This is a genomic window from Saccharothrix syringae (assembly GCF_009498035.1).
Lineage (GTDB): Bacteria > Actinomycetota > Actinomycetes > Mycobacteriales > Pseudonocardiaceae > Actinosynnema > Actinosynnema syringae.
In genome coordinates, this window is record NZ_CP034550.1 from 287,068 (window position 1) to 344,279 (window position 57,212).

General features: G+C 73.6%; 51 protein-coding genes, 1 tRNA gene and 2 pseudogenes (1 of these 54 running past the window's edge). 31 read left to right on the plus strand and 23 right to left on the minus strand.

Annotated features, from left to right (window positions below):
• The first annotated feature begins 71 nt into the window (after positions 1 to 71).
• From EKG83_RS01340 to EKG83_RS01360, 5 genes are read left to right on the plus strand one after another with little or no spacing between them, the layout of a single operon-like run.
• The gene (locus EKG83_RS01340; RefSeq protein WP_033433465.1) at positions 72 to 1,151 is read left to right on the plus strand and encodes a hypothetical protein; all 1,080 of its coding nucleotides are present in this window, start codon (positions 72 to 74) and stop codon (positions 1,149 to 1,151) included.
• A 40-nt stretch (positions 1,152 to 1,191) separates the two neighbouring features.
• Positions 1,192 to 1,347, plus strand: a complete 156-nt coding sequence (locus EKG83_RS01345; protein ID WP_153277830.1) for a DUF4177 domain-containing protein — start codon at positions 1,192 to 1,194, stop codon at positions 1,345 to 1,347.
• Positions 1,344 to 1,802 carry a RidA family protein gene (locus EKG83_RS01350; RefSeq protein ID WP_033433466.1) on the plus strand — a complete coding sequence of 153 codons (459 nt, stop codon included), beginning with the start codon at positions 1,344 to 1,346 and terminating at the stop codon, positions 1,800 to 1,802. The genes EKG83_RS01345 and EKG83_RS01350 overlap by 4 nt, the downstream gene beginning before the upstream one ends.
• Before the next feature lies 1 nt (position 1,803).
• Entirely contained in the window at positions 1,804 to 2,406 is a 603-nt protein-coding gene (locus EKG83_RS01355) for a hypothetical protein (RefSeq protein WP_033433467.1), read from the plus strand.
• 38 nt (positions 2,407 to 2,444) lie between these two features.
• Positions 2,445 to 3,668 (plus strand): hypothetical protein, encoded by a 1,224-nt coding sequence (locus EKG83_RS01360; protein ID WP_153277831.1) that lies wholly within the window; start codon positions 2,445 to 2,447, stop codon positions 3,666 to 3,668.
• A 115-nt stretch (positions 3,669 to 3,783) separates the two neighbouring features.
• Here the strand turns inward: EKG83_RS01360 and EKG83_RS01365 are convergent, their stop codons facing one another.
• The gene (locus EKG83_RS01365; RefSeq protein ID WP_051766482.1) at positions 3,784 to 4,680 is read right to left on the minus strand and encodes a Gfo/Idh/MocA family protein; all 897 of its coding nucleotides are present in this window, start codon (positions 4,678 to 4,680) and stop codon (positions 3,784 to 3,786) included.
• A 252-nt stretch (positions 4,681 to 4,932) separates the two neighbouring features.
• Positions 4,933 to 5,334, minus strand: a complete 402-nt coding sequence (locus tag EKG83_RS01370) for a hypothetical protein (protein WP_033433468.1) — start codon at positions 5,332 to 5,334, stop codon at positions 4,933 to 4,935.
• A gap of 68 nt (positions 5,335 to 5,402) precedes the next feature.
• Between EKG83_RS01370 and EKG83_RS01375 the strand changes: the two genes are divergently transcribed.
• Positions 5,403 to 6,167, plus strand: coding sequence for an NUDIX hydrolase (locus EKG83_RS01375; protein ID WP_051766490.1), 765 nt, complete (start codon positions 5,403 to 5,405; stop codon positions 6,165 to 6,167).
• A complete protein-coding gene (locus tag EKG83_RS01380; RefSeq protein WP_033433469.1) occupies positions 6,164 to 6,931 on the plus strand; it encodes an MBL fold metallo-hydrolase in 768 nt (255 codons plus the stop codon). Before EKG83_RS01375 ends, EKG83_RS01380 begins: the two co-directional genes overlap by 4 nt.
• Positions 6,932 to 7,410: 479 nt before the next feature.
• On the opposite strand, the gene EKG83_RS01385 is transcribed toward EKG83_RS01380, so the two are convergent.
• The 4 genes from EKG83_RS01385 to EKG83_RS01400 all read right to left on the minus strand — a co-directional run bounded on the left by EKG83_RS01385 (position 7,411) and on the right by EKG83_RS01400 (position 11,464).
• Positions 7,411 to 8,508 carry a DNA polymerase III subunit beta gene (locus EKG83_RS01385; RefSeq protein WP_033433470.1) on the minus strand — a complete coding sequence of 366 codons (1,098 nt, stop codon included), beginning with the start codon at positions 8,506 to 8,508 and terminating at the stop codon, positions 7,411 to 7,413.
• A 179-nt stretch (positions 8,509 to 8,687) separates the two neighbouring features.
• Complete coding sequence (locus EKG83_RS01390) at positions 8,688 to 9,926, minus strand: MFS transporter (protein ID WP_033433471.1); 1,239 nt, start codon at positions 9,924 to 9,926, stop codon at positions 8,688 to 8,690.
• 410 nt (positions 9,927 to 10,336) lie between these two features.
• A complete protein-coding gene (locus EKG83_RS01395) occupies positions 10,337 to 11,011 on the minus strand; it encodes a Crp/Fnr family transcriptional regulator (protein WP_015097742.1) in 675 nt (224 codons plus the stop codon).
• Between the two features lie 201 nt (positions 11,012 to 11,212).
• Positions 11,213 to 11,464: a hypothetical protein gene (locus EKG83_RS01400; RefSeq protein WP_033433472.1), complete on the minus strand. Its 252-nt coding sequence runs from the start codon at positions 11,462 to 11,464 to the stop codon at positions 11,213 to 11,215.
• Positions 11,465 to 11,669: 205 nt separating this feature from the next.
• Between EKG83_RS01400 and nth the strand changes: the two genes are divergently transcribed.
• From nth to EKG83_RS01420, 4 genes are read left to right on the plus strand one after another with little or no spacing between them, the layout of a single operon-like run.
• Positions 11,670 to 12,437 (plus strand): endonuclease III, encoded by a 768-nt coding sequence (nth, locus tag EKG83_RS01405; protein ID WP_033433473.1) that lies wholly within the window; start codon positions 11,670 to 11,672, stop codon positions 12,435 to 12,437.
• Positions 12,434 to 13,021 (plus strand): TlpA family protein disulfide reductase, encoded by a 588-nt coding sequence (locus EKG83_RS01410; protein WP_033433474.1) that lies wholly within the window; start codon positions 12,434 to 12,436, stop codon positions 13,019 to 13,021. Before nth ends, EKG83_RS01410 begins: the two co-directional genes overlap by 4 nt.
• 35 nt (positions 13,022 to 13,056) lie before the next feature.
• A complete protein-coding gene (locus tag EKG83_RS01415) occupies positions 13,057 to 13,689 on the plus strand; it encodes an NUDIX hydrolase (protein ID WP_170191907.1) in 633 nt (210 codons plus the stop codon).
• On the plus strand, positions 13,686 to 14,873 hold the full coding sequence (locus EKG83_RS01420) for a MarP family serine protease (RefSeq protein WP_033433476.1): 1,188 nt from the start codon (positions 13,686 to 13,688) through the stop codon (positions 14,871 to 14,873). Before EKG83_RS01415 ends, EKG83_RS01420 begins: the two co-directional genes overlap by 4 nt.
• 11 nt (positions 14,874 to 14,884) lie before the next feature.
• Here EKG83_RS01420 and EKG83_RS01425 read toward each other — a convergent pair whose 3' ends face one another.
• From EKG83_RS01425 to EKG83_RS01445, 5 genes are all read right to left on the minus strand, one after another.
• On the minus strand, positions 14,885 to 15,826 hold the full coding sequence (locus EKG83_RS01425; RefSeq protein WP_033433477.1) for an alpha/beta fold hydrolase: 942 nt from the start codon (positions 15,824 to 15,826) through the stop codon (positions 14,885 to 14,887).
• Positions 15,827 to 15,831: 5 nt separating this feature from the next.
• The gene (locus EKG83_RS01430; protein WP_033433478.1) at positions 15,832 to 16,302 is read right to left on the minus strand and encodes a phage holin family protein; all 471 of its coding nucleotides are present in this window, start codon (positions 16,300 to 16,302) and stop codon (positions 15,832 to 15,834) included.
• A 48-nt stretch (positions 16,303 to 16,350) separates the two neighbouring features.
• Complete coding sequence (gene nhaA, locus EKG83_RS01435; RefSeq protein WP_033433479.1) at positions 16,351 to 17,547, minus strand: Na+/H+ antiporter NhaA; 1,197 nt, start codon at positions 17,545 to 17,547, stop codon at positions 16,351 to 16,353.
• Between the two features lie 128 nt (positions 17,548 to 17,675).
• Positions 17,676 to 19,652, minus strand: coding sequence for an acetate--CoA ligase (gene acs / locus EKG83_RS01440; RefSeq protein ID WP_033433480.1), 1,977 nt, complete (start codon positions 19,650 to 19,652; stop codon positions 17,676 to 17,678).
• Positions 19,653 to 19,854: 202 nt separating this feature from the next.
• Positions 19,855 to 20,424 (minus strand): GNAT family N-acetyltransferase, encoded by a 570-nt coding sequence (locus tag EKG83_RS01445; RefSeq protein WP_033433481.1) that lies wholly within the window; start codon positions 20,422 to 20,424, stop codon positions 19,855 to 19,857.
• 92 nt (positions 20,425 to 20,516) lie between these two features.
• Here EKG83_RS01445 and EKG83_RS01450 point away from each other — a divergent pair, with 92 nt between their 5' ends.
• Complete coding sequence (locus EKG83_RS01450; RefSeq protein ID WP_033433519.1) at positions 20,517 to 21,242, plus strand: Fic family protein; 726 nt, start codon at positions 20,517 to 20,519, stop codon at positions 21,240 to 21,242.
• A 147-nt stretch (positions 21,243 to 21,389) separates the two neighbouring features.
• On the opposite strand, the gene kynU is transcribed toward EKG83_RS01450, so the two are convergent.
• Together kynU and EKG83_RS01460 are read right to left on the minus strand one after the other, a co-directional pair.
• A complete protein-coding gene (kynU, locus tag EKG83_RS01455; protein WP_051766483.1) occupies positions 21,390 to 22,511 on the minus strand; it encodes a kynureninase in 1,122 nt (373 codons plus the stop codon).
• Positions 22,508 to 23,323 carry a tryptophan 2,3-dioxygenase gene (locus EKG83_RS01460; RefSeq protein WP_033433483.1) on the minus strand — a complete coding sequence of 272 codons (816 nt, stop codon included), beginning with the start codon at positions 23,321 to 23,323 and terminating at the stop codon, positions 22,508 to 22,510. Before EKG83_RS01460 ends, kynU begins: the two co-directional genes overlap by 4 nt.
• Positions 23,324 to 23,429: 106 nt before the next feature.
• Between EKG83_RS01460 and EKG83_RS01465 the strand changes: the two genes are divergently transcribed.
• Positions 23,430 to 23,879, plus strand: a complete 450-nt coding sequence (locus tag EKG83_RS01465) for an Lrp/AsnC family transcriptional regulator (RefSeq protein WP_211269184.1) — start codon at positions 23,430 to 23,432, stop codon at positions 23,877 to 23,879.
• Here EKG83_RS01465 and EKG83_RS01470 read toward each other — a convergent pair.
• The 6 genes from EKG83_RS01470 to EKG83_RS01495 form a co-directional block, all read right to left on the minus strand.
• Positions 23,848 to 24,783, minus strand: a complete 936-nt coding sequence (locus EKG83_RS01470; protein ID WP_033433484.1) for an N-acetylmuramic acid 6-phosphate etherase — start codon at positions 24,781 to 24,783, stop codon at positions 23,848 to 23,850. The genes EKG83_RS01465 and EKG83_RS01470 overlap by 32 nt on opposite strands.
• On the minus strand, positions 24,780 to 25,697 hold the full coding sequence (locus EKG83_RS01475; RefSeq protein ID WP_051766484.1) for a MurR/RpiR family transcriptional regulator: 918 nt from the start codon (positions 25,695 to 25,697) through the stop codon (positions 24,780 to 24,782). The genes EKG83_RS01470 and EKG83_RS01475 overlap by 4 nt, the downstream gene beginning before the upstream one ends.
• Positions 25,698 to 25,774: 77 nt before the next feature.
• Entirely contained in the window at positions 25,775 to 27,433 is a 1,659-nt protein-coding gene (locus tag EKG83_RS01480; RefSeq protein ID WP_033433485.1) for a serine hydrolase domain-containing protein, read from the minus strand.
• 11 nt (positions 27,434 to 27,444) lie between these two features.
• Complete coding sequence (locus EKG83_RS01485; RefSeq protein WP_033433486.1) at positions 27,445 to 28,698, minus strand: exo-beta-N-acetylmuramidase NamZ family protein; 1,254 nt, start codon at positions 28,696 to 28,698, stop codon at positions 27,445 to 27,447.
• Positions 28,695 to 30,413, minus strand: coding sequence for a glycoside hydrolase family 3 protein (locus EKG83_RS01490; protein ID WP_407690754.1), 1,719 nt, complete (start codon positions 30,411 to 30,413; stop codon positions 28,695 to 28,697). Before EKG83_RS01490 ends, EKG83_RS01485 begins: the two co-directional genes overlap by 4 nt.
• A 543-nt stretch (positions 30,414 to 30,956) precedes the next feature.
• Positions 30,957 to 31,769: an HAD-IB family hydrolase gene (locus EKG83_RS01495; protein WP_033433487.1), complete on the minus strand. Its 813-nt coding sequence runs from the start codon at positions 31,767 to 31,769 to the stop codon at positions 30,957 to 30,959.
• Positions 31,770 to 32,230: 461 nt separating this feature from the next.
• Between EKG83_RS01495 and ssd the strand changes: the two genes are divergently transcribed.
• The 8 genes and pseudogenes from ssd (at position 32,231) to EKG83_RS01535 (ending at position 38,857) form a co-directional block, all read left to right on the plus strand.
• Positions 32,231 to 33,286, plus strand: coding sequence for a septum site-determining protein Ssd (ssd, locus tag EKG83_RS01500; RefSeq protein WP_033433488.1), 1,056 nt, complete (start codon positions 32,231 to 32,233; stop codon positions 33,284 to 33,286).
• 665 nt (positions 33,287 to 33,951) lie between these two features.
• A pseudogene (locus EKG83_RS01505) lies at positions 33,952 to 35,070 on the plus strand (TadA family conjugal transfer-associated ATPase); the annotation flags it as partial.
• A gap of 269 nt (positions 35,071 to 35,339) precedes the next feature.
• Positions 35,340 to 36,134 (plus strand): type II secretion system F family protein, encoded by a 795-nt coding sequence (locus EKG83_RS01510; protein ID WP_228122472.1) that lies wholly within the window; start codon positions 35,340 to 35,342, stop codon positions 36,132 to 36,134.
• Positions 36,131 to 36,682 carry a type II secretion system F family protein gene (locus EKG83_RS01515; RefSeq protein ID WP_033433489.1) on the plus strand — a complete coding sequence of 184 codons (552 nt, stop codon included), beginning with the start codon at positions 36,131 to 36,133 and terminating at the stop codon, positions 36,680 to 36,682. Before EKG83_RS01510 ends, EKG83_RS01515 begins: the two co-directional genes overlap by 4 nt.
• 81 nt (positions 36,683 to 36,763) lie before the next feature.
• A complete protein-coding gene (locus EKG83_RS01520; protein ID WP_228122473.1) occupies positions 36,764 to 36,919 on the plus strand; it encodes a DUF4244 domain-containing protein in 156 nt (51 codons plus the stop codon).
• Positions 36,920 to 37,020: 101 nt separating this feature from the next.
• On the plus strand, positions 37,021 to 37,305 hold the full coding sequence (locus EKG83_RS01525; protein ID WP_282916594.1) for a TadE family type IV pilus minor pilin: 285 nt from the start codon (positions 37,021 to 37,023) through the stop codon (positions 37,303 to 37,305).
• A gap of 339 nt (positions 37,306 to 37,644) precedes the next feature.
• Entirely contained in the window at positions 37,645 to 37,998 is a 354-nt protein-coding gene (locus tag EKG83_RS01530) for an Rv3654c family TadE-like protein (protein ID WP_033433490.1), read from the plus strand.
• Between the two features lie 268 nt (positions 37,999 to 38,266).
• Positions 38,267 to 38,857, plus strand: a complete 591-nt coding sequence (locus tag EKG83_RS01535; protein WP_033433491.1) for a bifunctional DNA primase/polymerase — start codon at positions 38,267 to 38,269, stop codon at positions 38,855 to 38,857.
• Here EKG83_RS01535 and EKG83_RS01540 read toward each other — a convergent pair.
• Positions 38,827 to 41,205, minus strand: a complete 2,379-nt coding sequence (locus EKG83_RS01540) for a DEAD/DEAH box helicase (RefSeq protein ID WP_033433492.1) — start codon at positions 41,203 to 41,205, stop codon at positions 38,827 to 38,829. The two genes, EKG83_RS01535 and EKG83_RS01540, sit on opposite strands and share 31 nt — an antisense overlap.
• Positions 41,206 to 41,478: 273 nt before the next feature.
• Between EKG83_RS01540 and EKG83_RS01545 the strand changes: the two are divergent.
• The 7 genes and pseudogenes from EKG83_RS01545 (at position 41,479) to EKG83_RS01575 (ending at position 53,011) form a co-directional block, all read left to right on the plus strand.
• Positions 41,479 to 43,781 (plus strand): annotated as a pseudogene (locus EKG83_RS01545) (sodium-translocating pyrophosphatase).
• Positions 43,782 to 43,986: 205 nt separating this feature from the next.
• Positions 43,987 to 44,580, plus strand: coding sequence for a hypothetical protein (locus tag EKG83_RS01550; protein ID WP_051766486.1), 594 nt, complete (start codon positions 43,987 to 43,989; stop codon positions 44,578 to 44,580).
• A 317-nt stretch (positions 44,581 to 44,897) separates the two neighbouring features.
• Positions 44,898 to 45,326 carry a hypothetical protein gene (locus EKG83_RS01555; RefSeq protein ID WP_153277835.1) on the plus strand — a complete coding sequence of 143 codons (429 nt, stop codon included), beginning with the start codon at positions 44,898 to 44,900 and terminating at the stop codon, positions 45,324 to 45,326.
• A 1,254-nt stretch (positions 45,327 to 46,580) separates the two neighbouring features.
• Positions 46,581 to 49,325 (plus strand): type I DNA topoisomerase, encoded by a 2,745-nt coding sequence (topA, locus tag EKG83_RS01560; protein WP_037330521.1) that lies wholly within the window; start codon positions 46,581 to 46,583, stop codon positions 49,323 to 49,325.
• A 24-nt stretch (positions 49,326 to 49,349) separates the two neighbouring features.
• Positions 49,350 to 49,694 carry a hypothetical protein gene (locus EKG83_RS01565; RefSeq protein WP_051766237.1) on the plus strand — a complete coding sequence of 115 codons (345 nt, stop codon included), beginning with the start codon at positions 49,350 to 49,352 and terminating at the stop codon, positions 49,692 to 49,694.
• 84 nt (positions 49,695 to 49,778) lie between these two features.
• Positions 49,779 to 51,791 (plus strand): bifunctional MFS transporter/dTMP kinase, encoded by a 2,013-nt coding sequence (locus EKG83_RS01570; protein ID WP_033432375.1) that lies wholly within the window; start codon positions 49,779 to 49,781, stop codon positions 51,789 to 51,791.
• A 20-nt stretch (positions 51,792 to 51,811) separates the two neighbouring features.
• A complete protein-coding gene (locus tag EKG83_RS01575) occupies positions 51,812 to 53,011 on the plus strand; it encodes a DNA polymerase III subunit delta' (protein WP_084716652.1) in 1,200 nt (399 codons plus the stop codon).
• A 19-nt stretch (positions 53,012 to 53,030) separates the two neighbouring features.
• Here the strand turns inward: EKG83_RS01575 and EKG83_RS01580 are convergent, their stop codons facing one another.
• Positions 53,031 to 54,602 (minus strand): hypothetical protein, encoded by a 1,572-nt coding sequence (locus EKG83_RS01580; RefSeq protein ID WP_033432374.1) that lies wholly within the window; start codon positions 54,600 to 54,602, stop codon positions 53,031 to 53,033.
• Between the two features lie 111 nt (positions 54,603 to 54,713).
• Between EKG83_RS01580 and EKG83_RS01585 the strand changes: the two genes are divergently transcribed.
• A tRNA-Thr gene (locus EKG83_RS01585) sits at positions 54,714 to 54,787 on the plus strand.
• A gap of 280 nt (positions 54,788 to 55,067) precedes the next feature.
• Positions 55,068 to 55,220: a hypothetical protein gene (locus EKG83_RS01590; protein ID WP_153277836.1), complete on the plus strand. Its 153-nt coding sequence runs from the start codon at positions 55,068 to 55,070 to the stop codon at positions 55,218 to 55,220.
• Between the two features lie 3 nt (positions 55,221 to 55,223).
• Here the strand turns inward: EKG83_RS01590 and EKG83_RS01595 are convergent, their stop codons facing one another.
• Both EKG83_RS01595 and EKG83_RS01600 read right to left on the minus strand, forming a co-directional pair.
• On the minus strand, positions 55,224 to 56,165 hold the full coding sequence (locus EKG83_RS01595) for a TIGR03617 family F420-dependent LLM class oxidoreductase (protein ID WP_033432373.1): 942 nt from the start codon (positions 56,163 to 56,165) through the stop codon (positions 55,224 to 55,226).
• Positions 56,166 to 56,181: 16 nt separating this feature from the next.
• Complete coding sequence (locus EKG83_RS01600) at positions 56,182 to 56,634, minus strand: DUF4442 domain-containing protein (protein WP_033432372.1); 453 nt, start codon at positions 56,632 to 56,634, stop codon at positions 56,182 to 56,184.
• Positions 56,635 to 56,762: 128 nt separating this feature from the next.
• Here EKG83_RS01600 and EKG83_RS01605 point away from each other — a divergent pair, with 128 nt between their 5' ends.
• A protein-coding gene (locus EKG83_RS01605; protein ID WP_033432371.1) for a MarR family winged helix-turn-helix transcriptional regulator crosses the window boundary here: on the plus strand, positions 56,763 to 57,212 show its 5' portion. It continues 66 nt past the right edge of the window; only the first 450 of its 516 coding nucleotides appear in the window; its start codon is at positions 56,763 to 56,765; its stop codon lies beyond the right edge, outside the window.

The window sequence follows — 57,212 nt, forward strand, 5'->3', positions numbered from 1 at the left end:
ACGGTGTCGTCACCAGGGCGTCACCGGTGGAAACCGCAATCCTGCGTGGAGGGGGTTCGTAGACTGCGGGGGTGGGGGTGCGCAACGACGTCAGCGGGACCGCTTACGCGCCCGTCGTGCAGGCCGGGCGCATCGACCACGTGACGCTCGTGCTGGTGCGCGACGAGTTCCTGCTGGGGCGGCGGGCCGAGCTGACCATGACCGCGCTGGTGGACCGGTTGCGCCGGGTGCTGGTGCGCAACCTCGCGCTGATCGGGGAGCTGACCCGGAAGCGGGACGAGGCCCGGTTGGCGGCGGCGCGGTCGACGCGGGGGCGGACCGAGGAGCAGTTGCGGCGCGCGGAGGCCGAGCGGGCCCGTGCGGTGGAGATCACGGCCGGGTTGATGGCGAAGCTGGTCGAGGTGCTGGAGCAGGAGCCCGAGGCGGCGGCCGGGTTCGACCCCGGGGACCTGCGGGAGTACGCGGTCGACCCCGACGAGCTGCTGGCCGACCTGAACGCCGGGCTGACCGACGTCGACCACCTGCTGGACGCGCAGTCCCGGGTGCTGACCGGCCTGGTCGGGCCGCCCGCGGTGACCGGTCCGGCGCGGGACGACGACGCCGAGGCCGCCAGGCTGATCGGGATAATGTCGAATGTCGACATCAGCCTCACCCATCGGGTGGCGGCCGTGGGGAAGTTGAAGTCGTTCGGCGCGGGGTACGTCGATGACACCGCGGCCGGGATCAGGTCCCTGCTCTCCGAGGAGGCGGTCGACCACGTCGAGCGCAGGAGCCTCGTCAGGACCCTGACCTCGCTGGCGCCGCGCTTCCGGGCCGAGGCCGAATCCCTCTTCCGCGCGGGGTGGAACGACACCGACCTCGACCCGCTCCAGCGGATGCACTACGCGTCCGCCCTGGTCGGCTCGGGGGCACGCGACCGGGACCGCGCCCTGGACTTCATCCGCTCGGTGGCGATCGGCGGGGTCGAGGACTGCTGGCTGTCCGACCGGCTCGCCGCGGCGCGTCAGTGGGTGAGGGGCGAGCCGGGCGAGCGGGGCGCGGTCCTCGCCGTCCTCGAAGCCCTCCACCGGCGGCCCGACCTGCCGGAAGGCGACCGCGTCAAGGTGGCCGAGCTGATCAGGGAGATCAGGACGGACCCCGATGCCCGGTAGCACACGCGCCCACCCGGGCGCTCCCGCTAGGCTGCCCGCCATGCAGACGTGGGAGTACGCGACCGTCCCGCTGTTGATCCACGCCACCAAGGCGATCCTGGACCAGTGGGGCGCCGACGGCTGGGAGCTGGTCACCGTCCTGCCCAACCCCAGCGGTGAGCAGCACGTCGCCTACCTGAAGCGACCCAGGGCATGAGCCACACCGCGCGGCTGGCCGAGCTGGGCGTCGAGCTGCCGGAGGTGGCGGCCCCGGTCGCCGCGTACGTGCCCGCCGTGCGCAGCGGGCAGTGGGTCTACACGTCCGGCCAGCTGCCGTTCGTGGCGGGCTCGCTCGCGGCCACCGGCAAGGTCGGCGCCGACGTCAGCCCGGAGGAGGCCAAGGCCCACGCGCGCACCTGCGCGCTGAACGCGCTGGCCGCCGTGGACGCCCTGGTCGGGCTGGACTCGGTGGTCCGGGTGGTCAAGCTGGTCGGGTTCGTCGCCTCCGCCGAGGGCTTCACCGGGCAGCCCGCCGTGATCAACGGCGCCTCCGAGCTGCTCGGCGAGGTGTTCGGCGAGGCCGGGCGGCACGCGCGGTCGGCGGTCGGCGTGGCCGAGCTGCCCCTGGGCGCGCCGGTCGAGCTGGAACTCGTCGTCGAGATCGGGGAGTGAGATGTCGGACACGTGCCACGAGCTGCTGCTGCGGCTGGCCGGGCGCCTCCCGGACGACGTGCTGTGGCGGTTCCGCGACTGGGCCGCGACGGACGCGGTCGTGGTGCTGGCCCGCGTCCTGCCGCGCACGCTGCTGCACGACCGCATCGGCCTGACCGACCACGAGCAGCGCCTCCTGGCGGACGCCCTGGTGCCCCACGGGGCCGATCGGGCGCTCCTCAGTTCCGTCAAGGGGCTGGACGAATTGCCCGATCCCGGCTACACCTTCTCCCCGGAATTCCCCGATCGGGTGACGATGGGGGATTCCGCGACCGTGGTGCTCGGAGCGACCCTGCGCGGGCGTCCCGGGGTCGGCGAAGTCCGGTCCGCGTGGCGGCTGGGCGGGGGCGAACCCAGGAGGCTGGTCCTGGTCGCCGCCACGTCCGGGTGCGCCCGGCTGGCCGGTGAGCTCCAGCGCGTGCTGCGGGCGCTCGGCGAGCACGACCCGTGTGTCGAGGTCCTGCCCGCCGGACTGGACCTGCCGCCCTACCACCGGGCGGCGTTGGCGGTCTCGGAGCTGGTGTGCGCCGGCGCCGAGGCCGACGGGCACCTGGTGCCCGTCTAGAGCTCGGCGCTCCCGCGCGGGCCGGAAGGAGAGCAGGCGTGACGAACGACGGCGTGGGACTGCCCGTCCGTTTACACGACCTCTTGTTGGCGTTGGCCGGGCGCGTCGACGACGACGCCCTGACCCAGGCCCGGGAGCTGCTGGCGGTCGCCGAGCTGGACAGAGCCGTGGAGTTCCTGGTCGGCTGCCTGCTGGCCGGGCGCATCCCGGTGTCGCCGGAGGAGCGCCGCGAGGTCGGCGGGCTGCTGGCCGAGGTGCGCTCGGACCCGTCGCTGGCCGACCGGCTGTTCGCCGTGGAGCAGGTGCCCGTGCCGCGCCACCGGTTCACCGCGGAGTCCGACCCGGCCGACGGCCTCGGCGAGGTGCTGGGCAAGACCCTGTCGGCGCTGCCCGACGTGCGCGGCGTGCGCGCGACCTGGCGGTCCAGCCCGGCCGGCGCGACGCCCGGACCGCTGCCGCAGCGGGTCGTCCTGGTGGACGTCGGCCCGGCGGGCTTCGCGCCCGCCACCGCCTACCGGGTCGACACCGTGCTGCGGCGGGCGGGCATCCGCGCCGCGGTCGAGGTGCTGACCGTGGGCACGCCGCTGGGCGAGTACCACGCGGCCGCCACCACCACGGCCCGCGAGGTGTTCTTCCCGTCCGGCTCCACCGTCCCCGAGCCGCCACCGGACGCCACGACCTGGTTCGACGGCGACGTCCGGGACCAGGCACCGGTGGTCGAGCCGGCACCGGTGCCTGCGGACAACCAGACCGGCTCCAAGTTCCGCCGTGCGCGCGTCGAGTCGTACGAGGGCGCCCAGCCGTTCCCGCCGAAGCCGGTCAAGCGCCTGCCGGTGCGCGACCAGGCCGAGGAGGAGCGGCGACCCCCGGTCGCCGAGCCCCCGGCGGTCGAGCCGGTGGTTGTCGAGCCCCCGGTCGGCGCCCCGGTCACCGCCCCGGTCGACGAGCGCCCGGAGCCGGTCGAGGAGCCGGTGATCGCCCTGGCGCCGCTGCCCGACGAGCACCCGCTGTCGCGCTCCGAGGTGACGACCGAGCTGGGCCCGGACGACCTGGCGGCGCTGCAGGCGGCCCTGGCCGACGGGCAGGCGCCCGCGGCGGTGCACCTGCCGCCGACCGTGGACGCCAAGCTCAGCGACCGCGAGCGGGCGCTGCTCCAGCAGCTGCACGAGGAGCTGGCGCAGCGCGAGCAGCAGACGTGGCCCGGGGGACCGGAGTTCGTCAACGGCATGCCCAAGCCGAACAACGGCCGGCAGCCCGGCTGACGCGACCGTTGGCCGGTTGTCCTCAACCGGCCAACGGTCCGCCCGCCTGTTTCGACCGGGGGCGGCTCGCCGCGCCGGCTCTCACGCCGCGCCGGTCCTCACGCCGCGCCGGTCCTCACGCCACGCCCTCCGCCTTGCGACGCGCCAGGTCGAGGACCCGCTGGAGGTGCAGGCCGCGGCGCACGTCCAGCGGGTGCTCCGCGGTGCCGCCGTCGACCATGGCCACGAAGTCGTCCAGCAGGTTGGCGAAGCACTGCAACGCGGTCGTGCCCCGGTCCGCCAGCACCCGGTGACCGTGCTCGCCGTAGACCGAGATCTCGGAGATGCTCGGGTTCAGCGGCAACGACATGGTTATCGTCGCCACGCTCGTCGCACCGCCCTCGTGGCGCAGGACCACCTGCCACAGCCCGCGCTCGGAGACGTCGGCCGCGACCACGTCCGTGATCGGCCCCAGGGCGGCGTCGAGCAGGTCGAACGCGTGCGGGCCCACGTCGTCCAGCGGACCGCGCTCGTGCCGCCACGCCGAGTGCGAGAACGGGCCGCCGAGCAACGCGCCGGTCAGCCAGCGCGCGCTGCCGCCGACCCAGCCGCCGGTCTCGTTCAGCCGGTCGAGCTGTTCCCGGATCTCGGGGGCGAAGCGCCTGGTCAGCACCACGAGCGAGGCGACGCCGTGCCGCGCCACGGCGTCCGCGAGCCGTTCGGCGTCGGCGAGGGTCGAGGCGATCGGCTTCTCCAGCACCAGGTGCTTGCCCCGCTCGGCCGCCTCGATCGCGAGAGGTGCCTGCACCCCCGGCGGCACGGCGAAGGCGACGGCGTCCACCTGCTCGAACAGCTCGTCGGTGGTGGTGGCGACCGCGGCGCCGTAAGCACTGGCCAACTGCGCGGCGGCCTCCGGGCGCCTGGCCCAGACGGCGGTCAGGCGGGTGCCGGGGTGGTCGGCGATGCCGGGCGCGTGCACCTGGTTGGCCCAGGGACCGGCGCCGACGAGTCCTACGCGCAGCTGATCGTCCACGTGATCGATCCTAGTTTCCACCGCGTGGCCCCACCCCTGTCGCGCCGCTGCGCCTCCTGTCGCGCCGCTTCGCCCTTGCCGCGCCGCTCCACCCCCTGTCGCGCCGCCCCGCCCTTGCCGCGCCGGCAGCTCACCGCTCACCCTCGGGCGCCTTCACCCCGCCGCCCCACCTTCAACCCGCGGTTCCCCGTCATGGCTCCCACCACCACGGCTCGCCCAGTTCATCGGCGCGGCCCCCCGGGCCCAGCCACCTCACCGACCCCCGGTGTAAGCCTCCTTGGGCACGAAGATCCGCCCACCGCCGATCCCGCTCGTCCCTCCCCCTTCCCCCTCTCCTCCTCCCCCTCCGCCGAACCGGAGCTCCACCCCTTCTTCGGTGCGCACGACCTCGGGCGCGGTCCCCCACCCGTCGGGAATGGGCACGACGTGGCCGTAGTCCTCGGTCTGCCCCAGCCAAACCTCGTGCTCGGTGCCGCCGATCAACCGGGTCCGCTCCTTGACGTACACGTTCGGGGACCCCTCGTTCGTGTCAACCGTCGTGCTGGAGGGCAGGAAGAGGAGCACGGCGGCGACCGCCGTGAGTCCGGTGCCGAGGATGGCGCCGAAACCGAACAGGAGGACGTTGAGCAGGCAGCCTTTTCGCGTGGTGTCCACGGGGATGATCCTCGCCGTAGGCTCGGGCCGTGCGCGAACTACCCGACGAACTGGTGCTGCCACCGGGGATGGTCCCGGAATCCTTCGACGGACCGCCGGTGGCGCCGCGCGACGCCGCGACCGTGGTCCTGGTGCGCGACGGTGCGGCGGGGGTCGAGGCGTTCCTGCTGCGGCGGGTGGCGGGGATGGCGTTCGCGGGCGGGATGACGGTGTTCCCCGGCGGCGGGGTGGACCCCCGCGACGCGGACACCTCCGTCGCCTGGGCAGGCCCACCACCCGATTGGTGGGCATCGAAGTTCACCTGTACGTCTCACCTCGCCCGAGCCCTGGTGTGCGCGGCGGTCCGCGAGACGTTCGAGGAATCCGGCGTGCTGCTGGCCGGCCCATCACCCGATTCGGTGGTCGCGGACACAGCGGGTTACGCGGACGCACGAGCCGCCCTGGTGGCTCGCGAGCTGTCGCTGGCGCAGTTCCTGGCCTCGGCGGGCCTGGTCCTGCGAGCCGACCTGCTCCGCCCGTGGGGGAACTGGGTGACCCCGGAAGAAGAGCCCCGCCGCTACGACACCCGGTTCTTCGTCGCGGTGCTGCCCGAGGGCCAACGCGCCGACGGCATGACCTCCGAGGCGTCGGGCAGCCAGTGGCAGCGCCCCGTGGACGCCCTGGCCGACTGGAAAGCCGGGAAGCACGCACTGCTGCCACCCACCTGGGTGACACTGGCCGACCTGGCCGACCTGAACTCGGTGGCGGACGTGCTGGCCGCTCCGCGCGAGGTGTCGAAGATCATCCCCAAGCTGGTCCGGGACGGCGGTGTGGTGAGGGTGGTCGTGCCGTGAGCGCCGAGCAGAACCCCCAGTACGGCGTGTTGCGCGAGGTCACGCCTTTCGCGTCGGTCGTGCTGGCGGAAAACCCGGGCGTGATGACCCTGGAGGGGACGAACACCTGGGTGCTGCGCGCCCCCGGCTCGCCCACGTGCGCGATCGTCGACCCAGGCCCCCTGGACCGCGCCCACCTGGACCGGGTGGCCGCCTGCGGCCCAGTGGACGCGGTGCTCCTCACCCACGGTCACCCAGACCACTCGGAAGGGGCGCGCACTTTCGGGGACCTGGTCAACGCCCCCGTACACGCAGTAACCCAATCCCTGGGCACCGCCCCCCTGACCGGCGACGAGGTGATCGAAGCCGGCGGCCTGGAGATCCGAGTCCTGGCCACCCCGGGCCACACCGACGACTCGGTCTCGTTCCAGGTCCACGACGCGATCCTGACCGGCGACACCATCCTGGGCAGGGGCACCACCGTCCTCGACGGCAAACTGGGCGACTACCTGGCAACGCTGAAAACCCTGGCCGCCCTCCCCCGAGGCACCACGGTCCTCCCCGGCCACGGCCCCGAACTCCCCGACGTCGTGGCGGTGGCCCAGGCGTACCTCAAGCACCGCGAGGACAGGTTGGCGCAGGTCCGAGCCGCAGCAGAACGCCTCGGCGGCGCCCCCACCGCGAGGCAGGTGGTCGAACTGGTGTACGCCGACGTAGACCGCTCGCTGTGGCCCGCGGCGGAGTGGTCCGTGCGGGCCCAGCTGGAGTACCTGGGCATCGCCTGACCCCACCCGGACCCCAGCCACCGCGCGACGGCCGTTGGCACCCACCACGCCCGCGGCGGGCATCGGCCCAAAACCGCGGCAGACCGGCGCGGTTGGCGGCCGCAGGTGGTGCTGGTTGTGCTTGCGGCTTGCTCTGGTGGGTGGCCGGCCTGTGCCGGGTGGCGGGCCTGTGGTGGGTGTACGCGGCCCGGGGGATGGGTGGGTGGCTGTTCGGTGAGGGGCGACGCTCTTGGCTGGGCGGTTGGTGGTCAGCCGTTGCGGGGGCGGCTGGTGGGGTGGTGGGTCGTGGTCGGGCGGCTGGGAAGCGGTGTTCGGTGTGGTGGGTGGTTGGTGTGGTGGCGGTAGCGGCGGTGGTGGGTGGAGGTAGGGGGGTGGTTCGCGGCTTCGACATGTCTAACCGAGTGGCGGTGGCGGTGTTTTCGTACATGTTGGGCCGATGATCACCCGATCGTGTGGCCGAGCTCAACACCCCGCCCCGATCAGACCTGCGTGCGCAGGGGGACCACCAGGTACGTCAGCTCGACCCCGTCCTCGCCCGCCGGGGACGTCAGGACCGTGGAGCGGAGGCCGTCCTGGATGCGGAGTTCCACTCGGCGGCCGCTGAAGGCGCGCAGGGCGTCCGCCAGGTACCTGGCCTGGAAGGTCTTGGTCACGCGGTTGCCGTCGATGGTCGCCTTGACCGACTCCTCCGACTCGCCCGCCCGCGGGTCGCTGCCCCTCACCCGCACCTCGCCGTCGTCGACCTGGATGGTCACCGAGCCGTGCGGGCCCGCGTAGGGCACCGCCCGCCGCACGGCGCCCGCCAGGACGTCCGCTTCAACCAACACCGTGCTGTCGATGACCGCCTCCAGCAACTTGCGCGCTCGATCGTCGGGGAAGGGGGCAGCCAGCAGCGCGGTGCTCACGCTGCCGCCTGACCAGGACAGGGCCACGCGGTCGGCGTCGGCGTGCACCGACACCTCCGCGTCGCGGTCGGGGTGCTTGGACGCCTCGGCCAGGACCGCCGCCGGGGCCAGGACGTCAAGCTCCGCTGTCCGCGCCCACGGTAGCGAAGCGAACGCCATTCGATAACGATCCGTCGCCATCAGTTCCAATCGAGATGTCGTCCCGTGCACGCGGACGCCGGTGAACACGGGGAGGGCGTCGTCCTTCGACGCGGCGCCGGCCACCGGGGTGAGGGCGGCGGTCAGGGCTCGTGCGGGCACCGACCCCACCCGCGGGGGCAGGGGTGGCACCCCGGGGTGGGCGGCCAGGTCGAGCAGGGGGAGGGCGAAGCGGGCGGTGGCGGTGCGGACGGCCAGGCGGGAGCCCTCGACGACCAGGCGGACCCGCGGGTCGTCCAGGCCGCGGAGGGTGCCGGCCAGCGGTGCGGCCGGGACCAGGACGGCGCCGTCCGCGTGTACGGTGGCGGGGCGGGTCAGGCGGATGGCGTGCTCGCGGCCGCTGCCCGCCACCTCGACCCCGTGGCGGTCCGCGCGCAGGACGAGGCCGGCCGGCACCGGGGCCCTGGTGGGCAGGAGTCGGGCCGCGTCGGCGGCGGCCGAGGCCAGGTCCGCGGTGGTGGCGGTCACGTCCATGGGGGAGAAGCTAGACCTGATCACCGACAAAAACGGGGGGACGAGGCGCGCCTGTGGACAACTCGCGGAAGGGGGGAGAGCCGAGGGGAACCCCGGATCCGGCGTCGGAGCCGGGGGGCGAGACCGGAACCGAGGGTGGGAGCCGCGGCCCCGCGCAACCGGAACAGGTGGAAGGTGCCTCAGCGGGCCGCGACCAGGTCCACCTCGTCCTGCCGCAACGGCACCCCGGCCGCCACGGTGCCGCGGAACACCCACACCAGCGCCGCGATCACCACGCCCGACACCGCGCCCACCGCGAACGCCGCCCCGGTCCCGTGCGCCTCGACCAGCTGCCCGCTCGCCGACTGCCCGATCGCCAACCCCACGGTCACCGCGGTCACCACCCAGCCGAACGCCTCGGTCGTCGTCCCGGCCGGCGCGACCTGCTCGATCGCCGCCGAGTGCGTGGTGGCCTGGGGCGTGATCAGGGTGCCCGCCGCGAACAGCGCCAACCCCAGCCCGACCAACCCGCTGGGCACCGCGAGCAGCAGCGCGAGCAGCCCGAACCCGCCCAGCAGCACGGGCAGCCTCAGGTGCATCGCCCGGGGGAACGGCTTCATCGCGTACAGCACGCCGAACAGCACCGAGCTGACCGACCACACGCTCAGCAGCAGCCCGCCGACGCCGACGTGGCCGGCCTGCGCCGCCGCCGCGGGGACGGCCACCTCGATGAACCCGATGGTCACGCCGAAGCCCAGCGCGGCCAGCGCGACCGTCCGCATGCCCGGCGACGACAGCGCGCCCAGCAGGCTGCGCCGCACCGGCTCCGGCCGCACGCCGCGCACGGTCGGGTTCAGCGCGAACCACAGCGCGCCGACCGCCATCGACACCGCGCCCAGCACCACGCCGGTGCCCGCCCACGGCGCCGCGACCAGCAGCCCGGCCAGGCCGGGGCCGAGGATGAAGAACACCTCCATGCTGATCGCCTCGTAGGCGTACCCGGCGTGCCGCGCGGGCCCGGCGGGCAGCACGTGCGACCACAGCGCCCGCGACGCCGAGCCCACCATGGGCTCGGTGGTGCCGAGCGCGAACGCCAGCGGCACCAGGGCGGCCGGCGGGGCGCCCGCCTCGACCGCGGTCACGCTCAGCGCCGCGAACACGGCGAACAGCGACACCGTGACCAGCAGCGGGCGCGTCGGCCCGTGCCGGTCCATCAGCCTGCCCTGCACGATCGACCCGACCGCGACGCCCACCAGCGCCGCCGCCGACACCAGGCCCGCCGCGGCGAACGAGCCGGTCTCGCGCTGCACGTAGAGCAGCAGGGCGAGGCCGATCATGGCGACCGGCAGGCGGGCGAGCAGGGACGCGGCCACGGGGCCGCGCATGCCGGGGGTGGTGAGGGCGGTGCGGTAGTCGGAGAGACGGGCAGAGTGGGACATGCGTACCAGTATGCAGGCATTGGTACGCGCGTACCAGTGTTTTGGCGGTGCGGTGCCTCACCCGCGTGAGGGGGCTGGGGTCACGATTCGATGACAACGATGGGATGACCGGGTGAAACCGCGCGGCGAAAGCGACGAACACCGGGTCCTTGAGGGTGAAGGGGCTTGAGCTGCGGTAGGGGTCTCGTGCGATCGTTGACGAAACAGCCGTGTGATCGTTGACGAAACTGCCACTCCGCACCCGTTTCGGCGTACGCCGCAGCGGGTAGCCAAACCTCCTTCCGGCGCCAGAGGGTCGGGGCCTGCGGGCGTCGGAGGTGTGGGATGCGTGGTCTGTCGGGGGATGGGCCGCGCGGCAACAGGGCCGGTGCGCCGCGTCGGGGGCGGCGCCCGGCCCTGTTGGACCGGGTCTAGCGCGCCCGGCGGGCCAGGCGCTCCGGGTCGAGGATCAGCACGCTCTTGCCCTCCAACCGCAGCCAGCCGCGGTGGGCGAAGTCGGCCAGGGCCTTGTTCACCGTCTCGCGCGAGGCGCCCACGAACTGGGCGATCTCCTCCTGCGTCAGGTCGTGGGTGACCCGCAGCAGACCGGCCTCCTGGCTGCCGAAGCGCTGCGCGAGCTGCAACAACGCCTTCGCCACGCGGCCCGGCACATCGGTGAAGATCAGGTCCGCGAGCATGGAGTTCGTCCGCCGCAGCCGCCGCGCCAGGGCGCGCAGCAGCTGCTCGGCGATCTCCGGCCGGTTCGTGATCCACTGCCGCAGCGCGGGGCGGTCCATGCTGACCGCCCGCACCTCCGTCACCGTGGTCGCGGTGGACGTGCGCGGACCCGGGTCGAAGATCGACAGCTCGCCGAACATGTCGGACGGGCCGAAGATCCCCAACAGGTTCTCCCGGCCGTCGGGCGACTTCCGGCCGATCTTCACCTTCCCGGACTGGATGATGTAGAGCCGGTCGCCCGGCTCGCCTTCCGCGAAGATCACGTGGCCGCGCGGGAATTCAACGGACTCCAGCGTCTGCGCCAGTGCCTCCGCTGCAGCCGGTTCAACCCCCTGGAAGATGCCCGCGCGGGCCAGGGTCTCGTCCACCTCGTCCCTCCTGTCGAGACACGGCGGCATGGTCGAGCGCGTTCCGCCTTCTGGCGGAGCAGCGCCTTGCCGCCGATCACTGAGTGCAGTCTAAGGGCTGTGGTCGAGATCGCCTTTCGGCGCGCCGCCACAGCACCCAGGACAGCCCGATGAGGCCCGCCGGGGGTTTGACCCCGAGGGCCTCGCCGGTCCTGCTCCCGCTTAGCGGCGGATGCGCCGCTGCCGCAGGTTCCTGGCACGACCGCCCAGCCTGCGCAGCCGGAACAGTTCCAGCGCGCGGCCGATGCCGTGCCCGTAGAGCGCCCTGACCTCGTCGGGGCGGGCCGACTCCAGGAACTCCTCGACCTCGTCCTCCTGCACCGCCACGTGCCGGAGACGAGCTTCGACGCGCTCCATGAAGAGCGCGAAGAACATGATCACGATCGGAACGGCGATGACGAACCAGGCAGTCATGATGGCTCCGATCCTTGCGCATCCACTCGCGGGTGCATCAAGAGGGGGTCACTCCAGCGTGTCGTCGTGCGGTTCGTACGGGGGACGTCCGTGACTGGGTGCTGGTTGCTCGCCGTTCTGTTCCCCGCGATCGTGAGCGGTCAAACGCCCCCGCGCGGTGAACCGGTACGTCATGTGACTCCGGCAGACGCAGTAGTGTTCGAGCATGGCGAAGAGCGCGGTGAAGCAGCCGGAGACGAGGCTGGGGCTGGTCCGCCGGGCGCGCCGGATGACCCGCGTGCTCGCCCTCGGCTACCCCGACGCGCACTGCGAGCTGAACTTCACCAACCCGCTCGAACTGCTCGTCGCGGTGGTGCTCTCCGCCCAGACCACCGACGTCCGGGTGAACCAGGTCACGCCCGCGCTGTTCCGGCGCTACCGGACCGCGCGGGACTTCGCCTCGGCCGACCGCGCCGAGCTGGAGGAGCTGATCCGCCCCACCGGCTTCTACCGGAACAAGGCGGCCTCCCTGCAGGGCCTGGGCGCCGCGCTGGTGGAGCGGTTCGGCGGCGAGGTGCCCGGCAGGCTGGAGGACCTGGTCACCCTGCCCGGCGTGGGCCGCAAGACCGCGAACGTGGTGCTCGGCGACGCGTTCGGCGTGCCCGGGATCACCGTGGACACCCACTTCGGCCGGCTGACCCGCCGCTGGGGCTGGACCGCCGAGGAGGACCCGGTCAAGGTCGAGCACGCGGTGGGCCCGCTGGTCGAGCGCCGGGAGTGGACGCTGCTGTCGCACCGCACGATCTTCCACGGCCGCCGCGTCTGCCACGCCCGGACACCCGCCTGCGGTGCCTGCCTGCTCGCCCCGCTGTGCCCGTCCTACGGCGTCGGCCAGGTCGACCCGGTCAAGGCGCAGAAGCTGGTCAAGGGCGAGGAGGCGCCGCACCTGATCGAGCTGGCCGAGCGCGTGCGGGCGGGGGAGAAGCTGGCGTGAGCGCCCGAGCGCGGTGGGCAGTCGTCGTCCTGGTGCTGGCGGTGGCGGGCGCCGTCGCGCTGTGGCCGCGCGCGGACGACCCGCCGGCCGCCGAGAGCACGCCGTCCCGACCCGCGCAGGACCTCGGCCTGCTGCGCGAGCGCGCCGCCCTGCCGCCGTGCCCCTCCGGCACCGGCGGGCCGGCGGCGCTGCGCGGCGTCGAGGTGACCTGCCTGGGCGACGGCACCCCGCTCGACCTGGCCGGCGCGCTGCCCGGCCGGGCCCTGGTGAACTTCTGGGCCACCTGGTGCGTTCCCTGTCAGGAAGAGCTCAAGGTGCTCGACGCCTACTCGCGCGAGCCGGGCGCCGTGCCGGTGGTGGCGGTGCTCGTGGGCAGCAAGGAGGGGGACGGTCTGGAGCTGCTGGCCAAGCTGGGCGTCCGCCTGCCCGCGGTGCACGACCCGGCCGACGCGGTGCGCGCGGCGGTCCGGGCGCGCCCCGGGCTGCCGCTCAGCGTCGTGGTGGGCGGGGACGGCGCGCTGACCGAGGTGGCCGACCCGCCCGTGTTCGAGTCGGTGGAGCAGGTGCGCGAGGTGGTCGGGTGACCGCCCCGGTCGAACCGGGCGACGTCCCGGACTGGATGAGCGGCCTGCTCAAGGCCACCGCGGAGATCGACGCCCGCGCCTTCACCCGCATCTCCGCGCCGCCGCCGGGCACCGGCCGCGCGGCCGCGGTGCTGGTGCTGTTCGGCGAGGGCCCGGACGGGCCCGACGTGCTGCTGCTGCGCCGCGCCGACACCCTCGGCTCACACCCCGGCCAGGTCGCCTTCCCCGGCGGCGCGGCCGACCCGACCGACGACGGGCCGGTGGACACCGCGCTGCGCGAGGCGTTCGAGGAGACCGGCGTGCTGCGCGAGGGCGTGCGGCCGCTGGCGACGCTGCCCGAGCTGTACGTGCCGGTGTCCGGTTTCGTGGTCACCCCGGTGCTGGCGCACTGGGCGCGGCCCTCCCCGGTCGCGCCGGTCGACCCGGCCGAGACCGCCGCGGTGGCGCGGGTGCCGGTCGCGCACCTGGCGGACCCGGCCAACCGGTTCCGGGTGCGCCACCAGGCGGGCTACGTCGGGCCCGCGTTCTCCGCGCCGGGCATGCTGGTGTGGGGCTTCACCGCCGGGCTGCTCAGCGGGCTGCTGGCGCTCGGCGGGTGGGAACGGCCGTGGGACACCTCGGACGTGCGTGACCTCGACCTCGCCCTGCGCGCGACGGAGGTGCCGTGAACTGGGTCGACCTGCTCGTGCTCGCGCTCGCCGCGTTCGCCGCGGTCTCCGGCGCCCGACAGGGCATGGTCGTCGCGCTGCCCGCCTTCGTCGGCGTGCTCGTCGGCCTGGTGCTGGGCACCCAGCTCGCCCCGCTGGTGGTCGCCGAGTTCGACAACGTGGTGACCAAGGTGGTCTTCGCGGTCGGCGTGGTGGTGCTGCTGGTGGCCCTGGGCGAGACCCTGGGCGTCTACGTGGGCCGGACCCTCAAGCCGCGGGTCAACTCCAGCCCGCTGCGCGGCGCGGACAACGCGCTGGGCGCGGTCGTGCAGGGCGCCGTGGTGTTCGTGGTGGCGTGGATGATCGCGCTGCCGCTGACCATGGTCGCGGGCATGCCCGGCCTGACCAGGGGCCTGAACCAGTCGGTGATCCTGTCGACGGTCGACGGCGCCATGCCGCAGGCGGCCCGGGACCTGGCCGACGACCTGAGCGACCTGTTCGACGTCTCGGGCTTCCCGGCCGCGGTCAACCCGTTCGACCGCACCCCGCTCAAGGACGTCGAACCGCCCGACCCGGCGCTGGGCGACAACCCGGTCGTGCAGCGGCTTCAGCCCAGCGTGCTCAAGGTGCGCGGGCGGGCGCCGTCGTGCTCGCGGGCCCTGGAGGGCACCGGGTTCGTGATCGCGCCCGAGCGGGTGATGACCAACGCGCACGTCGTCGCGGGCACCACGGAGGTCGCGGTCGAGGTGGGGCGCGGGCAGTTCGACGCGACGGTCGTGCACTACGACGCGCAGACCGACGTCGCCATCCTGGCCGTGCCCGACCTGGACGCCGCGCCGCTGGAGTTCCGCACCGACGAGATCGCCCAGGGCGAGGACGGGATCGTGCTGGGCTACCCGCTGGACGGCCCGTACACCGCGTCCGCGGCGCGGGTGCGCGAGCGGATACCCATGCTGCGCGGGCCGGACATCTACGACGCGGTGACCGTGACGCGGGACGTCTACACGGTGCGGGCGAAGGTGCGCAGCGGCAACTCCGGCGGCCCGCTGGTGGACCCGCAGGGCCGGGTGATGGGCGTGGTGTTCGGCGCGGCCGTGGACGACCAGGAGACCGGGTTCGTGCTGACCGCGAAGGAGGTCGCCGAGGAGGTGGCCGAGGCGCCGACGCTCGTCCGGCGGGCCTCCACCCAGACCTGCGCCAGCTAGCCCCGTGCCGGCTAGCCCCGCGCCGGCTGGACCCGGCCCAGGAAGCCGGTGATCAGCTTCGTCGTGGTGTGCGGCGCCTCCTCGTGCGGGAAGTGCCCGACCTCCGGCAGCACCCGGAACGACGAGCGCGGTCCCACCCAGCGGCCCGAGCCGGCCGCGGTGGACTCCAGCACCACCGGGTCCAGGGCGCCGTGCACCTGGAGCACCGGCACCTCCAGGCGCCGGTCGACGGCCTCGGTGAAGCGGCGGCCGTCGCTGCGCAGCTGCGAGCGCACGGCCCAGCGGTAGTACTCCAGGGCGGAGTGCGCGACCCCCGGCACCAGGGCGGCCGCGCGGTTGCGGCGCACCACCTCGTCGAACTCCGGCGACACCGTCCACTTCGGACCCGACCAGGAGGTGAACAGGGCGCCGACCGCGGCGGCGCCGTCCTTGGTCAGCCTGCGCTCGGGGAGGACCGGCAGCTGGAACCCGAACACGTGCCCGCTGGCCCGGCCCTGGCCGCGCGGGTCGCGGCGGATCGCCCGGCGCAGCGCCAGCGGGTGCGCCGCGGCCAGCGCGGTCACCGAGGCGACCAGGCGCGGGTGCATCGCGCCGACCGTCCACGCCAGCATGCCGCCCCACGCGTGGCCGACCAGGTGCGCCCGCGTCTCGCCGAGGGCCTTGACCAGCCCGGCGACGTCGCCGGCCAGGGTGAACCCGTCGTAGCCGCGCGGCGGCTTGTCCGAGTCGCCGTAGCCGCGCAGGTCCACCGCCACCGCCCGGTACCCGGCCTCGGCGAGCGCGGGCAGCTGGTGCCGCCACGACCACCAGAACTCGGGGAACCCGTGCAGCAGCAGCACCAGCGGCCCGTCGCCCAGCTCCGCCACGTGCAGGCGGATGCCGTTGGCGGACACGTCCCGGTGCGCCCAGGGGCCGGGCACCCGAGCGGTCGACGGGTCGGGCGGCAGGGCCACGGCCTTCAGCGGTCCTCGCCGCGGTTCCGGATGGCCGCCACCGTGTCGCGGGCCGAGTCGATGGTCCGCTGCGGCGCGCGCAGCTTCTTGAGCTTGCGGACGCCGAGCAGCGCGAACAGGACCGCGGTCAGCAGCATCACGCCGAACACGATCAGGAACGCCGACCACCGGGGCAGCCACACGTCCAGCAGTTCCGCGCCGAAGAAGAAGAAGAAGAACGAGCTGAACAGCAGCACCGTCAGCGCGACGATGAAGTAGACGCTGCCCTTCACGCCCTTCCTGATCTCGCCGGCGACCTCGGACTTGGCGAGCTCCACCTCGGCCCTGACCAGGGTGGACAGGTGGGCGGTCGCGTCGCGCACGAGCCCGCCGATGGACGTCTCACCGGCGATCTTCGCCGCGCTCTCCGCGGTCAACGGGATCGACGGGACAGGTGGCAGCCCGCTGCCGTTGGTGTTCTCCCGAGCGCTGGTCACCGCGCCATCGTGCCATGGTCGGCCCGCGCGGGCCGACCGACCGGCGGATCACCCTTCCGTGTCGGCGCGCTGGTGCGCGCGGCTGCGCCGGACCAGCAGCACCGAGGCCAGCAGCGACGCCGTCAGGGACGCCAGCAGCACGGCGGCCTTGGCCTGCTCGGCCGCCGCGCCGTCGAGCGAGAGGTCCGCGATGAGCAGGCTGACGGTGAACCCGACGCCGCCGAGCACCGCGACCGCGACGATGTCGCGCGGCCCGGCGCCGCTGGGCCACACGGCGACCCGGAGCACCACGGCCAGCGCCGACGCCCCGACGATGCCGACCACCTTGCCCACCACCAGGCCGGTCATCACGCCCAGCGCCAGCGGGTCGCGGAACAGGCCGGACAGCGCCTCGCCGTTCACCGGCACGCCCGCGGCGAACAGCGCGAACACCGGCACCGCCACCCCCGCCGACCACGGCTGCAGCCGGTGCTCCAGCCGCAGCGCGGGCGCCTCGCGCTCGTAGTGGTCCCGGCGCACGCGGGTCAGCAGCGCCAGGGCGACGCCGGCGATGGTGGCGTGGACGCCCGCCGCGTGCACCGCGACCCACGTGCCGACCGCGATCGGCACGTACAGCCAGGGCGTGGTGACCCGCCGGTGCTGGAGGTACGCGTACAGGGCCAGCAGCGCCACCGCGGCCACCGCGGCCAGGGCGTTGAAGTGGGCGGTGAACAGCACCGCGATGATCGCGATCGCGCCCAGGTCGTCCACCACGGCCAGGCTGAGCAGGAACACCCGCAGGCTCGCGGGCAGCCCCGACGCGGTCAGCGCCAGCACCCCGAGCGCGAACGCGATGTCCGTGGCCACCGGGATCGCCCACGCCTGCTCGATGCCCGGCTGACCCCGGCCGACCACCAGCGCGATTCCCGCCGGGACCACCATGCCGCCGACGGCCGCGACGACCGGCAGCACCGCGGACCGGACGTTGCCCAGCTCGCCGATCACCAGCTCGCGCTTGAGCTCCAGGCCCGCGACGAAGAAGAAGACCGCCAGCAGGCCGTCCTTGGCCCAGTCGCCGACGCTGAGGTCCAGGTGCAGCGACGCCGGGCCGAGCCGGAGGTCCCGCAGCGCGGTGTACGCGCCGGAGAGCGGCGAGTTGGCCCAGATCAGCGCCAGGGCGGTGGCACCGAGCAGCAGCACGCCGCCGACGGTCTCGGTGCGCAGGTAGCGGGCGAACTCCGCGACGGTCTCGCGCTTGCGGGTCAAGGTGGGCTCCGGGGGTCGTCGGGCACGGCTCGTCCTCGTGCCGACCAGGCTTCCCGGCTCACCGGGAACCACCCTAACGCACCGGACGGGGCGCCTCCCGTCGAGAGGCACCCCGTCCGGCGACGTGCTCAGTCCTCCCCGGAGCCCGACTTCAGGCCGCTGGAGATGAGGTCCATCACGGACGAGTCGGCGAGCGTGGTCACGTCGCCGACCTGCCGGTTCTCCGCCACGTCGCGCAGCAGGCGGCGCATGATCTTGCCCGAGCGGGTCTTCGGCAGCTCCGGCACGACCATGATCTGCCGCGGCTTGGCGATCGGGCCGATCTCCTTGGCCACGTGGTCGCGCAGCGCCTTGATCGCCTCCGCGCCGTCGGAGCCCTCGGCCACGCCGCCGCGCAGGATGACGAACGCCACGATGCCCTGGCCGGTGGTCGGGTCGGTGGCGCCGACCACCGCCGCCTCGGCCACCGTCGGGTGCGAGACCAGCGCGGACTCGACCTCGGTGGTGGAGATGCGGTGCCCGGACACGTTCATCACGTCGTCCACCCGGCCCAGCAGCCAGATGTCGCCGTCCGCGTCGTACTTGGCGCCGTCGCCCGCGAAGTAGAAGCCCTGCTCGCCGAACCGCGACCAGTAGGTGTCGCGGTAGCGCTCCTCGTCGCCCCAGATGCCGCGCAGCATCGACGGCCACGGCTGGTCGAGCACCAGGTAGCCGCCACCGCCCTTGCCGACCTCGTTGCCCTGGTCGTCCACCACCTTGGCCGACACGCCGGGCAGCGGGCGCTGCGCCGAGCCGGGCTTGGTGGAGGTGGCGCCGGGCAGCGGGGAGATCATGATCGCGCCGGTCTCGGTCTGCCACCAGGTGTCGACGACCGGGGTCTTGCCGGCGCCGATGTGCTCCCGGTACCAGATCCACGCCTCGGGGTTGATCGGCTCGCCGACGCTGCCCAGCACGCGCAGGCTCGACAGGTCGTACTTGGCCGGGATGTCCGCGCCCCACTTCATGAAGGTGCGGATCAGCGTCGGCGCGGTGTAGTAGATCGACACGCCGTACTTCTGGATGATCTCCCAGTGCCGGCCCTCGTGCGGGGTGTTCGGCGTGCCCTCGTAGACGACCTGCGTCACCCGGTTCGACAGCGGGCCGTAGACGATGTAGCTGTGCCCGGTCACCCAGCCGATGTCGGCGGTGCACCAGTAGACGTCGGTGTCCGGCTTGAGGTCGAACACGTTGTGGTGGGTGTACGACGCCTGGGTGAGGTAGCCGCCCGACGTGTGCAGGATGCCCTTCGGCTTACCCGTGGTGCCCGAGGTGTAGAGGATGAACAGCGGGTGCTCGGAGTCGAACGCCTCGGGGGTGTGCCGGTCGGACTGGCGGTCGACCACGTCGTGCCACCACACGTCGCGGCCCTCGGTCCAGGCGACCTCGGTGTCGGTGCGCCGGACCACGAGCACGTGCTCGACGGTGGCGGCGTTGGCGACGGCCTCGTCGACGGCGGGCTTGAGCGGGGCCGGGTTGCCGCGCCGGTACTGGCCGTCGGTGGTGATGACCAGCTTGGCCCGCGAGTCCTCGATGCGGGTGCGCAGCGCCTCGGCGGAGAAGCCGCCGAACACCACGCTGTGCAGCGCGCCGACGCGGGCGCAGGCGAGCATGGCGAAGATCGCCTCGGGGACCATCGGCATGTAGATGGCGACCCGGTCCTCGGCGCCGACGCCCAGCTCGGCCAGGGCGTTGGCCGCCTTGGAGACCTCGCGCTGCAGGTCGGCGTAGGTGATGGCGCGGCTGTCGCCGGGCTCGCCCTCCCAGTGGATGGCGACCTGCTCGCCGTGGCCGGACTCCACGTGCCGGTCGACGCAGTTGTAGGCGACGTTGAGCCTGCCGCCGACGAACCACTTCGCGAACGGGGCGTCCGACCAGTCGAGGACCTGCGTCCACGGGGTGTCCCAGGACAGCCGCTCGGCCTGCTTCGCCCAGAACGCCTCGCGGTCGGCGTCGGCCTCCCCGTAGAGCGCGGCGGTCGCATTGGCCTGGGCGGCGAACTCCTCGCTGGGCGGGAACGTCCTGTTCTCCGTCAGCAGGTTGTCCAGCGCGGCTTGCGGCTCTGTCATGGCGGGGCGTACCTCCTGAATCCGTGGGGTGCGCACTGACCGTAGTGCGATTCAGCTCACTGCGCACCCAAAAGGTTCAGACCAATTTCGGCCGAGTTCGAAACGCGTGGGTAACTGTGTAACCCGGCCACCCGCGCCTGACCATGGTGTTCCCGCCGAACGACACCTAAGTTGCGACCAGCGGCACGTCCCGTGAGCCGCGTCACGTCGCGAGGCGGGCCTTCAGCCGCGGCCACTCCTCGGCGGTCATCGAGTACACGACGGTGTCCCGCAGCGTCCCGTCCGGGCGGATCCGGTGCACGCGCAGGACGCCCTCGCGGGTGGCGCCGAGGCGTTCGATGGCGCGCTGCGAGCGCTCGTTGCGCAGGTCGGTGTGCCAGCCGACGCGGTGCGCGCCCAGGTCCTCGAAGGCGCGTCGGAGCAGTAGGAACTTGGCGTTGGTGTTCAGCGCGGTGCGCTGCCAGCGCGTGCCGATCCAGGTGTGGCCGATGTAGAGGCCGCGGTGGGTCGGGTCGATCTCGTAGTAGGAGGTGGTGCCCGCCACCTCGCCCGTGCGCGGGTCGACCTGCGCCCAGGCGAGGCGGGCGGGGTCGGCCAGGGCGCGCTCGACGTAGGTGCGGGTGTCGTCGACGTCCCGGGGTTGGGGCGTGCTCAGCCAGGTCCAGACCTCCGGGTCCTTGCCGGCCTCGTGCAGGCCCTCGGCGTGGTGGGGCGCCAGGGGTTCGAGGCGGACGTGGGCACCGACGAGCACCGGGCGGTCGTACCAGTTCATGCCCCGGACGCTAGTGCGGCGAGTGGCCATCCGTAATGGCCAATTCCAGGGTTGTTCAAAGGGCCACTTACCGGCGGGTAGTGTTCGGTGGCGTGACCGACCCGCTCGCCCCGCTGCTGGACCTGCCCGGTGTGCCCGAGGCCGCCGACGCGGCCCGCGAAGCCGTGTTCCAGGTGCACCGGCACCGCGTCAACCTGCGCGGCTGGGCGACCACCGCGGCCGAGGCGTCCGTGCGGGCCGCCCGCGCGTCGGCGGCCATCGACGGCGGTGCGACGGCGATCCCGTCGGACGGCGCGGTGACCGACCCGGTGCTGGCCGGCTCCCTGCGCGTGGCCGAGGCGCTGGGCGCGGTGTTCCCGACCTGGCGCCGCGCGCCGCTCCAGGCCCTGGCCCGCCTGCACGTGCTGGCCGCCGCCGACCTCGACGCCGACCCCGGCCGACCGCGCCCGGTGCCCGGCGTCACCGAGCGCCTGGACCTGCTGGCCCACCTGGTGACCGGCGGGACCTCGGTGCCCGGCGCCCTGCTGGTGGCCGTCGTGCACGGCGAGCTGATGACGCTGTCGCCGTTCGCCACGGCCAACGGCGTGGTGGCCCGCGCCGCCTCCCGCCTCACCTCGATGGCGACGGGCCTGGACCCGAAGTCGCTCGGCGTCCCCGAGGTGATGTGCCTGCGCCGCGGCAACGACTACACCGCCGCCCTGCACGCCTTCTCCACCGGCGACCCCGACGGCGTCCGCCAGTGGCTCCTCTTCTACTGCGAGGCCCTCGAATCCGGCGCCCGAGAAGCCCGAAGCATCGCCGACGCCGCCACCCCCTGACCCCGCGCCCGACCGGAGGACACGCGGTGCCGGACCGGAGGACACGCGGTGTCTGAGTGGAGGACACGCCGGTGGTTGGTCTTGTAACCGGCGTGTCCTCCAGTCGAGCACCGCGTGTCCTCCAGTGGGACACCGCGAGTCGACCGCTCAGAGGAGTTCTTTGAGGGTGGTGGCGGCTCGGGTGGCCTCGTCGAAGGTGTTGTAGAGCGGGGCGAAGCCGAAGCGGAGCACGTCGGGCGGGCGGTGGTCGCCGATGACCTGACGCTCGGCCAGCCGCTCCACGAGGCGGTCGGCGTCGGGGTGGCGGAGCGAGACCTGGTGCCCGCGCCACTCGTCGGCCGGGGTGATCACCTCGATGCCGGGCAGCCCCTCGACCAGTGACCGGAAGTGCGCGGTCAGCGCCAGGCCCTTGGCCCGCACGTCCCGCAGGTCGACGTGGTCCCAGACCTCCAGCGCCGCCTCCAGGGCGAGCATCGAGATGATGTCCGGCGTGCCGACGCGCGCCCGGGACACGCCGGGGTCCGGCCGGTACTCCGGGTCCATCGCGAACGGCACCTCGTGCCCCGTCCACCCGGTCAGCGGCTGCTCGAACGCGGCCTGCCCGTGCCGGGGCACGTAGATGAACGCCGGCGACCCCGGCCCGCCGTTGAGGAACTTGTACGTGCAGCCCACCGCGAGGTCCACGCCCAGCGCGTCCAGCTCGATCGGCAGCACGCCCGCGCTGTGGCACAGGTCCCACACGACCTTCGCGCCCACCGCGTGCGCCTGCGCGGTCAGCTCCGCCATGTCGAGCAGCCGCCCGGTGCGGTAGTCCACGTGGTTGAGCAGCACCACCGCCGTGGTGTCGCGCAGGTCCAGGTCCTCGGGCGGGGCGGGCCGCAGCGCCAGCCCGGTCAGCTCGGCCACCGACCGCGCCACGTACCCGTCGCTGGGGAACGTGCCGGCGTCGACCACGATCTCGGCCCGGTCGGTGTTGCGCACCGCCGCCATCAGCGCCTTGAACAGGTTCACGCTGGTCGAGTCGGCCACCAGCACCTGCCCGGGCGCGGCGCCGAGCAGCCGCCCGATCCGGTTGCCGATCCGCTCGGGCGCCTCCCACCAGCCCTCGGACCAGCCGCGGATGAGCCGCCTGCCCCACTGCTCCCGGACGACCTCCCGCACCCGCTCGGCCACCACCCTGGGCGGCGCGCCCAGCGAGTTGCCGTCGAGGTAGACGACGTCGTCGTCCAGGTCGAACAGGTCGCGGACGTGCGCCAACGGGTCGTTCACACGTAGCTCCTCGCGGTCCACAGCTCGGGGAAGACGGAACGCCGCGTGCGCTTCTCCAGCCACGCGACCCCGGCCGAACCGCCGGTGCCGGTCTTGGCGCCCATGGAGCGCCGGGTGGCCAGCAGGTGGTCGTAGCGCCAGCGGGCGAACTCCTCGGCGATGTCGGTCAGCGCCTCGCCCAGTTCCAGCAGGTCGCGGGAACCGCCGCGGTAGACCTCCGCCCACACGGCCTCGACCTGCCCGTTCGGCTCGTAGGGCTCGCTGACGTCGCGGTCGAGCACGTCGGCCGGGATCGGCAGGCCCTGCCGGTGGAGGGCGGCGAGCACGTCGTCGTACAGGCTCGGCTCGTCGAGCAGCGCCTCCAGCGCCTCGTGCTGCCGCGGCACGGCCCGGTGCGGCACGAGCATCGACCGCGACTTCTCGCCGAGCAGGAACTCCACCTCGCGGTAGCGGCCGGACTGGAAGCCCGAGCCCTCGCCGAGGGCGTCGCGGAACGAGTTGAACTCCGCCGGGGTCATCCGCGCGATGGGCCGCCACGCCGCGTTGAGCGCCTGCATGTGCAGTTCGCTGCGGCGCAGGGTGCGCACGGCGGCGCGCAGGTCGTCGGCCCGCAGCTCCTTCTGGGCCTGCCGCCACTCGAAGCACAGCAGGCCGAAGTACAGCTCCATGACCTGGGTGATCACCAGGAACGACATCTCGCGCGGGTCGTCGGACCACTGCCGTTGCAGGCCGTGCAGCACCGAGGCGTGCACGTAGTCCTCGTAGGGCGTCGTGCCGCCGAAGTCGAGTTTGGGTGAGACCGGACAAGTCATGACCACATCATCGCCGCGCGTTCGGGTGAGTTGAATGGGCGTCGAACGGTGTTGGCCGGTGAACTTCTTGCGATCGTCAAGTCCGTGCCGCGGTAACTTCGGGATCGTGAGCATCGAGCTGGACCGCGTGGACTGGGCCCTGCTGGGAGCGCTCCAGGAGGACGCGCGCCTGTCCTACAACGAGCTGGCCAGGCGGGTGCACGTCTCGCCGCCGACGGTCGCGCAGCGCGTGCGGCGGTTGGAGAACGCGGGCGTCATCACCGGCTACCGGGCGGCGGTGGACCCGACGGCGGTGGGCCGGCCGGTGATCGCCCTGGTGCGGATGAAGTGCTACGGCCCGCGGTGCATCACGGTGCACCCGGAGCTGCTCGACGACTGCCCCGAGGTGGTGGAGGTGGTGCGGCTGACCGGTGACATCTGCTCGGTGGTCAAGGTGGTGACCACCTCGATCAGCGAGCTGGAGCGGCTGCTGGTGCGGCTGGGCGGCTACGGCGAGACCTCAAGCGCGATGGTGCTGTCGACGCCTATCCCGTGGCGCCCGGTGACAGCAGGCTGAGCGCCTGCCGGACGTGCCCCTGGGTGCTCTCCAGGGCCTCGGCGGCGCGGGCCGCGGGCACGTCGGCCAGCAGGTGCACCAGGGCCACCTTCAGGTCGTCGCCCGAGGCGGCCAGCGCGGTCGAGCACTCGGCCTCGTCGAGCCCGGTGGCCTCGCGCAGGATGCGCAGGGTGCGCCCGCGCAGCTTGGCGTTGGTGGCGCGCATGGACACCATCAGGTTGGAGTAGGTGCGCCCGAGCCGGACCATCACCGCGGTGGAGAACGAGGTCAGCACCAGCTTCTGCGAGCTGCCCGCCTTCATCCGGGTGGAGCCCGCGATCGCCTCGGGACCGGTGTCCAGCGCGACCAGCACGTCCACGTAGGCCGGGGCGGGCGCGGTCGGGTTGTTCGACACCAGGACGGTGCTCGCGCCCAGCAGCCGCGCCTCGGCCAGCGCCGCGATCACGAACGGGGTGCGGCCGGACGCGGTCACGCCGACCACCAGGTCACCGGGCGAGGCGTGCCGCCGGATCTCGGCCGCGCCGCCCGCCGCCTGGTCCTCCACGTCCTCCACCGCGCGCACCAGCGCCTCGTGGCCGCCCGCGTGGTGGGCCAGGAACCAGTCCGGCGGCACGTTGAACGTCGGCACCAGCTCGGCCGCGTCGAGGGTGGCCAGCCGGCCGGACGTGCCCGCGCCCACGTAGTGCACCCGCCCACCCGCGCGCAGCGCCCCCACGGCCAGCTCGACGGCCCGCGCCAGCTCCGGCAGCACGGCGCCCACGGCGTCGGGCACCCGGTGGTCCTCGGTGTTGATCAGGCGCAGCACGTCCAGCGTGGAGACCCGGTCGATGTCGGTGGTCCCGGGGTTGCGGGCCTCGGTCGGGGAGTCCACCCGGACCGCGACGCCGTGCCGCGGCGGCGTCACTTACCCGACTCCCGGCGCCGCCTGCCGTCCGGCCGGGCGCCCAGGCGGTGCCCCGACACCGCGTCGTAGGTGGCCTCCAGGGCCGTCTTGGCGCTGTCCACGTGCAGCTGCGCGACGCCGATGAACAGGCAGTCGATCACGGTGAGCTGCGCGATCCGGCTGGCCATGGCGCCGGAGCGGAACGTGGTCTCGCGCGCGGCCGTGGTCAGCACGTGGTCGGCGACCTCGCTGATCGGCGAGCGCGGGAAGTTGGTCAGCGCCACGGTGGTCGCGCCGTGCTGCCGGGCCACCCGCAGGGACTCCACCGTCTCCGCGGTGGAGCCGGTGTGCGAGATGCCGACCGCGACGTCCTCGGGGGTGAGCACGGCGGCGGAGGTGAGCGAGATGTGGGGGTCGTTCCAGGCGAAGCAGGTACGCCCGATCCGGTGAAGTTTCTGCTGGAGGTCGAACGCGACGAACGCGCTGGCGCCGAACCCGCACACGTCGACCCGCCGCGCGCCCGCGACCGCCTGCACGACCGCCTGCAGGGTCTCCACGTTCAGCTGCTCGGCGGTCTCCTCGACCGCCCTCGCGTCGGCGAACGCGACCTTGCCCACGACCTGCCGCAGGTCGTCGCCCGGCCCGATGTCGCCGCCGAGGTCCCGGTCGGCGCGCGCGGCCGTGCGGGCGGTGTCGGCGGCCAGCGCGATGCGCAGCTCCGGGTAGCCGCCGACGCCGATGGCCTTGCAGAACCGGGTCACCGTCGTCTCGCTGGTGCCCGCGGCCTCGGCGACCTCGGTGATGCTGCGGTGGGCGACGGTCGCCGGGTTGTCCAGCACCACCTTGGCCACCCGCTGCTCGGCGCGGGCCAGGCCCGGCAGCAGCGAGCGGATGGTGACCAGGGGGCTGGTGTCGGCGGTGCTCTCAGAGGACACGTGGGAAACTTACTAACCGCGCGATGAAGGGTCAACGCAGAGTGGGCGTTTGCTGCTCCAACCGTTACCTGGCGTAACTATCGGTCCGCGACTCGCCACCCTGTGGCGTGAAGGCCGTCGGCTTCTCGCTCCGCGTCGAGCAACACACCGTGGTGGTCGGTAATGCGCACGGTGTCGACGTAAACACCACGACCGCCGTAGCCCGTGCCCCGCTCGTACCGCCAGCGATACCGCAGCGCCGCCTCGGTCACCACCTCGACGCGCTCCCACCGCCGCTGCCCGTAACCGGCCAACACCCGGACATCGCGCCAGGAGGTCCCGTCGTTGGTCGCCTCCACGACGACCCGGTCGCCGGGGTCGAGGTCCACGAACGCGGAGAAGGACAGCACCTGCCCGCCGGCGCGGCGCGCGAGGTCGCGGGTGGTGAGCGTGCCGCCGCCGGTCTCGGGCGTCCACGCGGTGCCGTGCCGGGGCTTCACCGCCAGCGCCCGCGCCAGGCCGTCGGCCACCACCCGGCGCGCCGGGTTGATCGAGCCCCAGTCCCGGGTCGGGTGCACGCGGTTGGTCATCAGCACCGCGATCGACCGCGACAGCGGGTCGAGCACCAGCGTGGTGCCGGTGAACCCGGTGTGCCCGGCGGTCCGCGGCGAGGTCAGCGCGCCCATGTACCAGCGCTGGTCCAGCTCGAAGCCCAGGCCGTGGGAGTTGCCGGGGAAGCCCTGGTTGAAGTCGGTGAGCATCAGCTCGACCGTCTCCGGGCGCAGCACGCGCCGGCCCGCGTGGTGGCCGCCGTTGAGGATGGCCTGGCCGAGCACGGCCAGCTCGCGCGCGGTGGAGAACACGCCCGCGTGCCCGGCCACGCCGCCCAGCGACCAGGCGTTCTCGTCGTGCACCACGCCGCGGACCAGGCCCCGGCCCGCCTGGTACTCGGTGGCCGCGATCCGGTCCAGCTTGCTCGCGGGCGGGTTGTAGCCGGTGTCCACCAGGCCCAGCGGCGCGGTGATGTCCCGGCGGACCAGCTCGTCCAGCTTCCGGCCCGACCACCTCTCCGCCAGCAGGCCGAGCGTGATCAGGTTCAGGTCGGAGTACACGTACGCGGTACCCGGCGGGTTGACCGGCCTGGTGTCCATGACGGCCTTGACCCGGGAGGGCACGTCCGGGTACTGCGACCACAGCGGCAGCCACGCCACCAGGCCCGACGTGTGGGTCAGGAGCTGCCGGACGGTGATGCCCTCCTTGCCGTTGACGCCGAACTCGGGCAGGTGGCGGGCGACCGGGTCGTCCAGCTCGAACTTCCCCTGCTCGTGTTGGCGCATCACCACGATCGAGGTGAACAGCTTGGAGATCGAGGCGACGTCGAAGATCGTGTCGCGGGTCATCGGCACCCGCTGGTCCTCGGGCAGCTCGGTGCCCGAGGCGTCGGCGTAGCGGACCGCCCAGCCCACCGGCCGCTCGGTCACCACGGTGCCCTCGTGCGCGTACAGCGTGACCGCGCCCGCGAACAGCGGGTGGCCGCTCGCGTCGGGCTCGGTGTAGCGCGCGACCCGCGCCAGCGCCTCGTCCAGGGGTGCCGGGTCCAGTCCCACGCGCTCGGGGGTACCCGGTTCGAGCAGGTCGTTCGACCAACCCGCGTGCGGCTGGTCGAACCGCGCCTCGCGGCCGTGGGCGTGCGCGGGGGTCACCGCGACCAGGGGTGCGAGCAGGGTGGTCGCGATCAGCAGGGCGGGGACGCGCATCGCTCCTCCATCTACCGGTAGCGCAGGTACGGCCGGCGGGTGCGCTCGAACGCGGCCAGCTCGTCCTGCCAGGCGCCGACCACGTCGTCGGTGCCCGCGCCCGCGTCGACCATGCGGCGCAGCCGGTCCGAGCCGCTGAGCTTGTCGATCCAGTTGTCCGGCCGCCACGCGAACACCCGCGGGTACCGGGCGCGCGCCGTGACGATCATGGCCACGGCGGTGCGGGGCGCGTCGAACCGGTGCGCGTCGGTGAGGTGCAGGGCCACCCCGCCGCACAGCTGGTCGGCGAACTTGTTGAACGTCGGCGTGAAGTAGGTCTCGCGGAACCGCACGCCGGGCAGCCCCAGGGCGTTCAGGTCCTCGGCCCACCGCCAGTCCAGGCCCGGCGCGCCGACGGTCTCGAACGGGCGGGTGGTGCCGCGGCCCTCGGAGAACACCAAGCCCTCGAACAGGCACGTGCCGGGGTAGACCAGCGCGGTGTCGCGCGTGGGCATGTTCGGGCTCGGGGCGACCCACGGCACGCCGGTGTCGAGGTCGTCGCGGCGCCAGCCGGCGGCCTCCACCACCTCCAGGTGCTCGACGCGGGCGCCGTCGTCGGGCAGGAACTCGCCGTTGAACAGCAGCGCCAGCTCGCCGACGGTCATGCCGTGCTGCTGGACCACGGGCTTGCGGCCCACCCCGGTGGCGTGGGCCGGGTCGAGCTGCGGGCCGCGGGCCGTGCCGCCGACCGGGTTGGGGCGGTCGAGCACGACGAACTCGGCGCCGGTGAGGGCGGCGGCGTGCATCGCCGTGTACATGGTCCAGATGTAGGTGTAGAAGCGCGCGCCCACGTCCGCGATGTCGAACGCGACGGTGTCGACGCCCGCCTTGGTGAACATGCCGGCGAGCTTGGCGGCGTTCGCGCCGTACGCGTCGTAGACCGGGATGCCGGTGCGCGGGTCCTGGTAGTCGCCCTCGGAGCCGCCGGCCTGGGCCGTGCCGCGGAAGCCGTGCTCGGGGCCGAACGCGGCGACCGGCGGGCGGCCGGCGGCGACCATCGAGTCGACCACGTGCGTGTGGTCGCGCAGCACGCCGGTCGGGTTGGTGACCACGCCGACCCGGCGGCCGGCGAACCGCTCCCAGCCGCGCTCGGCCAGCCGCTCCGCACCGGTCTCGACCCGTCGCGGGCGGGTCGGCGGCCGGTGGTCCGGCTGCGCCAGGGCGCCGAGCGGGGGCAGGGCGAGGGCACCCGCCGCGAGGAAGCCCCTGCGGTCCACCGCGCTCACCAGCCCAGGCCGTGGCCGAAGGGGTACGGCGTCGGCCCCGGCACGGCCACCGGGAGCCTGCCGCTCGGCCGCACCTCGCCGGTGATCACACGGGCGAGCGATTCCAGGGCCACCGGGTTGTAGGAGTAGGTGGCCAGCCACGTCGGCGCGGCGGTGTGCGCCACGTCGTACGGGTTCTGCACGGCCACCGCGACCACGGGCCTGCCGGTGGCCAGGAGCCGGGCCACCAGGGCCTGCTGCGCGGGCTGGCGGGACAGCCCGTTGGTCAGCACGACCACGAGGTCGGCGTTCCCGGCGGCCCGCGCGGCGGCGCTGATCTGCGCCTCCGCCGGCGCGGACCCGGTGGGCAGCGCGGTGCCGCCCAGCAGCCCGGCCAGGGTGCGGGTCGTCGCGTCACCCCAGCCGGTGACCAGCGGGGCGGTCGGGCGGGAGGCCAGGGGCAGCACGCCCGCGTCGTTGCGCACGGCGGTGGTGGTGCGGTCGGTGATCGCCCGCGCGGCGGCCAGGTGCTCGGCGGCGCCGACGGTGGAGTCCACCCGTTCGGGTGTGGTCGGCACGCGGGAGAACAGGCCGCGCAGGGACTTCATCCGCAGCACCCGCAGCACGCTGCGGTCGATCCGCTGCTCGGTCAGCTCGCCGGAGCGCACCGCGGCGACCACGCGGTCGATCGCCTCGCCCAGGTTCACCGGCATCAGCAGCTGGTCGACGCCCGCCTTCAGGGCCAGCACGGGCACCTCGGCGTCGGGGTGCAGCTGCCGCACGCCCGCCATGTGCAGGGAGTCGGTGATGACCACGCCGTCGTAGCCGAGCTCGCCGCGCAGCAGGTCCAGGACCGGCTTGGACAGCGTGGCCGGCTCGCCCGACGGGTCGATGGCCGGCATCCGGATGTGCGCGGTCATGATCGAGTCGACGCCCGCGGCGATGGCCGCCCGGAACGGCGGCGCGTCCACCGCGCGCCACTGCTCGGCGGTGCGGTCGACCGTGGGCAGGCTGGTGTGGCTGTCCTCGGCGGTGTCGCCGTGGCCGGGGAAGTGCTTGGCGGTGGCGCTGACCGACCGCGGTGACAGCGGGGTCTGCTGGTAGCCGCGCACCTGGGCGGCGGTCAGCTCGGCGGCCAGCGCCGGGTCGCCGGAGTACGAGCGCACGCCGATGACCGGGTTGGCCGGGTTGGAGTTGACGTCCGCGTCGGGCGCGAAGTCCTGGTTGACGCCCATGGCGCGCAGCTCGCGGGCGGAGACGGCGGCGGCGCGCTCGGCGTCCCGCGCGCTGCGGCCGGCGCCGAGGGCCATGTTGCCGGGGAACTGGGTGGCGGGCGGCCCGATGCGGGTGACCAGGCCCGCCTCCTGGTCGGTGGCCACGGTCAGCGGGACGGGGCTCGCGGCCTGCAGGCCGTTGGACAGGTTCGCGACCTGCCGGGGCGTGTCGATGTTGTCGTAGCTGGCGTTGTTGAAGTAGATGACGCCGCCCGGCTGGTACTTCGCCACCACCTCCGCGGGCGTGGCCACGCCGAAGTCGCGCACGTTGCCGGGGTGCGCCTCGTCGGGCGACTGGCCGTGCAGGTAGGTGACGAACAGCTGGCCGACCTTCTGCTCCAGCGTCAGGTCGGCCACCAGGGCGGTGAGCCCGCGGGCCTGGTCGGGGACGGGTGGCGGGCCGACCGGGGCGGTCACGGCGGAGGCCGCGGCCACGACGGCGGCGAAGAGCGGACCGAGCACTGCGGCCTCCCACTGGGAATCATCCACCACTAGTGGCGACAATCGGCAAGTTACCCACGTCACAGGGACGGGTCAACGGGTTGCGCTGCGTGGGCATTGTCCGGGGGCGGGCCGACTGGGTGGCCGTGCGCACGGCCACTCGAAAGGGGGAATCGCTGCACAGACAGACGGTGGGCCCCTCCGTGGAGGGGCCCACCGTCGACAGCGCGGACGTTCGAGTTACCAGGCGTGCAACTCGTGTCGTACCGATCTGGCCTCGGCGTCCGGCGTCCCGGTACGCAGGCCCTAGACGACAAGCCTCCCGCGGCGTGCTGCGCGTGGGTGTCTCGAAGTCCGCGCACGGAGTTCTGTCGGGGTGGGCGAGGCTTCTCCTCCGCTTCGCCCCTGGCCGACCCGAAGTCCGCACCTCATTTGTAATCCGTGTCCGGCGTCACAGCAAGGGCTCGATGGGGTGCACCGGTCAAGCGACGGTGCGTAGCCGTTCACGTTGCCGCGCCAGGGAATCCGCCGCCGGTACCGCTGTCCGGGGCAAGGGCGGGTGAATCAGCTCCGGCGGCGCCTGCGCAGTCCGTACCACGCCACGCCGGCGGCCGTGGCCGCGCCGAGGCCGATGGCCGTCACGGCGACCGCCGTGCCCGAGGGGCGCGGGATGCGGGCCCGCAGCGACACCGGGTCGGAGAAGGTCAGCACGGGCCACCCGCGCCGTTCCGCGACCCTGCGCAGCGCGCGGTCGGGGTTGACCGCGGTGGGGTGGCCGACCGCCTCCAGCAGGGGCAGGTCGCTGATCGAGTCGGAGTAGGCGTAGCAGCGGGTCAGGTCGTAGTCGTGCCGGTCGGCGAGCTGCTTGACCGCGATCGCCTTGTTCTCCCCGGCGCAGTAGAAGCCCACCTCGCCCGAGTAGCGGCCGGCCGAGACGACCATCCGGGTGCCCACGCTGCGCGTCGCGCCGACCATGGCGGAGATGGGCGCGACCAGCTCCTCGCCGGAGGCGGACACCACGACCACGTCGTGGCCCTCGTCCTTGTGCTCCGAGATGAGCTGCGTGGCCTCCTTGTAGACCAGGGGGTCGACGATGTCGTGCAGCGTCTCTTCCACGATCGAGCGAACCTGCTCGACGTCCCAGCCCTCGCAGAGCGCGGTGATGTGCGAGCGCATCCGGTCCATCTGGTCGGCGTCCGCGCCGGCCAGCATGAACACGAACTGGGCGTAGGCGCTCTTGAGCACCGCACGCCTGTTGATGAGGCCCTCTTGGAAGAACGGCCGGCTGAACGCCAGCGTGCTCGACTTGGCGATGACCGTCTTGTCCAGGTCGAAGAACGCGGCGACGCGACTGCCTTCGGTGGCGCGATCGGTCACCGGTCAAGCTTAGGCCGGGTGCCGGAACGGGCTCCCGGAGGTTGTTCGCAGGTTTACGAACTTAGTGTGCGGTCGAACGAAATTTCGGCGTCGCTCTAATGGAAGACACGCGTGACCCTGTCCCGTGGGGATACAGTAGACGGGTCCGGCATGACCGGACGGGTTCAGTCCGACCCCCCGGGACTGAACCATTGGCGACCCCCGTCCCTCCCCCCTGGCGGGGGTCGTCCCATGTCCGGGGTCGGTTACCCGGCCCGGTGCGCGGACCTCTCCCCGCCGTCGCGGCGGTTCGCATCGGTTGTTGAAGTATTTTCGCGTTCATCCCTCCTCGCGGCTCTCGCCCTCCGGGTCGGCCCAGGTCCGCCGAGTTGTCCACATGTTGATCTTGAGCCGTTGTGTCCTTCCTCACCGCTCGGCACCGTGGGTCGTGAAGATCCACGACTCGCCTTCGGGAGGAAGCGATGGGACGACCGGTGGCCCTGGTGGCCGAGGAGGCGCTGGTCGACGAGGTGCTGCACGCGGCAGCGGTCGTCGGCTGCGAGCTGGAGCGGGTGGCCGACGTCGACGCGCTGCGCGGCCGGTGGTCCGGGGCGCCCGCGGTGGTGCTGGACGAGGGCGCGGCGCTCGCGTGCGCCGCCGCGGGGCTGCCGCGCAGGCCCGGTGTGCTGGTGGTCGGCACGGGTCCACCGGGGGAGGCGACCTGGCGGTGCGCCCTGGAGCTGGGCGCGGAGCAGGTCGTGCGGTTGCCCGACGGGCGGGGCGGGCTGCGGGCGGCGCTGGCCGACGCGGTCGAGGGCCCGGTGGACGGCGGCCGGGTGCTGGCGGTGCTGGGCGCGCGGGGCGGTGCGGGCGCCTCCGTGCTGGCGGTCGCGGTCGGCCGGGCCGTGCTGGCCGCGGGCGGCCACGCGCTGCTGGTCGACTGCGACCCGCTCGGCGGCGGCCTGGACCTGACGCTGGGCGCGGAGCGGCAGGAGGGGCTGCGCTGGCCCGCGCTGCGGCTCACCGAGGGCCGGGTGCCCGCGGCGGCGCTCCGCTCGGCGCTGCCGGGCGTGCGCCGCGGTGACGGCAGCCTCACCGTGCTGTCCTGCGGCCGGACCGGGCCGGGGCCCGCCCCCGAGGCCGTGGTGGCGGTGGTCGAGGCGGGCAGGCGCGCGGGCGGGACGGTGGTCTGCGACGTGCCGCGGCAGCTGACCGGCGCCGCGTGCGCGGCCCTGGACCGGGCCGACCTGGCGGTGCTGGTCGTGCCCGCGGACGTGAAGGCGTGCGTGGCCGCCAGGGGGCTGGTCGAGCAGGTGGCGGCCCGGGGCGTGCGGCTGCGCGCCGTGGTGCGCGGCCCGGCACCCGGGGGTCTGTCGGCGGCCGAGGTGGTGGCCGCGGTCGACGTGCCGCTGCTGACGGCCATGCGCCCCGAGCCGCGCCTGGCCGCGGCGCTGGACAGCGGTCGCGTGCCGGGGGCCGGCCGGGGGCCGCTGGCCAAGGCGGCCAGGGAGGTCCTGGAGGTGCTCGGTGCGTGCTGACCAGCAGGCCGCGCGTAATCGCGGGCCGGCGCCCGGCCGTGAGCCCGACACCCCCGAACCCACCGACATCGAACCCACCACCCCCGAAGCCGTCGTTCGCCGCAAACCCGCGGTGGTGCCGCACCCGCTGCACCGCCCACCCCGGGCGTTCCGCACCTTCCGGCCGCACGCGCCACCGGTCGAACAGCCACCGGCGGTGCCGTCGGTACCAACGCTTCCAGTGGTGCCAACGCTCCCGGTGGGGCCATCAGTTCCCGTGGCGCCCCCGGTGCCTTCGGTGCCGCACCCGCGCGGTCCGGTCGAGGACCGGGCCGCGTGGCCCGCGCGGGCGGACGACCTGGTCACCCGGGTGGACCACGTGGTGGTGCGGGCGGATCACCTGCCCGCACCGCGCCGAGGTCCGTCCCGGCCCGCGGGACAACGAGGGACCGATGTCCGGGGAGCCGACCGTGGAGGGGCCGACAGTGGTGGAGGAGCCGACCGTGGAGGAGCCGACCATGACTGACCAGGCGACCCCCTCCCCGACCGCCACCGGTGTGCGTGCCGGCTCCGGCTCCCGGTTCGGCTTCCCGACCGGCTCGCGGCTCGGCTCGCGGCTCGGCCTGCCGACCGGCTCGCGGTCCGACCTCCCGTCCGACTCGCCATCCGGCCTGGTGCCCGATCCGGTGACCGACCTGGTCGAACGAGTCCGCCGACGCCTGGCCAACGGCCCCACCGACCTCACCCCCGCCACCGTGGCGGCGGCCGTGCGCGGTGAGGCGGGCGGCGTGCTGGGCGACGAGGAGGTCCAGCACGCGCTCACCGTCCTGCGCCAGGAGTTCGTCGGCGCGGGCCCGCTGGACCCGCTGCTGCGCGACCCGGGCACGACGGACGTCCTGGTCACCGCGCCCGACCAGGTGTGGGTCGACGGCGCCGAGGGCCTGCGCCGCACCGGTGTCGCGTTCCCCGGCGAACCGGCCGTCCGCCGGTTGGCCCAGCGACTGGCCGTGGCGGCGGGTCGGAGGCTGGACGACGCCGCCCCGTACGTCGACGGCTGGTTGCCGGGCTCGGTCCGGCTGCACGCCGTGCTGCCACCGATCGCGCCGACGACCTGCCTGTCCCTGCGCGTCCTCCGCCCGGCGGCGCACGACCTGGCGACGCTGCGGGACCTGGGCACCTTCGACCACCGGACCGCCGACCTGCTGCGCGCCATCGTGGTGGCCCGCCAGGCGTTCCTGGTGGTCGGCGGGACCGGCTCGGGCAAGACGACGTTGCTCGCCGCGCTGCTCGGCTGCGTACCGCACCACGAACGAGTGGTCTGCGTGGAGGACGCGGGTGAACTCCACCCGGCCCACCCGCAGTTCGTCCGCCTGCTGGCCCGCGGCCCGAACATCGAGGGCGTCGGCGAGATCACCGTGCGGGACCTGGTCCGCCAGGCACTGCGCATGCGCCCGGACCGGATCGTGGTGGGCGAGGTCCGCGGCGCCGAGGTCTGCGACCTGCTGTCCGCCCTCAACACCGGCCACGACGGGGGCGCCGGCACCCTGCACGCCAACTCCCCGGCCGAGGTCCCCGCGCGCCTGGAAGCCCTGGCAGCCCTGGGCGGCCTCGACCGGCACGCGCTGCACAGCCAGCTGACCGCGGCGGTCAAGGTGGTCCTCCACGTGCGCCGCGCGGCCGACGGCACCCGGCACCTGGCGGAGATCGGCGTCCTCCACCGGAAGAACGGAGACCCGGTGGTCGAACCGGCCTGGCGCCGGGACAGCGGGTGGCACGAGGGCGCGGAAACCCTGGCCTCCCTGGTCGGAGGGGCGCCGGTCGGAGGGGCGCCGGTCGGGGAGGTGCCGGTCGGGGAGGTGCCGGTCGAGGAGGCGCTGACCGGAGAGGCGCTGACCGGCAGGTCCCCGACGCGCTGCCCTGCGGTCGACAGCTCTTCGAGCAGCGGAGCGCTGGTCGGTGCACCCTCGACTGGCGGGGCACCAGCCGATGGGCGGCCGGTCCCGGTCGACGGGTTTCCGGCGGGAGCATCGCACCTACCGGCAGGTGCGCCATGAATCCCGTGGCCATGAATCCCTTGACTGCCGCAGACCTCCTGTCCGCCGCGAGCCTCCTGCTCCTGTCCGCGGCGGTCCTGCTCCACCCGTTCCCGGTTGCCCGCCGCCGTTTGGCGCGACTTCGCGCGCGACCGGTGCGCCGCCGGCGGCTGCGCGTCCCGGGCCAACCGGCCGCCGTGGTGGTGGGGGCCGTCGTCGGGGTGCCCGCCGGGGTTGGCGGTGCGATCGCGGGCGCGCTGCTGGCGGCCACCGCCTGGCACGCCTACCGCGAGGCGGTACGACGGCGCGCGGAACTCGCGGCGGCGACAGCGCTCGCCGCGGGCCTGCACGCCTTCGTCGCGGAACTGCGCACGGGCGCCCACCCGGCCAAGGCCGCCGCCGGGGCCGCCGAGGACGCGGAACCACCGGCGACCGACGTCCTGCGGGCCATCGCCGCCGCGTCGGCGCGGGGTGGCGACGTCGAGTCGGCGCTGGCGGGCTTCCCGGACGCCCGTCACCTGGGGCGGGCGTGGCGGTTGGCCGCCGACCACGGCGTGCCGCCGGCCGAGGTGCTGGAGGCGGTGCGCCGGGACCTGGACCGGCGCACCGCGTTCGCCCGGCAGGTCCGGGCGCGCATGGCGGGGCCACGTGCCAGCGCCGCCGTCCTGGCCGGTCTCCCGGTCCTCGGCGCCCTCCTCGGCGAACTGGCCGGCGCGGACCCGCTCGCCGTGCTGACCGGCACCGCGCCGGGCCAGGTGCTCCTGGTGGTCGGCGCGCTCCTCGTCTGCGCCGGCCTGCGCTGGAGCGGTCGGCTGACCAGGCAGGTGATCGCATGACGCCGCTCCTGCTCGCCCTGGCGCTGCTGGTCTTCCCGCCACCGCGGAAGGCCGCGGCGAGGCTCAGGCCGCCCACCGTCCGCACCCGAAAACCCAAGCCGGCCCCACCGGACCCGTTGGCGGCCGCGGCGACCTGGGACCTGCTCGCGGCCGCCCTCCGCGCGGGGCTCCCCGTGGCCAGGGCGGTGCACGCGGTGCGGTCGGGGGTGCCACCGGGACCGGCCGAACGCCTGCGCGAGGTCGGTGACCTCCTCGCCCTGGGCGCGGACCCGGTGACCGCCTGGTCCGGGGCCCTGACCCACCCCGACACCGCGCCGCTGGCCCGGGCCGCCCGCCGCACGGCCCGCTCCGGCGCGGCGCTGGCGGGCGCCGCGGCGGACCTCGCGGCGGAGGTGAGGGCGGAGGTGGCCGACCGCGCCGAGGCCCGTGCGCAGCGGGCGGCGGTGCTCGTGGCGGGACCGCTGGCGCTGTGCTTCCTGCCGGCCTTCCTGTGCCTGGGCGTGCTGCCCGTGGTGCTGGGGTTGCTCAACCGCGTGGGAAAGGGGTGACATCCGTCCACAATGGATCGATTTGGTGAGTGTGCTCAGTGGATGTGCTCAGTGGATGTGCTCAGTGGATGGAGGAGCGAGGTGTTGGACGACAGTGGGACGTCGACAGTGGAGTACGCCATCGTCCTGCTCGCCGCGGCCGGGCTGGCGATGGTGCTGTTCGCGGTGATGTCCAGTGACTGGATCCTCGCCGAGGTCCAGGGAATGGTGCGGCGGGCCTTCACGGTGAACCTGTGAACACCGGCCGCGCGTCACCCCCGGAAGTCGGCCCGATCCGGACCTCGTCGCGGAGGAGGGGGTTCGGCGGGGACCGGGGCACGGCGACCGTCGAGGCGGCGATCGCGGTGTGCGGGTTGGTGTTCGTGCTGGCGGTCGGGATCACAGCCGTGCTGGCGGTGATCGCGCAGCTCCGTTGCACCGACGCGGCTCGTGAGGCCGCGCGGCTCGTTGCGCGCGGGGAGGAGCGGCGGGTTGGGGCTGTGGTGGAGGTGATCGCTCCGACGGGGGCACGGGTGGCGGTTCGGCAGGAGGGGGACGGGGCCTGGGTGGAGGTCACCGCGGTCCGCTTCGGGATGGAACTGAGCGCCAGGGCCTACGCGGTCGTGGAGCCGGAGGTCGAGTGAGGGGAGGGCGCGGCGCGGCTGGTGCGGTTGGGTTGGGTGAGGTTGGGCTGGGTGAGGTTGGGCTGCGCGGTGGACGGGTTGGCCTGAGCGCGGCTGCGTGCCGGGCGGGGTGCCCGGCACGCGGCTGCCCGGCGGGCGGCTGCCCGGACGTGGCTGCGCGCCGGGGCGGGTTGGGCGGGTGCGGCTGGGGCGGGGCGGGGTGGAGCGGTTGGGAGGGCTGAGCGCACGGATGGGCTGAGCGCACGGGTGGGCTGGTTGGCGGGTTGGGTTGGCCGCGCGGGCCGGGCCGGCGGGGCGGAACAGAGCTGTCAGGACCGACAGCTGGGTGGGAGCGCGCTCATGGAGCGGAAGTGGTCGCTGGGCGACGATCGCGGGGCCGCGTCGGTCTTCGCGGTCGCCGTGGCGGGCGTGTGGTTCGGGCTCGCCGCGGTCGGGGTGCGGTTCGGGGAGGAGGTGGTCGTCCGGCACCGGTTGGCCGCGGCCGCTGATCTCGGGGCGTTGGCCGCCGCCGCCCACCTGGTCGACGGGGTTGCGGTCGGGTGCGCGAAGGCGGGGGTGGTCGTCGGGCGGATGGGCGGTCGGCTGGTCCGGTGCGACGTGGCGGGGTGGGAGGTGGTCGTCGAGGTGGAGGGCGGGCCCTCGCTGTTCGGCGCGCCGAGCGCTCGGGCGCGGGCAGGTCCGACCGAAGGGTGAACCCGCTCCCGCGCGACGAGCGGTCGTTCGTCGGCGGTGAGCGGGCCTAGCAGTCCGCAGATTCGCGGCCTCGCCGCCGGCGGGCCACCTCCGCGCCGTTCTGCCGGTCCTCACGGCCGGTTCGCTCGCCGTGCCGAATCGACCAGTTGTCGACTGGCTGTTACCAGAACCCCCGCTGATGTCGTTAGTTCAAGTGGCGGCACCGACGCGGTGTCGAAGAACACCGGACACGGTGTCGCGGCGCGGGGCAACAGGAGGCGAACGGACGATGGAGTGGTCGGATAGCTGGCGCGGGGCCTTCCGCATCGAGCTGCGCGCGGAGGCGGTCAACCTCGCGTGGCACGGGTGGCCGGTGCTGCCGGGCACCTATCCGGCGGGCGACCGGTGGGCCGGGCGCGACGGTGTCGAGGACAGCGGTCCCGTTCCCGTCCACCGCGACTGGCGGGAGCGCGTGGGCACCCGCGCGGACCAGGTCGCCACCTGGTGGGCCGGCCGGTCCTACAGCATCCTGCTCGCCACCGGCCACGGCGTGGACGCCATCGAGGTCGACGCCGAGCTGGGGCGCCGGGCGGCGGTCGCGCTGCGCGCCACCGGCATCCCCGTCCCCATCGTGGCCACGCCGGACGGGCGCTGGACGTTCCTCGTCGCCTCCGGCGGCGGGCTCGTCGCCGACCCGGGCGTCCGCCACCGCGCCGAGGGCGAGTACGTGCCGCTGCCGCCGAGCCCGGCCCAGCACGGCGTCGTGCACTGGCGGGTCAAGCCCCAGATCTGCGCCTGGCAGCTGCCGCACGTGAGCGTCGTGCGGGACGCGCTGCTCAGCGCACCGAGCTACGACCTGGTCGCCGCCGACCGGTCGTGATCGACGTGGCCGGGTTGGGCGTCGGAGGGGGTTACCCCGACCACTCCCAGCACGACGTCCAGCACGGCCACCCCGCCCGCCTTGTCCAGCGGATCGTTGCCGTTCCCGCACTTCGGCGACTGGACGCAGGACGGGCACCCGGCCGGACACGCGCAAGCAGCGATGGCCTCCCTAGTAGCGACCAACCACGGGACGACCGCGTTGAACCCGCGGTCGGCGAACCCGGCACCGCCCGGATGACCGTCGTGCACGAACACCGTCGCCTCCCCGGTGTCCTGGTGCAGGGCGGTCGAGACACCACCGATGTCCCAGCGGTCGCAGGTCGCGAACAGAGGTAGCAGGCCGATCGCCGCGTGTTCGGCGGCGTGCAGTGCGCCGGGGACGCGCGCCGGAGCCAGACCGGCGCCCCCCGGCGCACTGCCCAGCAACTCCGCCGACACGGTGTACCAGACCGCCCGCGTCACCAGCGTGTGCGGCGGCAGGTCCAGCGGCACCGAGTCGACCACCTGGCCGGACGGCAGCTTCCGCAGGTAGCCGACCACCTGCGAGGTCACCTCGACCTCGCCCAGGCACACCGTGACACCCGGGAACCGGCGCTCCTCCAGCACCCGGACCACCGAGATGTCCTTGGTGTCCCGCGCGGTGGTCGACCAGTCCGGCCGCTCGGCGTGCACCAGCGCGATCCCGCTCTCCAGGTCGAGCTGGTCCACCACGTACGACTCGCCCTGGTGCAGGTAGACCGCGCCGGGGTGCACCGTCCAGTGCGCCGAACCCGGGTCCACCGTGCCGAGCATCCGGCCCGAGTCGGCCTCCACCACCACGACCTGCTCGCCGCCGGAGCCGCGGATGTCGACCTCGGCGTGCGGCCGTTCGTGCGACGTCCAGTACCAGCCGTTGGGGCGCCTGCGCAGGACGCGCCGGGCCGCCATGTCCTCCACCACCGCCAGCGCCGCGTCGCCGCCGAGGTCCGCCAGCGAGTCGGGGGTCAGCGGCAGCTCGGCCGCGGCGCAGGCGAGGTGCGGCGCGAGGACGTACGGGTTGGTGGGGTCCAGCACCGTCGCCTCGACCGGCTTGTGCAGCACCGCGGACGGGTTGTGCACCAGGTAGGTGTCCAGCGGGTCGTCGCGGGCCACGAACACCACCAGGGCGTCGCTGTCGCCGGTCCGGCCGGCGCGGCCCGCCTGCTGCCAGAACGAGGCCAGCGTGCCCGGGAACCCCGCCACCACCACGGCGTCCAGGCCGACGATGTCCACGCCCAGTTCCAGCGCGTTCGTGGTGGCCACGCCCAGCAGCTCGCCCGACGACACGGCCCGCTCCAGCGCCCGCCGCTCCTCCGGCAGGTACCCGCCGCGGTAGGCGGCGACCCGCCCGGCCAGCTCCGGGTCGACCTCCGCCAGCAGCCGCCGGGCGCCGATCGCGGTCAGCTCGGCCCCGACCCGGGAGCGGACGAACGCCAGCGACCGCGCGCCCTCCACCACCAGGTCGGCGAGGATGCGCGCGGTCTCCGCGCCCGCCGACCGGCGCACCGGGGCGCCGTTCTCCCCCTCCAGGTCGTCGAGCAGGGGCGGTTCCCAGAGCGCGACCGTGCGGCCGGCGCGCGGCGAGCCGTCCTCGGTGACGGCGGTGACGTCCAGGCCGAGCAGCGCCCGGGCCGACCCCGCCGGGTCGGCGACGGTCGCCGACGCCAGCACGAAGGTCGGGTTCGCGCCGTAGCGGGCGGCCACCCGGCGCAGCCGGCGCAGCAGCAGGGCCACGTGCGAACCGAAAACCCCCCGGTAGGTGTGGCATTCGTCGACCACGACGTACGACAGGCGGCGCAGGAACCTGATCCAGCGGGCGTGGTTCGGCAACACGCCGCGGTGCAGCATGTCGGGGTTGCTGAAGACCCAGTTCGCGTGCGCCCTCACCCAATCGCGTTCCGCGATTGGCGTGTCGCCGTCGAACGACGCGGCGCGCACCCCCGGCAACCCGAAGGAGTCCACCGACCGCAACTGGTCCGCACCGAGCGCTTTGGTCGGCGAGAGGTACAGGGCCGTCGCCTTCGGGTCGGCCGCCAACGCGCTCAGCACCGGCAATTGGTAGGCCAGGGACTTGCCCGACGCGGTGCCCGTCGCCACCACCACGTGCCGGCCGGACCGGGCGTGCTCGGCCACCTCGACCTGGTGCCGCCACGGTTCGACCACGCCCCTCGCCACCAGCGCCGACGTCACCTCTCCCGGCACCCACGAGGGCCACGGCACGGGACGGGCGGGGCGCGGGGGCAGCTCCTCGGCGTGCGTGAGGGGCGATTCACCGGTCGGCACACCGGCGAGGACCCGGTCCAGCAAACGACGTCCCTGGTTCGCCACGGTCGCAGCTTCGCACACCGCGGCGGCGTCGCGGGCGGTCCGCGGATGTCCGCGGGTGGTCCGCGGACGTCGCGGACGCTTCCTGCGTGGATAACGGTGTGTGTACGGATCGACGCGCGGCGTTGCCCTGTTGCGCGCTATGAATAGACTCCGCCGCTATCGCATCCAATGAGGGATGCATCACGTTGTGTCGGGGCTGACAGTCGCGTGAGTGACCCGCCTCACATAGCGGGGTGTGCCGCATTGGGCCAGAAAAACTCACCAGGAGGACGGATGTCCCGGCAATTCCTCGCGGAGGGCTTGGAGCTCTCCGGAGGTGATCGCGGCCTCGTCGCCGTGGTCGCCGTGGTCGCGCTGGCCGCCCTGGCCGTCGGGTACGTGCTGCTCCGGGAGGTGCTGGCCGCGGGCCAGGGCACCTCCAGGATGCAGGACATCGCCAAGGCGGTCCAGGAGGGCGCGGCGGCCTACCTCAACCGGCAGTTCCGGACCCTCGGCATCTTCGTGGTCGTGGTGTTCGTGCTGCTGTTCGCGCTCCCGGCCGAAGACCTCGGGGAGCGCATCGGCAGGTCGCTGTTCTTCGTGGTCGGCGCGGTGTTCTCGGCGATCATCGGCTACCTCGGCATGTGGCTGTCGACCCGCGCCAACGTGCGCGTGGCCGCCGCGGCCAACGAGGCGGGCGGCCGCGAGAAGGCCATGCGCGTCGCGTTCCGCACCGGTGGCGTCGTCGGCATGTTCACCGTCGGCCTCGGCCTGTTCGGCGCGGCGCTGGTCGTGCTGGTCTACGCCGGTCAGGCGCCCAAGGTGCTGGAGGGCTTCGGCTTCGGCGCGGCGCTGCTGGCCATGTTCATGCGCGTCGGCGGCGGCATCTTCACCAAGGCCGCCGACGTCGGCGCCGACCTGGTCGGCAAGGTCGAGCAGAACATCCCCGAGGACGCCCGCGCAACGCCGCGACCATCGCGGACAACGTGGGCGACAACGTCGGCGACTGCGCCGGCATGGCGGCCGACCTGTTCGAGTCCTACGCGGTGACGCTCGTGGCGTCGCTGATCCTGGGCACGGCCGCGTTCGGCGCGCAGGGGCTGCTGTTCCCGCTGATCGTGCCCGCGATCGGCGTGCTGACCGCGGTCATCGGCGTCTACATCACCAGCGCGCGGACCGGCGAGAACGGGCTGACCGCCATCAACCGGTCGTTCTACATCTCCGCGGTCATCTCGGCGGTGCTGTGCACGGTGGCGGCGTTCGTCTTCCTGCCCTCCTCGTTCGGCTCGCTCGACGGCGTGCCGGAGGCGGTGGCCTCCACCAGCGGCAACCCCGCGCTGATCGCGGCGATCGCGGTGATCATCGGCATCGTGCTGGCGGGCGTCATCCTGTGGCTGACCGGCTACTTCACCGGGACCGAGCACAAGCCGGTCAGGGAGGTGGGCCGCACGTCGCTGACGGGTGCGGCGACGGTCATCCTGTCCGGCATCTCGGTCGGGTTCGAGTCCGCCGTCTACACGGCGCTGGTCATCGGTGCGGCGGTCTACGGCGCGTTCCTGCTGTCCGGGTCCGTGGTGGTGGCGCTGTTCGCCGTCGCGCTGGCCGGGTGCGGCCTGCTGACCACGGTGGGCGTCATCGTGGCGATGGACACCTTCGGCCCCGTGTCGGACAACGCGCAGGGCATCGCGGAGATGTCCGGCGACGTGGACGGCGAGGGCGCGCGCATCCTGACCGAGCTGGACGCGGTGGGCAACACCACCAAGGCCATCACCAAGGGCATCGCGATCGCGACGGCGGTGCTCGCGGCCACGGCGCTGTTCGGGTCGTACAAGGACGCGATCTCGCAGGCGCTGGCCGACGTGTCGGTCGGGCTGACCGAGGTGCCGGTGTCGTTCTCCAACCTGGTGTCCGACCCGAACGTGCTGGTCGGCGTCGTCATCGGCGCGGCCGTGGTGTTCATGTTCTCCGGGCTCGCGGTGAACGCGGTGACGCGGGCGGCCGGTGCGATCGTGTTCGAGGTGCGGCGGCAGTTCCGGGACAACCCCGGGATCATGGACGGGTCGGTGAAGCCCGAGTACGGCCGGGTCGTGGACATCTGCACCCGCGACTCGCTGCGCGAGCTGGCCACGCCCGGGTTGCTGGCGGTCATGGCGCCGATCGCGGTCGGGTTCGGGTTGGGCGTCGGGCCGCTGGCCGGGTACCTGGCCGGGGCCATCGCGACCGGCACGCTGATGGCGGTGTTCCTGGCGAACTCCGGTGGTGCCTGGGACAACGCCAAGAAGCTGGTCGAGGACGGGAACCACGGCGGCAAGGGGTCGGACGCGCACGCGGCCACCGTCATCGGTGACACCGTGGGCGACCCGTTCAAGGACACCGCCGGGCCGGCGATCAACCCGCTGATCAAGGTGATGAACCTGGTGTCGGTGCTGATCGCGCCGGCGATCGTGACGTACTCGGTGGGGGCCAGTGCTTCGGCCGGGGTGCGGTACGCGATCGCGGCGGTGGCCGTGGTGGTCATCGTGGCGGCTGTCGTGGTGTCGAAGCGGCGGGGTACGGCCATCGCCGACGCGCCCGCGGAGGCCACCACTTCCGCGTGAGGGGCTGGTCGCTCCTGTTGGGGTGGCCGGCCGCTCCTGTTGGGGTGGCTGGTCGCTCCTGTTGAGGTGGCTGGTCGCTTCTGCGGGGAGTGGCTGGTCAGGGTGGTTTTGGGCGGGGCGTCCCTGGTGGGCGCCCCGCCTCTTTCGGGTTGGTGCGGCAGACTGGGGGTGAGGGGGGTGGTCGGCTGAGAGGTGGGAGCTCCTGATGAGGCTTGTTGCGCTGGTGGCCGCGGTGGTGGTCGTGGCCGGGTGTGGGGCCGGAGGGGGATCCACTTCGACGTCTTCTTCCGCTGCTCCCGCCGCGGATCCGGCGGTGGTTTACATGGACAAGGTGTGCACGGCGGCGTCGGCGTTCGTGACCACGCCGAAGACGCCTCCTCGGTTGGACGCCGACGATCCGGTGAAGTTGAAGGCCGACATGGCTGTGTACATGGGGCAGATGGCCGAGGCTTTCAACCAGACGGCGGCGAAGTTGCGGGAGGTCGGGCCTTCGCCCGTTGCCGGTGGGGATGAGCAGGTGGCGGGGATGGCCGACACGTTCGGGGGGATCGCCAAGAACTTCAGCGATGCCAAGGCGGCGTTGGAGGCGGCTGATGCGAACGACCCGGTGGGCGGGTTGCAGGCGGCTGGTGAGGCGATCACGCGGTTGGACGAGTTCGTGCAGCCCTTGAAGCAGTTGGAGGCTTCGCCGGAGTTGGCCGGGGCGGCTGAGAAGGCGGAGGCTTGTCAGTCGTTGCGGACGTTGACGCCGGTGGAGAGTGCGGGGCCTGCTTCCGGGAGTGTTGCGCCTACGTCGTAGGTGGGTGTGGGTGTGTTGGTGGGTGTTGGGTCCCTGTGTGGTGGGGTAGCCGGGCGTAGTAAGTTGCGCCGTCCGAATTCACCCTTCTGGGGGGTAATGTGAAGACTTTTTTGAAGCACCGTGTGGTGCTTGCCGGTGCGTTGGCGGCTGTGCTGGTGACTGCGGCGTGTAGTGGGTCCGGGTCTTCCGGGGCTTCGGCTGGTGGGTCGTCTTCTGCCGCCACGACCACGACTACGACCACGTCCGCGGCTGCCGACGCCGACCCGGTGGAGTGGGCCGGGGTGTTCTGCGAGGGGATCGGGCCCACGGTCGAGGGCGTGATGAACCTGCTCAAGGTGATGTTCGAGGGTGGGGCCGAGGACCCGGCGCTGCAGAAGCAGGCGTTGCTCGACTACAGCGGGCCGGCCGGGAAGGCGTTGACCGACGCCGGGGCGAAGTTGGAGGACATGGGGGCTCCTTCGGCTGATGCTCAGGCGTTGCACGACGAGTTGGTGAAGTTCTTCACGGACTCCGGGGCTGCGTTGAACGACGTCAGCTCGCAGTTGGCCACGTTGGACCCGGCCGATCCGGAGTTCGCGACGAAGTTGGAGCAGTTGGGTGGGGATCAGGCTGATCCCTCGAAGCTGCAGGAGCAGATCAAGAAGTTGCAGGACGACCCGGTGCTGGGGGAGGCGTTCAAGAAGGCGCCCCAGTGCGTGGCGATGTCGGAGAAGCTGAAGTCGCTGGGCGGGTCGCTGGGCGGCTGACCTCGACGGGCTGCCTGGTCGGGTGGTCAGGTGGTCTTTGGTTGACCGGTGGGGTTGCGTGGGGCCTCGATTTGACATGGGGCCCTTACGAGCGCCGGAGGCAGGCCGCAGCCGGCAGGCACGGCGGGGAAAAGCGTCCCGCCGAGCCTGCCGGCTCCGACCAGCCTATGGCACTCGAACCCATGTCAAATCGGGGCCCGCTGGCCGCTTCCGTCCCAACGTGGTCCGGGCGTGTCATGCGTTGGGCACCGGCGTGTCATGCGTTGGGTCCGGGCGTGTCATGCGTTCAAGCCGCGCGAGTCGAACGTTCAGGCCCGTCGTGTCGAACGTTCCGGGCCCCCGAGTTCTACGTTCAGCACCGGCGTGTCCTCCACTCGGACACCGCGTGTCCTCCAGTCGGACACTGTGAGTCGTCCGGTCGGGCATTCTGTTTCGTCTGGTTGGGCGTCGGGGTGGCGGTGGTGTGGTTGGTGGGGGTGGTGGTGTTGGTGGTTCAATCGTTTGGGCACTGGTCGTGGTCGAACGTGTGTTCTACGCTGGTTGGCCGTGGGGCAACTGTCCTTCTTCTCGGCCGAGGCTCGGCAGCCTTGCGTCGGTGACCTGGCGGGCCTGCTGTGCGGGCCCGGGCAGGCGCTCGGGTTCGCCCGGGGGAGGGCTGCTCGGGTTTCGGTCGCGGTCGACTCGGTCGTTCGGGGGCGGGCGCTGGTCGTGGCCATGGGGGAGCGGGGGGTTGAGGCTCGGGTCGAGGCTGGTGACGAGGGGTGCTTACAGGTCCTCACCGCTTTTCGGACCGATTTGACCGGGTTGGCGGGGCAGTGGCTCGATGGCGGGCAAAAGGTCGTTCCGCCCGATTTCACCCTGGATGGTGGGGTGCTCCGGTTGTGGGCGCTTGCCGCCGGGAGGTGGGTGGAGTCCGGGTACTTCCTGGGGCTCGACGCCGACGCGCCGGGGACGCACGAACCCCTGCGGAAGGCTCTCGCCTCGTCGGGGTTGCCCTCGACGCTCCTGGCCGGGCGGGCTGACGGGCCCGCACTTCGCGTGGTCGGCCGCAGGAGGTTGGAAAGGCTCGCGGAGCTGGTCGGACGGGCTCCGCGGGGGGTTGCCGACCGCACCTGGCCGGCCGCGTAGCGCGTCCTCCTGGCGGAAGATCGGGCACAGTTGTGTCACCCTGTCTCGACCAGGGCTGCCCAGCGGTGACAAAGGACAGTGCACACTGGCGGGTTGGGACACAGTGTTCGAAGAGAGCGGGACGGCGTGGCTGGATCGACACGGGCGAAGAAGACAAACGGGGGAGCTGCGAGCGGTAACCGGCGGTTGGTGATCGTCGAGTCGCCCGCGAAGGCGCGCAAGATCGCGTCCTACCTCGGACGGGACTTCGTCGTGGAGTCGTCCAAGGGGCACATCCGGGACCTCCCCCGGGGTGCGGCCGACGTGCCCGCGAAGTACAAGGGGACGCCCTGGGCCCGGTTGGGCGTGGACGTCGACAACGCGTTCGAACCGCTCTACGTGGTCACGCCGGACAAGAAGGCGACCGTCGCGGAGCTGAAGGAGCTGCTCAAGGACGTCGACGAGCTGTACCTGGCGACGGACGGCGACCGTGAGGGCGAGGCCATCGCCTGGCACCTGCTGGACACCCTCAAGCCCAAGGTCCCGGTCCGCCGGATGGTGTTCCACGAGATCACCGAGCCCGCCATCCTGGCCGCCGCCGCCAACCCGCGCGACCTGGACCAGGACCTGGTCGACGCGCAGGAGACCCGCCGCATCCTGGACCGCCTCTACGGCTACGAGGTCAGCCCCGTGCTGTGGAAGAAGGTCATGCCGAAGCTCTCGGCGGGCCGCGTGCAGTCCGTGGCGACCCGGATCGTGGTCGAGCGGGAGCGCGAGCGGATGAAGTTCGTCACCGCGAGCTACTGGGACGTGTCCGCGGTCATGGACGCCGGTGCGGACGCCTCGCCGCGGACCTTCGGGTCGCGGCTGGTGGCCGTCGACGGGGTGCGGCTCGCCTCCGGGCGCGACTTCGGGTCGGACGGGCGGCTGAAGGCGAGCACCGAGGTCAGGGTGCTGGACGAGGCGCAGGCGCGGGCGATCGCCGAGGGCCTGGTCGACGTGTCGATGGCGGTCTCCTCGGTCGAGGAGAAGCCGTACACGCGCAAGCCGTACGCGCCGTTCATGACCTCGACGTTGCAGCAGGAGGCGGGGCGCAAGCTGCGGTTCTCCGCCGACCGGACCATGCGGACCGCCCAGAAGCTGTACGAGAACGGCTACATCACCTACATGCGCACCGACAGCACGACGCTGTCGGAGACCGCGATCGCGGCGGCGCGGGCCCAGGCGACCGAGCTGTACGGGTCGCAGTACGTGGCGAACGCGCCCCGGCAGTACAACCGCAAGGTCAAGAACGCGCAGGAGGCCCACGAGGCGATCCGGCCGGCGGGCGAGGTGTTCCGCACGCCGGGCCAGGTGGCGCGCGAGCTGGACGCGGACGAGTTCAAGCTCTACGAGCTGATCTGGCAGCGGACGATCGCCTCGCAGATGGCCGACGCGCGGGGCAACACCACGTCGGTGCGGATCACCGGGCGCACGGCGGGCGGCGAGGAGGTCACGTTCGCCTCCTCCGGTCGGACCATCACGTTCGCGGGCTTCCTCAAGGCATACGTCGAGACGGTGGACGCCGAGGCGGGCGGCGAGTCCGACGACGCCGAGTCGCGGCTGCCCCAGCTGGTCAAGGACCAGGTCGTCTCGGCCGCGGAGCTGTCGGCGGACGGGCACTCGACCTCGCCGCCGCCGCGGTTCACCGAGGCTTCGCTGATCAAGACGATGGAGGAGCTGGGGATCGGGCGGCCGTCGACGTACGCCTCGATCATCAGCACCGTCCAGGACCGCGGCTACGTGTGGAAGAAGGGCTCGGCCCTCGTCCCCTCGTGGGTGGCGTTCGCCGTGGTCGGGCTGCTGGAGCAGCACTTCGGGCGGCTGGTCGACTACGACTTCACCGCCGCCCTGGAGGACGAGCTGGACGGCATCGCGGCCGGCCGGCAGGAGCGGACCACCTGGCTGTCCGGCTTCTACTTCGGCGGGAACGTCGGGCCGGAGTCGTCGGTCGGGCGGTCCGGCGGGCTGAAGAAGCTGGTCGGGTCGAGCGTCGAGGAGATCGACGCCCGCGAGGTCAACTCGATCCCGCTGTTCAGCGACGACGAGGGCCGCACGGTCTACGTGCGGGTCGGCCGGTACGGGCCGTACCTGGAGCGGGAGGTCGACGGGGCGTCGCAGCGGGCCAACCTGCCCGACGACCTGCCGCCGGACGAGCTGAGCCCGGAGATCGCGGAGAAGCTGTTCGCGACCCCGCAGGAGGGGCGCTCGCTGGGCGTCGACCCGGTCACCGGGCACGAGATCGTGGCCAAGGAGGGCCGGTTCGGCCCCTACGTGACCGAGGTGCTGCCGGAGCCGCCGGACGGCAAGAAGGCGCCGAAGCCCAGGACCGGGTCGCTGTTCAAGTCGATGGCGCTGGACACGGTGACGCTGGACGACGCGCTCCGGCTGCTGTCGCTGCCGCGGGTGGTGGGCAAGGACCCGGAGACGGGCGCCGAGATCACCGCGCAGAACGGCCGGTACGGGCCCTACCTGAAGAAGGGCACCGACTCGCGGTCGCTGACCAGCGAGGACCAGCTCTTCACGGTCACCCTGGACGAGGCGCTGAAGATCTACTCGGAGCCGAAGAAGCGGGGACGGGCGGCCGCCGCGCCGCCGCTGAAGGAGATGGGCGCCGACCCGGTCTCGGGCAAGCCGATGGTGGTCAAGGAGGGCCGGTTCGGGCCCTACGTGACCGACGGCGAGACCAACGCGTCGCTGCGCAAGACCGACAGCGTGGAGGGCCTGACCGACGAGCGGGCGGCCGAGCTGCTGGCGGAGAAGCGGGCCAAGGGGCCGGCCACCAAGAAGAAGGCGCCGGCGGCCAGGAAGGCACCCGCTCGGAAGAAGGCACCGGCCAAGTCCAAGGGCTAGCCTCGGTGCGGGTGGTGGTGGCGCGTGGACGAGTTCGGGCCGGACGGGACGCAGGCCCCGCCACCACCGCGGTTCTTCGCGGACCCGCTGGCCGGGCTGCCGGCCGGCGACGCGCCCCCGGAGGCCGCGGTGCCGGTGGTGGTGCCGGCACCGGCGGTGGTGGCGCGGGTGCCCGCGGCGGTCTTCGAGCCGGTGCGGCGGCGACCGGCCCGGCGGCAGGCCGCGCCGGTGCGGCCCGCCGCGCCCCCACCCGCCCGGACGGGCCGCGCCGGCCTGGTCGGGTGCCTGTTGGCGCTGCTCGCGGTGGGTGCGCTGCTGTTCAACGTGCTTCGTGAGATCATCGTGGCGGTGGTCGACCTGCTGAGATGATTTCTCTTTGGTCACCCGAACGGCGGATGTGGTCATCCGGCCGAATCGCCCCAGCTACCCTGGTGGCCTGCGACAACGGCGGGGGTGAGCACGATCCAGGACGGCGGCACAGGGGCTTCGACCAGCCACCGGATTCGCAGCGTACTGGCGATCCGGCCGTTTCGCAGGCTTTGGGGCGTCACCTACCTGTGCAGCGTCGGCGACTGGCTGTCACTGCTGGCGTTGACCAGCCTCGTCACGAAGATGCAGGACAGCTACCAGTGGCAGAGCTTCTCGCTCAGCCTGGTGGTGCTGACGCAGCTGCTCCCGGGCATCCTGTTCGCCCCGCTGGGCGGGGTGCTGGCCGACCGGTTCGACCGCCGCAAGGTCATGGTCGTCTGCGACCTGCTGCGCGGCGGCCTGTTCATCTCGATCGCCCTGGTCGGCACGGCCTGGTGGCTGTTCATCGCGAACTTCCTCGTCGGCTGCTGCGCGATGCTGTGGATCCCGTCCAAGGACTCCGCGGTGCCGAACCTGATGCGCCGGCCCGACCAGGTGGAGACGGCCAACCAGCTCGGCCTGGTGATGACCTACGGCGTGTCGGTGATCTCCGCCGCGGGCCTGTACGCGCTGATCGCGGGCATCCCCGGCTACCTGAACGTGCAGAACTCCGACCTGGAGTTCCGCATCGCGACCATCGCGGTCATGGTCAACGGCGCGCTGTACGTGACCGCGGCCCTGCTGGTGGCCACCCGCATCCCGGAGCTGTCCGGGCGGATCGCGGCGGTCAACCGGCGCAAGCGCCGGGACGGCGAGGCGCCGGGCTTCCTCGCGATGATGCGCGACGGCCTGCGGTACGCGGGGCGCACCCCGCTGGTGCGCGGCCTGGTCACCGGCATGGTCGGCGCGTTCGCCGCGGCGGGCGCCGTCATCGGCACCGCCAAGCTGTACTCGCTGTCGCTGCTGGGCGGTGACTCGGCGTTCGCCCTGCTGTTCGTGGCCGTGTTCGCGGGGCTCGCGTCCGGCATGGCCTCCGCGCCCCGGCTGGCCCGCACCCTGCCCTACGACCGGCTGTTCGGCCTGACCATCGTGGTCGCCGGCCTGAGCCTGGTGGTGGTGGCGTTCGCGCCGCACCTGTGGGTGGCGCTGGTCGCGGTGGCGTTCGTCGGCGGTGCGGCGGGCGTGGCCTTCCTGACCGGCCTGAACATCGTCGGCGCGCAGGTCGAGGACGCGATGCGCGGCCGGACCGTGGCGCTGCTGCAGTCGCTGCTGAAGGTCGTGCTGGCCATCACCTCGGCGGCCACGCCGCTGCTGGTGTCGCTGGTGCAGCAGCGGACGGTGACCGTGTTCGGCCACCCGATGCAGGTCGACGGCACCCGGCCGGTGCTGCTGGGCGCGGGCCTGCTCGCCGCGCTGCTCGGCCTGGCCGCCTACCGGCAGATGGACGACCGGCGGGCCGAGCCGATCCTGTCCGACCTGGTCGCGGCGCTGCGCGGGCGGGCGAGGCGCAAGGTCGGCGTGCTGATCGCGGTCGAGGGCGACACCCGGCAGGACACCGCCGCGCAGGCCCGGCGGCTGGCCGAGGTGCTGCGCCGGACCGGCCGCGAGGTGCTGCTGGCCTCGGACCCGGACCTGGACGAGCAGCGGCTGCGCAACCTGCTGTCGACCGCCGACCTGGCCGGCGTGCGGGCGCACGCCCTGGTGGCCGCCGCGGTGCGGGCCGACGTGGTGGAGCGCGAGGTGCGGCCCGCGTTGGACAACGGCGCCGTGGTCGTCATGGAGCGGTACGTCGACAGCCCGCTGGCGCACTTCGGCGCGGCGGGCAGCGTCGAGCCGCGGGAGATCGAGGGCCTGGTCGACTGGGCCACCGGGCGGCTGCGGCCGGACGTGACCGTGCTGCTGGACCGCACGCCGTCCCAGGCGGGCCCGCGCGGCGCGCTCGGGTGGCGGGTGCGGGAGCTGCTGACCGAGATGGCCGCCGCCGACCCCGAGCGGTACGTGGTGGTCGACGCGGACGGCACCGAGGACGAGGTCGCGGTCCGGGTGGAGCTGGCGGTGCTGCCGCTGCTGTCGCAGCGCGCCGGGCGGACGGCGCGGCCGGTGGCCGAGACGTCCTGAGCGCTCGGTACGGTCGCCCGGTGAACCGTGGTGTGTGGGGCGAGGTCGTCGGCCAGCCCGAGGCGGTCGCGGTGCTGTCGGCGGCGGCGGAGGCGGCCTCGTCGATCGTGGCGGGCGGCACGCCCGCGCCGGGCGCGATGACCCACGCGTGGCTGTTCACCGGGCCCCCGGGGTCCGGGCACGTGGACGCGGCGCGCGCGTTCGCGGCGGCGCTGCAGTGCACCGTGGTGGGCGACCGGCCGGGCTGCGGCTCGTGCGCCGGGTGCCACACGGTGCTGGCCGGCACGCACGCCGACGTGCGCGTGGTCGCGCCGGAGGGCCTGTCGATCCCGGTGGCCGAGATGCGGGCGCTGGTCCAGGTCGCCGCGCGGCGGCCCACGGCCGGGCGCTGGCAGGTGGTGATCATCGCCGACGCCGACCGGCTCACCGAGGGCGCGGCGAACGCGCTGCTCAAGGCGGTGGAGGAGCCGCCGGAGCGCACCGTGTTCCTGCTCTGCGCGCCGTCGGACCACCCGGACGACGTGTCGGTGACCATCCGGTCGCGGTGCCGGGTGGTGCCCCTGGGCACGCCCCGGCTCGCGGCCATCGCCTCCGCGCTGGAGGAGGAGGGCATCGCGCCCGACACCGCCGCGTGGGCGGCCTCGGTGAGCGGCGGGCACGTGGCGCGGGCGCGGCGGCTGGCCACCGACGAGTCGGTGCGGGCGCGGCGCGAGGCCGTGCTGCGCATCCCACTGGCCCTGCGCAGGCCCGCGGACGTCTTCACCTGCGCCGACCAGCTCGTCAACGCCGCCGAGGCGGACGCGGTGAGCGCCAACGAGGACCGCGACGCGGCCGAGCGCGAGGCGCTGGAGACGGCCATGGGCGCGGGCGGCACCGGCAAGGGCACCGCGGCGGCGACGCGCGGCGCCAAGGGCGCGCTGAAGGACCTGGAGAAGCGGCAGAAGTCGCGCGCCACCCGGACCCAGCGCGACTCGCTGGACCAGGCCCTGGTCGACCTCGCCGCGTTCTACCGGGACGTGCTGGTCACCGCCTCGGGCGCGGGGGCCGCGCTGAACCACCCGGACCGCGCCGAGGACGCGAGGAGGGCGGCCGGGGCGTGGTCGCCGGAGTCGGTGCTGCGCAGGCTGGAGGCCGTGCTGGGCTGCCGGACCGCGCTGGAGCGCAACGTGAAGCCGCGCATCGCGGTCGAGGCCATGCTCGTCGCGCTCCAGCGGGGCTGAGGTTCCGGGCGGTCGCCGACTACTCCGCCGGGGCGCCGCCCCGGCCGGCCGGGTGGTGCCGGCCCGGCAGCGCGGCCACCAGGACGACGCCGACCAGCAGCATGACCGTCCCGGCCCAGAAGATCGGCACGGTCTTGTACGCGGCGTTGGTGTAGGCGAGCGGCTGCTTCGGCGGCGCGGCCTGGCCGCCGCCCGGGCCCGGCTGGGTGGGCGTCGGCGCGCCGCACACCACGCCGCCGGTCGGGGCGGCCGCGCGCACCACCTGCTCGCCCAGGGACACCTGCGCCAGTGCCGAGGGCAGGTTCGGCAGCCCGAGGGCGTCGGTCGGCAGCAGCTGGAGGTCGAGCAGGCGCGCGGTCGCCCCGAGCATGAACCCCTTCACGGTGGGGCCGCCCTGCTGGAGCGGGCCGTCGAGGACCTGGTCCTTGCGGTTGAGCTGGGCGACCTGGAGGCGCAGGACGCCGATGTCCAGGGCGTCGGCCAGGTCGCCGACCAGCGGCAGGTCCCGGCCCGGCACGACGCCGATGGGCACGTCCAGCTTCGGGTTGGCCGCGTCGAGGGTGCCCAGCTCCCGGCCGCCCTGGCTGACCTTGAGGACGGGTGCGGTGTAGGTGACGCCCGAGGTGGCGGCGTCGCCGGTGGACAGGGCGGTGAGCGTCGGCGGGCTCACCACGTCGACGCGGATCTCCGCCGGGGTGCCCTGGAGCAGGCGGATGCTCGCCACCTGGAGCGCGGAGGTCGACCGGACGGCCTTGTTCGCGCTGCCCGGCAGGTCCACGAGCTCGACCTTGGAGTTGGCGCTGAGGGTGTCCGGGAGGCTGAGCAGCGAGCCCGTGGCGCCGCTGTCGGGGGTGCCGGAGAGCAGGCCGCCGAGCCGGCTGAGCGGACCGCCGAGCTGCTTGAGGGTGTCGATCAGGGACTGCTTGGCCTGCGCGTCGAGCTTGGGCGTCTGCTCGGTGAGCATGCCGGTGAGGTCCTGCGAGCCGGGCAGGGTCGGGATGGCGTTGAGCACGCTCAGGCTCGCCACGGAGGTCCTGGCGTCGGCGAGGGGGCTGACGCACGGGCCCAGCTCCTCGTCCCAGCGGGCGTGCACGCTGCCGTTGAGCAGGCCGACGCGCAGCAGGGTGTCCAGCGGCGTGGCGGGCGGGGTGAGGCCGCCGGTGACGGGGGCGGCGTTGTCCGGCGAGGCGGTCTGGACGAGCGTGCCGGGCGCCTGGGGGGCGCGGCCCTGGACGGCGAACCCGAGCGGCGCCGCCTGGGCGACCGCGCGCTCGTAGCTCAGGAACGCCTCGGTGTTGGCCTGCGCGTTGGCGAGCCCCACCCCGATCTCGGCGGCCGACTGCTTGGGCAGCTGCTCGCCGAAGCCGGGCAGGATCGTGTCGGTCGTCGTCGAACCCGGTGCCAGGCGCACGACCGCGAGGCCCGTGCCCGCGTCGCCGATCGCGTGGGTGACCTGCTCCGGACCCGCCGACGCGGGCGGCTGGCCCGGGTCCCGCGGGCCCGGCACCGGGGTGGTCGGCGGCTGGGCGAGCGCGGGGGAGGCGACGAGCGCGACCAGGAGGGCGGCGGCGGGCAGGGCCAACAGGCGCATGTGGTCGTACCTCCCGTGACGGCGGCGCCCAGGTTCGGAGGCCACTGGCGGGTTAACGACGAGCCCCCCGATCAGGTGACGGTCGGGGTTGGGTTATAGTTGTCGCGTCTCGCCGCCTTAGCTCAGTCGGCCAGAGCGGCTCACTCGTAATGAGCAGGTCGTCGGTTCGATTCCGACAGGCGGCTCGCGAGATGCGAAGGCCCCGGACCCCGGTCCGGGGCCTTCGTCGCGTTCGGCCCCGGGGCGGGCGCGCCGTGCCGTGCCGGGCGGATTCGGGGTGGCCCGGACTCCGCGTGGTTCCCGCTGATCACGGCACCCCGCGGGGGCGGGACCCGTGCCGGTGGTCCGCCGGGACGGGCTGGGTGGTGTCGGAGCGTTGCGCGAGCTGCTCCATCAGGGTGACACTTCCCCCGTCGGCGTCAGGGGTGGGCAACCGTGGCGTTGCCAGCCTGGAGGTGATCGCCAATGGGCACGATGATCCTGTCGACGGTGCTCGCCCTGCCGTTGGCGGTGCTCGCGGCGCGGGTGGGGCGGCGCCGGTGGCGGCGGTGCGCCCGCGGCGAGCTGTTCCGGCACCGCGTGCACGACCCCGGCGCGGGGTCCCTCATCCGGCCCTGAGGGTCAGGCCCCGAGCACCGGCGCGGCCGCCCTGGTCACCACGTCGCCGTAGCGGCGGGCGTACTCGGTCCGGACCTCCTCGGGCGTGCCGACGACGGCGAACGCGTGCAGCACCTCGTCCGGCACGACCGCCTCCATCTCCTCCCACCGCCTGCGCCGCGACAGCCGGTGCAGCTCCTCGTGCAGCTCGCCCCAGCCGTGCAGGTCGAGGACCTTCCGGTAGGCCGGGGTGGAGCCGTAGAAGGCGATCTGCCGCCTGACCTCGGCCACCGACCGGTCGTCGTGGGCGACCAGGGACGGGCCCAGGACCTCGACGGGCGCCGCGCCGCCCGCCTTCGCCCGGCCCCGCGCCAGCGCGGGCAGGGTCACCTCGCGCAGGTACCGCTCGGTGGTGAAGTTGTGGCACAGGAAGCCGTCCGCCACCTCGCCCGCGACCTCGGTCATCAGCTCGCCGACGCCCGCCAGCCACACCGCGGGGGTGCCGAACGGGTTGGGGCCCGGGTCGAAGAACGGCGTCATCAGCGTGTGCGTGTAGAACTCGCCGCGGAACGCCAGGCGGTCGCCGGTGGCCCAGCTCTGCCAGATCGCGCGCACCGCGAGCACGAACTCGCGCATCCGCGCCGCGGGCCGCGACCAGGGCATGCCGAACCGCTTGGTGACGTGCGGCTCGACCTGCGAGCCCAGGCCCAGGTGGAACCGGCCGCCGGAGAGCAGCTGCAGGTCGTTGGCCAGCACGGCGGTGCTCATCGGGTTGCGCGCGAACGCCACCGCGATCGCCGTGCCCAGCTCCAGGTCGACCGCGCCCGCGACGCGGCCCAGCGCGAGGAACGGGTCGTGCCGCGTCTCGGCGACCCAGAACCCGTCGCAGCCGGCGCCCTCGGCGGCGCGTGCCGCGTCGAGCGCGGTCGTCGGGTCGGGGTCGATCTCCAGCCGGTCCACCTTCACCGGGCGAACCTACCGCTCAGCGGTTCGGGCGCAGGGTCCAGACGACGGTCACCTCGCCGGTGGTGACGCCCTCGGCGTTGGTGATGGTCACGTGCACCGGGAACTCCGGCCGGGTGCCCGCGTCCAGCTCCGCCACCACGTCCGCGGCGGCCCTGCCCAGCACCGCCTCGGCGCGCAGCACGCCCAGCGCCAGCTTCTTGTAGGCGATCTCCGACCGCGCGACCAGCGGCGTGGCCCTGCCCAGCTCGGCGGAGAACGCGGCCATCACCACCGCGCCGGACGCGGTCTCGGCCACGCCGAACATGACGGCCGCGTGCGGGCCGCCGACGTGGTTGCGCAGGTCCTCGCGGTCGGGCAGCTCGGCCACCACGCGGTCGGCGGCCACCTCGACGAACTCCACCCCGGTGGTCCTCACCCAGGGCACGGACTGCTTCATGGCATCGGCGACGAACGAGAGGTCAGCGCTCATGAGCGCATATTACCGACCAGTAACCCGATGAGACCCGGCTCACCGGTATTTCGTTTGCCAAGACTCTCGTGGAGGTTCATGCTTGTATCCAGCAACTAGTTGGTTGATGCAAGCAAACGGAGAGTGGGATGGCGGCACCCGTGCGTGACGGAGGCCGGGCCGAGGACCGGACGGTGGCCAACCGCCTGGGCATGGCCCTGGTCCGCATGAACAAGATGCACGCCTGCGTCGCCGCCCAGATGAGCAAGGCGGGCATGGACAAGGCCGCCTTCGTCCTGCTGGCCAGCCTGGAGCAACTCGGCCCCTCGCGGTCGAGCGCCCTGGCCGAGGCGGTGTTCTCCGACCCGTCCACGGTCAGCCGCCAGGTGGCGGGACTGGTCAGGCAGGGCCTGGTCGAGCGGCGGGCCGATCCCGAGGACGGCCGCGCCAGCCTGCTGGCGGTCACGGGGGCGGGCGCCGAGCTGCTGGCCGACCGCCGCCGGCAGCGCAACGAGGCGCTGACCCGCCTGTTCGCGGACTGGTCCCCGGAGGACCAGGACCGGTTCGTCGAGTACTTCGAGCGCTTCGTGGGGGACTAC

Excerpts from the sequence above, each read along its gene's own strand:
- EKG83_RS01345 (WP_153277830.1), top strand. The coding sequence starts at position 1,192 with ATGCAGACGTGGGAGTACGCGACCGTCCCGCTGTTGATCCACGCCACC.
- EKG83_RS01590 (WP_153277836.1), top strand. The coding sequence starts at position 55,068 with ATGGGCACGATGATCCTGTCGACGGTGCTCGCCCTGCCGTTGGCGGTG.
- EKG83_RS01550 (WP_051766486.1), top strand. The coding sequence starts at position 43,987 with ATGAGGCTTGTTGCGCTGGTGGCCGCGGTGGTGGTCGTGGCCGGGTGT.
- EKG83_RS01530 (WP_033433490.1), top strand. The coding sequence starts at position 37,645 with ATGGAGCGGAAGTGGTCGCTGGGCGACGATCGCGGGGCCGCGTCGGTC.
- EKG83_RS01400 (WP_033433472.1), bottom strand. The coding sequence starts at position 11,464 with ATGACTGCCTGGTTCGTCATCGCCGTTCCGATCGTGATCATGTTCTTC.
- EKG83_RS01385 (WP_033433470.1), bottom strand. The coding sequence starts at position 8,508 with ATGGACGTGACCGCCACCACCGCGGACCTGGCCTCGGCCGCCGCCGAC.
- EKG83_RS01375 (WP_051766490.1), top strand. The coding sequence starts at position 5,403 with ATGGTCCCGGAATCCTTCGACGGACCGCCGGTGGCGCCGCGCGACGCC.
- EKG83_RS01480 (WP_033433485.1), bottom strand. The coding sequence starts at position 27,433 with ATGCGCGTCCCCGCCCTGCTGATCGCGACCACCCTGCTCGCACCCCTG.
- EKG83_RS01460 (WP_033433483.1), bottom strand. The coding sequence starts at position 23,323 with ATGACTTGTCCGGTCTCACCCAAACTCGACTTCGGCGGCACGACGCCC.
- EKG83_RS01515 (WP_033433489.1), top strand. The coding sequence starts at position 36,131 with ATGACGCCGCTCCTGCTCGCCCTGGCGCTGCTGGTCTTCCCGCCACCG.
- acs (WP_033433480.1), bottom strand. The coding sequence starts at position 19,652 with ATGACAGAGCCGCAAGCCGCGCTGGACAACCTGCTGACGGAGAACAGG.
- EKG83_RS01415 (WP_170191907.1), top strand. The coding sequence starts at position 13,057 with ATGAGCGGCCTGCTCAAGGCCACCGCGGAGATCGACGCCCGCGCCTTC.
- EKG83_RS01390 (WP_033433471.1), bottom strand. The coding sequence starts at position 9,926 with ATGTCCCACTCTGCCCGTCTCTCCGACTACCGCACCGCCCTCACCACC.
- EKG83_RS01600 (WP_033432372.1), bottom strand. The coding sequence starts at position 56,634 with ATGAGCGCTGACCTCTCGTTCGTCGCCGATGCCATGAAGCAGTCCGTG.
- EKG83_RS01580 (WP_033432374.1), bottom strand. The coding sequence starts at position 54,602 with ATGCGCCTGTTGGCCCTGCCCGCCGCCGCCCTCCTGGTCGCGCTCGTC.
- EKG83_RS01350 (WP_033433466.1), top strand. The coding sequence starts at position 1,344 with ATGAGCCACACCGCGCGGCTGGCCGAGCTGGGCGTCGAGCTGCCGGAG.
- EKG83_RS01535 (WP_033433491.1), top strand. The coding sequence starts at position 38,267 with ATGGAGTGGTCGGATAGCTGGCGCGGGGCCTTCCGCATCGAGCTGCGC.
- nth (WP_033433473.1), top strand. The coding sequence starts at position 11,670 with ATGGCGAAGAGCGCGGTGAAGCAGCCGGAGACGAGGCTGGGGCTGGTC.
- ssd (WP_033433488.1), top strand. The coding sequence starts at position 32,231 with ATGGGACGACCGGTGGCCCTGGTGGCCGAGGAGGCGCTGGTCGACGAG.
- EKG83_RS01445 (WP_033433481.1), bottom strand. The coding sequence starts at position 20,424 with ATGAACTGGTACGACCGCCCGGTGCTCGTCGGTGCCCACGTCCGCCTC.
- EKG83_RS01355 (WP_033433467.1), top strand. The coding sequence starts at position 1,804 with ATGTCGGACACGTGCCACGAGCTGCTGCTGCGGCTGGCCGGGCGCCTC.